A 55170-nucleotide genomic window follows, 5' to 3' on the forward strand; every position below is an offset into this window, starting at 1 on the left:
ACTGGAAGTCGGCGATGAACCAGTTTGCTATCCTGTTTGGCGACCGATTCACGCAGGCGCGCGGGTAACGATTCCTTTAACCGCCTCGCCCACAAAAATGCGGACAGGTTCAATTCGCTGGTACGTCCGCCAGCACTACAGCATTTGCTCCTATTTTTGCGCCGCGCCCGATACGAATTGGTCCGAGTACAGACGCACCGGCCCCAATCAGTACATTGTCCTCAATGAAAGGAGCCCCAGCTTTTCCGCTCCTCCCACCGATGACCACGTTCGGCGAAATGACGACATTGTCGCCAATTACCGCGTGACGATGAACTACGATTCCCAGACCTTGATAACCAAAAATCACATTTTTCCCGACCTTAACCGAAGGAGGAATGGATACAGAGAAAAGAATCCGATTGATCACCTTAAAAATCCACGGCAAGAATGGAATGTGAATTATGTAAAAAAGCCGCGAAACTCTGTAAATATAAATCATCTTCCCACCATAAATTTAGCCACCCAAATTTTCAAGGCATCATATGACATCCACCAACCAATAATAAGTATCAATCTATTTCACGAAACGAACAGATCGCCCCTTAATCAAATCAAAACACCTAATCACTCCAATGAATATTAAGAAGAAAACAAATCCCGCATCCCAATATCCATTGTGCACTGACATAATTGACATTGTGAGAAGATAGCAAAATCCAAATTTACCTAATGCCCCCCACCTTTTTGCCTTCTTCCAAAAAAAACCAATGCCAGCAGAAATTATAAAAAACCCAGTAAAAACACCGATGTATCCAAAATCAACATAAAGTGCTCCTTGCAGGGTTGGCGTAATACTCATAGGCCTTCCTGCCACCCAGCGAGCAGACGTAAGCTCCCCAATGATGTTTCTAGCTCCCCAGTGCTTTCCTGGCAAGAAAGTCTCGTAGTTACTGATAAATAGACCACCATACATGTATTGATGCAACGCACTGCCTATCGAACTGACGGTGTTCTGGCTGAAATCCAGCATTGCCAATGCTGGGACGAAGGGCCATAAATACTTGTGATCATTCACGTACCGAAAATCAATATTTCCGAAAAACGTGACCAGATCGTAGCTCTGGGAAACGCGATATGCGGCAAATATCGCTGCAAAGCCGGTTATCGCAAAAATTGCAACAAATCCAAATAAAAAAGCCTTCTTTCGCGGCATCCTGAAAACAATTTGGTAGACGTATATCACCAAAAAAAAGACAAGAACAGGAGTTCTATAACCAAAGCAGAGCACACCAGCTATATAAACAGCTATTTGAATTACGCTAATTTTCTTGTTATTTTCAAAATCAGATATCAATCTAACCAAAACCCAAAAACCATAAAACTGAATTAGATTGAAAGCTATCGCCGAATTACCAAACCGCTCTTCCCCCATAAAAAGAGGAATTCCACCACTCGTCAAAATAGTCAATAGCAGGCAGACAATAAAAATCAAAAGAAAAAATATTGTTAATTGCCTGGATCTTCTCTGCCGCAACATTGGCGTTACAGTTTTTTTCTCCACACCTCTGAAAAACACAAACGCCAACAAGAAACCAATTAACCCTGTTACAAACAATTTCCAACACAAAACCTTGTCATACGTGCCTCTAATCGTCCACGGCGTATCTATCAATCCAATAATATTGTAAGCGGTGTAGATTCCGAGAAACAGTATAAATGGGTTGACACGCTTCAAACCAGTTTCAGCAGATCGTCTCAACTCGCCTTCGTTAGCCAGACGTTTAATTAATGAAATTTTCGCGCGAGGCATCCTATCCCCCACCTTCTCACTATTACGCTCAAAAATCAGCACCACATCGCACTAGAACCAGTCACATCGAATAAAATTGCCTCATCAATTCATCCGAATATAACCTGTTCACGCCGCTATTACTGGCGTGACTGAAGATATGCCTTTCCAAGCATATAAACGAACTTCGCATTGGTTACCAAATACCGTTTCCACATACGTCGTGGTTCTTGAATAACCCTATAAAACCATTCCAAGCCACTTCTCTGCATCCATTTGGGAGCGCGCCGCACCTTACCTGCAACAACGTCAAATGTACCGCCGACACCCATGACAAAATCGACACCAAGCCGCCCCTTCCATCGCTCAATGAATACCTCCTTCTTTGGTGACGTAATGGCCACAAAGAGTAAACGCGCGCCAGAGCGCCTAATTTCATCAACCTGATTTTCTTCGTCATCCCAGAAATAGCCATTATTAAACCCGGCTACTTTAAGTCCAGGATACTGCCCACTCAAACTACTGACAGTCTTCTCCACGACTGCATCGGTGGCTCCAAGTAAATAGATTGGTATTCTCCTCTCTCTCGCCATCTCAACAAGTTTATAAAAAAGATCAACCCCCGAAACCCGTTCAGGGACATGATTTCCGAGCAAACGCGCCCCCCAAACTACACCCATTCCGTCGATATTGATAATGTCACAATTCCTGACAGAAGATGCGAGATCGGGATTCGACTGCATATGAACAAGCTTTGCAGCGTTAACCACAACATGCTGCGTAAATACACGGCGCTCCACCCTGTCAGCGATCCAGTCGACAGTTTCCTCCATAGTAGAAGAATCCATAGGGCAGCCAAATACATTTATTTTGTTCATAGCATAAAGGCCAATTTATATAATTTCCGGATTTGTCGCGACGAATTGACCAATTTTCCGAACCCGCTGCTCAAATTTATTCCACGAAGCACATCATCTATTCAAATTAGATGAATTTCTTCGAAGAATAGAAACACGTCCGAAATACATTGTTCTTATGTCAACATCAGTTGGCTTTGTTTTCCACCCGGCTTTATATAAGCCAAATTTCAGATACGCTGCGTCGTCGCCCGGGTATGCGTTTGGAACACCACGAGTCTGAAAAACAACCCCTCCATCTTTGAGCAACTCTGTAACCGCGTTCTCTCCGGTATCGTCGGGAATGTAACGTAAAGTCCAATCCACGACTCGCCCCCTATCAGCCTCCGGGCTCCCGAATATTTTCCCGACAGAGTCTGTAGATTGCCCCGTTCTACTGCGCACACCATACCCCGTGTCCGTCGAGAAAAAAAGCGCAAATGTTGGATATCCCCAGTGAATTTGAGCCCCCTGATGAATCTGCATAATGACCTCGGGTTGCTTTTTATCAAATTTATAATTTCCCGGAATGTATGTCTGCCACCTGACGAAATACTCTTCATTCCGATGAAATTTTATGTACTCCCCAAACGATATTTCTGCACGAGGCACCCCATTGGCCACGTTCTCATAATTCTCGTCACGTGAAATTGTCACCTTGAGAGCGTGTGGCATCGCAGAATTGGCAAGGTCGACAACCTGGATGGAATCCCTGTTTGGCATCTGGTACTGAATTTTGCTGTCGACACCGTGTCCCCACGCGGACGAAAACAAAACGTCGAACCCCGGTGTCCCGCTAGCATCAGCAAGCACGGTGCAAGGAGTTACCAGTAGAAAAATGGCAGCTAACCAAGCTTTATCCAATTCAGACCTCATTCATATAAGGAACATGTCCTGCAGTTGACTAGCGGGCCTCCATCACAACCGCATCAATGACTCGCTTCAAACGGACGGATATATTTCGAATACCAAATGAGTCATCGATCCAAATCGCCCCGCTTCCCCAGACGATCTTCGAATTCAAGCGACTCGCCTCCTCAATGGCCAAGGCAAGTTTTTTTTCACCAAGTTCATCAACATAAATTGCTCCGCCAGGACGAATGACTTCCATTACTGGTAGATGACGGAACGCAACGATCGGCAAGTCATAACATTGAGCTTCCACAAAACTCATTCCGAATGAGTCAACTTTGCTCGGAAGGCAGAAGACATTTGCTCCCGACAAAAGGTTAATTTTGTCTTGACCGAAAACCCATCCTACCAACGCAACCCGTGAGCTCAGTCCGTATTTCTCAATGTCAGCTTTGATTCCTTCGACCAACTCGCCGTCACCAGCCACCACGAGACGAAAATTCTCGGGAAGGCATGACATCGCACGAACTGTTTCGGCAATACCTTTACCTTCAACAAGACGCCCCATCGTCAAAACAGTGATCTCCCCATTGATGCCCCCTATACGCTCGGGGTAAGGCGCATGGACCCGGTAAGGATTCGGTACGACATTCGCTTTTGAAGCTAAATCGTACTTCTCCAACAAGGCACGCGCGTACGATGTCAGCACAATGACCTGGCTAGATAGTCCAATCAGTGTCCTGAAAATCCAGCGCCAGGTTTTGCGCTTCAGATAACTCTCAAGGTAAGGTGTATGCAAGTAGACGATTACATGTTGCCTTGCAAGCCCGCGCAAAAACATGGCAAGAGCAAGCATTCTGATAATGCAAAATCCTGAACCCGGATGCAGATGAAAGACAAGTTGTGACTGACTCTCTCTGAAAATCATCCCGGCGCATCGAAAGAAGGAGCACAGCCAAGGAGCGAACTTTCCCCACATGTCCCGGCCGTTGTGAGTTGAAATAAATTCGGTCCTGCCTAACAGGTCCAATGCCTCGATGTACATCGGAATAACCGTGGCAACGCCACCCTTCCCTCCCCGCGGCTCAGTGGACAGGACTACATTACGTAATTTCATCGCAAAGCCCGTATTTTCTCTTTCGTTACCAACACAACCCGCATGACTGATCAACCAGCTCTGACAGCTGGCGTCAAAAGCGGCGCGCTGCGCCGCTTGAGCATGATGTTGCGTAGGCCTGTCACGAGAATGCATACAACCAGCACAAACGCGAAGTTAAGTCCGCCAAAGACCGTGTAGAAAATACCCAGCGCCGCGACAAACAGCCCACAGGAGATGAAATTGATAGACATCGACTTGCGACTCTCTTCACACACCATCAACACATTGCTGTGCGCTGTACTGAGCATGCTGAGACAGCTTTGTGCGCAAATCGCAAGGCTGCAAATCATCTCGTACTCAAGCCCCTCGTGTGCCCCCTTAAAGAGCGCGAACCCGAGTACGATAAATGCATTCACCAGCAGTGCCCCACCGGAAGCTTTCATGATTTCGCGGTTGGTTTGCGCAGTGATCTGCGCCAAAGACTTTCCTGCGCTCACTTGCCTGCTTAGGTCAGGAAGACGGTACATTGATATTGCGCGAGGAATCAACCCACTGATGGCACTGATGGACGCAAAAAGCGATATCACCCCTGCGAATCGGGAACCGTCGGTATAGTTTGCAATCGGCACGAGACTAAGCGCGACCCCACCGGAAAGGAAATTCGTGAAGCCGAACTCAATCCCCTTCAATTCGAATTTCCCCAACCAAGAGAATCGCGCGGGTAGTCCTACGTTCAGCAGCATCAGCACGCCAGTGGCTGCTAACGCGACTCCCAAAGGCAATCCCGCACTCATCCCCAAGCTATGGAAGGCGACTATGCAGCCAGCAGTCGCAACGAGAAGAAAGGCGTCGTAGGCAATCACGCGACGGTACTCTCTCATTGAAAGAAAGTAGTGCCGCGTCACTTGATAAAACGTCCATCCCAGCATAATTGTCACGATTTCCAAGCCGGAGATCTCCGGCTTGAGAAAGTGCGACCATACAGCGACCCCCAACCCACAAAACAGCAGCGACACGACCGCCATGCGCAGCAACTCGTAGAACCGTTGAACCCGTTCGTTCCGATCCTTAGCAGCCGGCACGCGAGCCAAGATCAACGTGGCCCAACCGATTGCCGTAAAGAATGCCAGTATCTGCGCGACGGAAAACGCTGAAGCTGCGCGCCCGAGATCGCTCAAAGAATAAATATTCTGAATACTCATGAACGCCAACACGCGATAAAGTCCCGGCATGCCAGTCGCGATGATTGCCTCTGCCTTTCCGATCAATCGTCCGTAGCCCATAGTCAACTCACTTTTGCCCGAAAGACATTCCTATCCGGTACCACACGACGGAAACGCCTTCGGTAACGCGCTTCAGTTGTCGACTCAGGCACGCGCCAAAATCCCACGCGTATCAATCACCACCTTCGCCTGCAAGCGAATTGGATCGACCTGCTTGAACTGCGAGTGGTCAACAAGAATCACGATCACGTCGGCCTCGGCCAACGCCGTACGCAAGTCGCAAAGATGCAGAACACCGTGCAATCCCGTCGGCAGTTCACGAATATTCGGCTCGACAGCCACCACCTGTCCCGGGAAGCGCTGACCAAGCTCCTTCGCAATCTCAACAGCCGGACTCTCACGCAGATCATCGATATTCGCCTTGAACGCCAGACCAAGACACGCAATGACTGGCTCACGGAAGCGCTTGGCTGCGTTCTCCACTCGCTCGATCACCCAATGCGGCTTGTCGTCGTTCACATTACGGGCCGCACGAATCAAGCGAGCCTGCTCGGGAGCCGAATCCACGATGAACCACGGGTCCACAGCGATGCAATGACCACCCACGCCCGGCCCCGGCTGCAGGATATTCACGCGCGGATGGCGATTCGCCAGCTTGATGAGTTCCCACACGTTGATGTCCAGGCGATCGCAAATCAGCGAAAGCTCATTCGCGAAGGCAATATTCACGTCGCGGAACGAGTTCTCCGTGAGCTTGCACATCTCCGCCGTACGCGCATCCGTGACGATGCACTCGCCTCGCACAAACACTTGATAGAGCTCACGTGCCGCTTCGCTGCAACGGCTCGTCAAGCCGCCAATCACCCGGTCGTTCTCCACCAGCTCGCGAATCACGTGGCCCGGCAGCACGCGCTCGGGGCAATGCGCCACGCGTACATCCGACGCCTCACCCATCTGCTGAGGAAACGTCAGGTCCGGCCGCATTTCCGCCATCCACTCGGCGATCTTTGCCGTTGCGCCAACGGGTGAGGTCGACTCGAGCACGATCAGGTCGCCCTTCTTCAGTACGGGTGCCACCGCGCGGCTCGCCGCCTCGATATAGGAAAGATCAGGCTTGTGGCCATCCGAGAACGGCGTGGGAACTGCGATAAGGAATGCGTCGGCGGGCTCTGGAATCGTGGTCGCCCGCAAATAACCCTGCGTCACCGCGGCATGCACGAGCATGTCGAGTTCAGGCTCAACGATGTGAATGGCGCCCCGATTGATAGTGTCGACAGCATGTTGATTCACATCGACGCCAATCACCTTCTTGCGCCGCGCGGCAAATGCCGCCGCCGTTGGCAAACCAATGTAGCCGAGCCCTACAACCGAGATCGTTTCAAAGTTCATGATGTTGGTGCCTTGATTAGTCGTTGCCTTCACGCCGCGCGAGGCGCGGCATTCCAACTGGTCTTCAATGCTTCCGCTATACGTCCGCATGCCCGACCATCTCCATACGGGTTACCGCCTCGGCTCATCGCCGCATACGCCGCGCTGTCGTCGAGCAATCGCGAAACACCCTCGACAATCGCCCGCACTCCGGTGCCGACAAGCTCTACGACGCCGGCATCGATCGCCTCCTGACGTTCGGTCGTATCGCGCATCACGAGCACCGGCTTGTGCAACGAAGGCGCCTCTTCTTGAATGCCGCCCGAGTCGGTCAGGATCAGATACGAGCGGTCCATCAAGCTCACGAACGGCAAATAGTCGAGCGGTTCGATCAAATGGACGTTGGCGATACCCGTGAGCAGGCGATTAACCGGCTCGCGCACGCTCGGATTCAGGTGCACGGGGTAAACAATGTCGACATCCGGATACGCGTGAGCCAATTGCGAAAGTGCGGTACAGATGCGCTCGAAGCCGTCGCCGAAGCTCTCGCGGCGGTGCCCCGTGACCAACATCAGACGCCTGTTCGCATCCTGCAGCGCGGGCAAGCCGCTCTGGGCTTTAGCGCGCAAATCTGCGTCGCTGGCCAGGCGCCCACGCACATGCAGAAGTGCATCAATCACTGTGTTTCCAGTCACGATGATCGAAGCATCATTTACGCCCTCGGCCAGAAGGTTCTGGCGTGCCCGTTCCGTAGGTGCGAAATGGAGCGTCGCGAGCGCACCTGTCAATTTGCGATTCGCCTCTTCAGGCCATGGCGAAAGCAAATTGCCCGTACGCAGGCCGGCCTCCACGTGGCCGACTGGAATGCGTCGGTAGAACGCGGCAAGCGTCGCTGCCATCGTCGTGGTCGTATCGCCGTGCACGAGCACCACGTCAGGGCTGGCTTGTTCCAGCACACCGCTCATGCCGGACAAAATCGACGTTGTCACACCATAGAGGTCCTGACCGGGCTTCATGACATTCAGGTCGAAATCCGGTTCGATGTCGAAAAGTGCAAGGACCTGGTCGAGCATTTCGCGATGCTGTCCAGTCACGCACACCTTGCAATCGAAATCCGGATCGCACTGCAAACGTTGCACGAGCGGAGCCATTTTGATCGCTTCAGGCCGCGTTCCAAACGTTAGGAGTACTTTTTGTTTCATCGTCGTGATCTCGTACAAACAGCCGCCAAGGAGGCTGGAATCCTTGCGTTAGTCGCCCTTCTTCCGATAATCCGAATACGCGCCGTAAGCAGCACCACGCTGCGGCACGTCGGTCAGCAACACGCCATCCACCGCAACGCCCGCGCTGGCCAAGTGGCGTGTCGCCTCTCTCAATTCCGCAGCGGAATGCCGGCCGTGGCGCACCACCATGAGCGTCGCGCCCGCCTCCTTGCCGATCAGCACGGGATCGGTCACTGCAAGCACAGGTGGCGAATCCACGATCACCATGTCGTAAGCCGCGGCAAGCGACTTGAGTACCATCGCAAAGCGCTCGCGCAGCAGGAGTTCCGAAGGCCGATCAGGTATTGCGCCCGCCATCATGACGTCGAGGTTAGGTAGCACCTGGCGATGAATGACCTCGGCGGACTCGCACCCTGTCAGCACATCTGAAAGACCCGGTTTGCCGTTGATCGAGAAATAGGAATGCACATCGCCGCGCCGCATATCGGCGTCAATCAGCAGGATGCGCTTGCCTGTCGAAGCAAGCACCGTCGCCAGATTCACGGACACGAACGACTTGCCCACGCCGGGCCGCGGCCCCGTGATCATGACGATGTTGTTCTCGGGTTTGAGCACGCCAAACTGCAGCGCCGTACGCAGGCTGCGAAGCCCTTCAACCGCGACGTCGTCCGGGAAGGCTGCCGCCAGCACACCGGGCTTGGACGGATTGCGGCGCACCGACTGCTCAAGCGCAAGTTGCTTGTCGCTATGCGAGATGATCGCGTAGACGGGCACCTCCACGGCGCTCTCGATCTCTGCGGGGCTTTCCAGACCGCGATTAAACATCCGGCGCCCGAGCGCCACAACGCAGCCAAGTATTAGGCCCAGCACGGCCGCAAGTGGAATCACGAGGAGTTTCTTGGGGCGCACCGGCTTTTCCGGCACGACGGCGAAGTCCACCGTACGCACGTTACCGAGTTGCCCCGCCTTCAACACGCGCAATTGCTGCGTGCTGTCGAGCAGCTTCATGTAGAGGTCGGTGTTCACCTTCACATCGCGCATGAGGCGCAGTGCCTCTTGCTGCGTCTGCGGCAGTCCGCTCACCTGATGTTCGTATTGATCCTGGAGTTGGTCCAGTTCTGCGATGCGCGCATCGACAGCCGCAACTGCGGGATGCGAGGGCGTGTAGCGCTGGACCAACTCGGCGCGTTGTTGCTGCATTTCTGTCAAACGGGACTTCGTCTCCACCACGGCTTGCAGCAAAAGCTTGCCTTGAGCATCGAGATCGATGGCGCCGCTCTTCGCGCGAAATGCGTTGTAACGTGCTTCCGACTGATCAAGATCGGCACGCAGTTGAGGCAACTGCTCGCCGAGGAAGTTGAGCATCTGCTCCGCCTGCGCCGATTTGCGGTCGACGTTGCGCTGCACGTACAGGCTCGCGATCATGTTGATCGTTGCGGTGATGCGCTGGGCGTCCTCGCCATCGAGCTTGACGCCGATAATGCCCGACTGCTTCGTTTTCTCGGCAATGTCCAGGTTCTTTTGCAGGTCCTCGACTGTCTGTTGGGTCGAATAGCGCTTGAGATCGAAGCGCGTCCCAGGTCTCGCCACCAGCGAGGCCACCGTCAGCCGTACCGGCCCCTCGGCGACTACGCCGCTTGCCGCTTCGCCCACGCGCGCGCGCAGCACCACGCTTCCGTCCGGGTCCATGAGCTCGTAACGTTCAGCGTCGAGCGGGTGCAGTTTGAACTTCTTTTCATACAGCGCCACTGGTACTTCGAACTGCGAAACACTGATGCGTTCGCCGCCCCACGCATAGCTCGCCATACCGAGAACGGGCTTCGCCAGACTGGCATCGCCCCCATCCTGCGATCCGCGGGCAATCGCCCCACCAATCAATGGAAAATAATGCGGTTTCGCACTCACATCCAGATGCAGCCGGGTCACTGTCTCGCCCACGACCATGCGCGAGCGGATCAATTCGATCTCCGCGTCCGCAGTCGCCTTGTTCTGGAACAGCGATGCAAGGTCGCCGAGCTTGTCGTTGATCGACCCGGTTCCCGAATCGTCATCGACCTGGATGACGGCATCCGCGCGATAAACCGGCGCGCCGAGAAAGGCGTATGTCGTACCGAGGAGCAGCACGCATACCGCCACGATGACGATCTGCTGCCAACCTTCGCGAAGGACATTAAAAATTTCGGAAAGATCGATTTCGTCGTCATCGGCCTGTTCAGCCGGATGGTTTTGCTTAAGAAGGGTCATGATTCAGTGCGCCATTCCTGCCAGTACGTCACTCCAATGCGCGACGCCGTGCTCGATCTGCGCGAATGCGAGTTCGAATGCCACGCGATGGCGCTGATACGGGTCGACGACATCGACGCCGTCGTTCTCGTTGAGCCGATAAACCTTGCCTCGCGCATACGGCCACGCTTGCTCGATCTGCTCACGCTGAGTCCGGGTCATCGTCAGAATGAGATCGGCCGCGCGTACCTGTTCGTCGGTGAGCGCAGTGGCAACGTGCGTTTCGAGCTGCACGCCGCGCTTACGCGCCATTTCGAGCACCAGCGGATCCGCGCCCTCCCCAACCAGCGCATGCGTGCCAGCGGAACTAAAGCCGATATCGGGCAGCGCCTGCGCGAGCATGGCGCAGGCCAACGGACTGCGGCAGATGTTGCCTTCGCAAACCACCAGAACGCGATCGATCATTTGGCCACCAACCCAGCAGTCAAGCCCGCGTTAATGGCCGGAATCAACAGCGTCAACACGCGGTTGAAGCGAACAAGACCGTTGCCGTCGACGTACACGACGTCCTTGGGCTGCAGATCGAATTCCTTGGCGACCAGCATGGCCACCGGCGAGCGTCCGTCGAGGTGGAAGACCTCGGGCGTGCCGCTGAGCGACCCACGAATCACAAACATTTGTGCTGCATCGGCTGTCGACGAATTGACGCTGCCTGCCTGTGCAATAGCATCTGCCAGCGTGATGCGCCCCGTGCGGCGCGGGATGGCCGAGATCGGCTTGTTGACTTCGCCCATGACGTAGACGTCGTTTTCGTCGCGTGCGATCACACGCAGCAGATCGCCTGGCTGGAGATAGAGCTTCGAAGGACTCACGCCGCCGGCCAGCATTTGCGTCATATTGATACGGTGCGAAGTGCCGCCGCGCACGAGCACGAGATCGCTCTGATCAGCCGTATCGGCGAAGCCGCCGGCGCGCGACACGGCTTCGTACAACGACATCGGGACGTCGTTCACCGCCACCACGCCCGGACTGCGCACTTCGCCGTCGACGTACACCTCATGGGCACGATAGGACGCCATGCGCACCGTCACCTGCGGCTTGACGAAGTAGCGCCCGAGCGCAGCGCTCAAGCGGCGCTGCACTTCCTCGGTGCGCAGTCCGGCAACGCGCATCGTTCCCGCATAGGGAAACGTCAGTTCGCCAGCCTGATCCACCACGAAACCCGAAGACGGGTCGCCGGCCCGCGTTGATGCCTGCACCTGGGCTGAGCCGGTGGCAGCCGCGAGTTCAGGGTGGTCCCACACCACGATCTGCAGCACGTCGCCCGGGCCGATGCTATAAGGCTGCGGCACAGCGGAAAGCAACTTGACCTGAGCCTGCTGCCTGGCGCGGCGCTCTTCATGAATGCGCCGCACTAGTGCCACGTCCATTTCGGTGATGGCGATCTCGGGGGTCGCACGGGTTGCGTCAGCAACCTGTTTCGCCTTCGAACCACCCTCGGCAGCAGTGGACGAAGCGTCGGTCGGCATAGCATTCACCGGCTGCAAGTAGGTAGTCTCCATGCGCATGCCCGGTGCCACCCCGCACGCGGCCAACACTGAACACATCGCAACAGCGACGCTCACCCGGGAGACCGGAATGGTTCTAGCGCGACACATGCCTCGGTGCGCGGGAGCCGACAGCTTTTTCAATCGTTTCAACACTTCAGCGTTCCAGCCAATCAATAAGCATTGCGATGAACCAGTCCCTTGTAGATCGTCGCGAAGACGATCTTCATGTCGAGCCAGAAGGACCAGTTGCTGAGGTAATACAGATCGTGCTCGACGCGGCCCCGCATCTTTTCGATGCGATCGGTTTCGCCGCGAAATCCGTTCACTTGCGCCCAGCCCGTAATACCGGGCTTGATGCGATAGCGATGGATATAGTTGTCCACGATGTCCTGATAAAGCGTGTCGTGCTCGATGGCGTGAGGCCGTGGACCGACGACGGACATCTCGCCGCGCAGCACGTTGAGGAACTGCGGCAGTTCGTCGAGACTCGTGCGACGCAGGAATGCGCCCACGCGCGTGATGCGCGGGTCGCCGCGCTTCGCCTGCTCGACTACGCCGAGGGTCTGGGCGTGCAGGCGCATGCTGCGGAATTTGTAGATGTTGAAAACCTTGCCGTTGGCGCCCTTGCGCCGTTGTGTGAAAAGCACCGGGCCGCGTGAACTTGACTTCACTGCAATTGCAATGGCGAGCAGCAGCGGCGAGATCACGAGCAACACGAAGCAGGCGAACAGACGGTCGAAGACTTCTTTTTGCACGAGCGCCTCCGCCGAGATCGGAGAGCCAACGAGATTGATTGCCGGCGTGCCGCCGAGATTCACCATCTCGCCTTCGAAGAGCGCCAGATTGCTGACGTCTGGAATAAAGCGAATGTTGATCAGGTCGTTGCGGAAGAGCTCGGTGAACTCGAGAATAGTTCGCTCTTCGGAAAGCGGCAGCGCGAGCCAAAGCTCGTCGATGCCGTAGCGGCGCACATAAGACGCGAAGCCTTCCCGGTCCCGAAACGCCGGCACGCTGCCGGGCGGCTCGCCGAGATCCGGGCCGGAGTCGAATATGGTGGCCACGTGATAATCCGAATCGGGCGTCGTGTCGACCTTGTGCAACAAATGACGACAGTGCATGCCGCTGCCGACGATCGCGACGCTTCGGTAGCTTGCGGCCTGATCCGCCCGGTGCAAGCTGAATGCGGAATCCAGCAACCGGCACGCGATGAGCCCAAGACCGGAGACCAGCGCCCACTCGGAAAACCACGCGAGTGCGGGATGGTACGGCCGATGCATCACGGTGGCGACCAATGTGGTGCCTGCGAGCGTGAAGAGCCATACGATGCCGGGCACGCAAACGCAACGCCAGAACAGGTGCGTGCGCGCAGTGCGGTACAGCCCGAAGAGGGGAAACACCAGCAATGCGGCTAGCAGCGTGAACGCAACGAGAGCGCTGTCATATCCGGCGTGCCCTGGCATACCTTCGCCGGACACCGTGATCTGCGCCCCCACTGCGATGACCAGCATGTCAAGCAGGCGAGCCCCAAGGCTGCTGTGGGTGGACGGTGCTCCAGCCTCGGTTTGAATAGGCAAGTTCATCGCATTTCCTTCGAATGTTCGTGTTCCCGCGCGATAGCGCCTGCGCGGCTGCTTGGGAGGCCGGGTGCTGCCGATTGGTGGCCAGAAGCAGACGGATCATTCGATAAGGTTCCAGCCACACGGTGAACCCGAATATGCATAGAACATAGGACTGCCTGGTTGAAGGAAAGCCTGCATTTTGTGAATCGCTCTCAGAGAATTCTGGGTACTCGCGCGTTGCAAGGAATTCGATTTCCACAAGCTTCCGAAGACGGCGTCTTCGCCGACTTCACACGCGAGATACTTCCCCAGAATTGTTTTGTAGTTAGTTAATATCCGAGGGACAGAGTCTCGTCTGCCGAGCTATTCTCGTATATAGGAATGCTCCGAATTGGTCTCGCGAAGTAACGCCTGGACACCGTGAAGGTGTCTTGAAATACGTCTCACATCCTATCCAGCGGCTTTAGGCACAGATGTTCGCCATCTTTAAATTAGGATGGGAAAATAAATGTATCGAATTGTATCCGGCAAGATGGAAAGCTAAAAATGCGTCGATGTTTTAGCGATGCCTATCGATCAATCGAATGTATTCACCGAATAACATCCGAATTTTCATTCAATCGATGAGGGTATTTTCAAATTTGTTTAAATTGCGCTTTACTTCTCTTTTTATTGTCAAGCGCCCTACCGATTTACAACTTATTCCAACAAATATGATAGCGACGTCAGAATAACCTGACGTCGCCGTGCGAAAAAGTTTTACTTCTTCTGGATAAACTCGATCTTGTATCCGTCCGGATCGGTCACGAATGCGATCACCGTCGTCCCGTGCTTCATCGGCCCGGCCTCGCGCACTACCGTGCCACCCTGTGCCTTGATCTTCTCGCAGGCGGCGTAGGCATCGGCCACCTCCACCGCCAGGTGGCCAAAACCCGTGCCCAAATCATACGAGGGCGTATCCCAGTTATGGGTGAGCTCGATCACCGTGCCATCGCGTTCATCGGTGTAGCCGACGAACGCGAGCGTGAACTTGCCTTCGGGAAAGTCTTCGCGGCGCAGCAGTTTCATGCCGAGCAATTCGGTATAGAAATTGATCGAGCGGTCCAGGTCGCCAACCCGGATCATCGTGTGCAGAAGGCGCATCGTGTACTCCGTATTGCCATCGTCGAAAACGCGACTGTACCAAAATCGCGCCGGCCCTGCCGACGCCGGCCGCGCCAGGCAAGCCGTACCGATTTGCTCTAGCATGGACGCCATCTCAAAGCGGCCGGGGGCGACGCAACCCGGCCAGCATTGCCGACAACAAGCGAAGCAAAGGAGCCGACATGCGGATTCTGGTGGTGGGTGCAGGCGCGACAGGCGGTTATTTCGGTGGGCGGCTCGCCGCCGCGGGGCGCGATGTGACGTTTCTGGTGCGCGAGGCGCGCGCTGCGCAGTTGCGCAAGGACGGCCTTGTGATCCGCAGCCCGCATGCCGGCGATCTCACGCTGCGCGATCCAAAGACCGTGACACGCGAGGCGCTCGAGTCGCCGGGCACTCAGCCGTTCGATGTCGTGCTGCTGAGCTGCAAGGCCTACGATCTCGACAACGCCATCGACTCGTTCGCAGCGGCCGTCGGGCCCCACACCGCCATCCTTCCATTACTCAACGGAATGGGGCATCTGGAGTTGTTGCAGGCGCGCTTCGGCACGCAGGCCGTACTCGGCGGCGTCTGCCTGATCGCCTCCACGCTCAACGACAAGCGCGAGATCGTGCATCTGAACGACGCACAGGCCATCTCGTTCGGCGAGCTCGGCACTGGCGTCTCGCCACGCGTGGAAGCCATTGCCAGCACCTTCGGCAATGCCGGCTTCAATGTGAAGGCCAGCGAGAACATCCTGCAGGAAATGTGGGAAAAGTGGGTGTTCCTCGCAACGCTCGCGGGCAGTACATGCCTGTTTCGCGCGCCGGTGGGTGTCATCGTCGCGACGCCGGACGGTGCGGCCACCATCGAGCGCCTTTTCACCGAGTGCCGCGCGGTGGCCGCCGAACATGGGCACGCCGTGCGTGAGAGCTTCCTCGAGCGCTCGCGCGCCATGCTGTTCGCTGCCGGCTCGACGCTCACGGCTTCGATGATGCGCGACGTACAGAACGGCTCGCGCATCGAGGCCGATCACATTCTCGGCGACCTGATCCGTCGCGGTAGCGCGGCGCCACGCGCATCGAGCGAGCTTTCGGTGCTGCGGATCGTCTACAGCCTGCTCAAGGCATACGAGGCGCAACGCGCCGAAGCGGGTTGACGCCTTCAAAGAAAGGGACGGCGCCCGCTTACTCGTCCTCTTACGCCGCCGGTGCGTTGCCCGATGACGCCTGCGCGGCCTCGACGGCCTGGGCAACGCGCACGTACTCATCCACCGGCACGTCTTCCGCGCGGCGCGCGAGGTCGAAGCCGAGCGCTTCGAAATCCACCCGCTCGCGGTAGTCGCCAAGCGTGTTGCGCAGCATCTTGCGCCGCTGCGAGAAGGCCGCCGTCACGAGCTCGCCGAGAATCGCCGCATCCACTTTCGGCAATTCGTGCGGCGCGTACGGGATCATGCGCACGATCGCCGAATCCACCTTCGGCGGCGGCTGGAACGACTCGGGCGGCACGTCGAGCATCTTGTCCATCACGTAGCGATACTGAAGCATCACCGTGAGGCGGCTGAACGCCTTGCTGCCGGGCTCCGCCACCATGCGCTCGACGACTTCGTTCTGCAGCATGAAGTGCTGATCGATCACACGCTCCGCGAAGGTCGCGAGATGGAACAGCAGCGGGCTCGAAATGTTGTACGGCAGGTTGCCGACGATGCGCAGCGTGGGTTTCTCCCCCGGCGCCGCGAGCGAGCCGAAATCGAACGCCAGCGCATCGCCCGCATGCAGTTCGAGCAGCGGCCCGAACTTTTTGGTGAGACGCGCGATCAGGTCACGGTCGAGCTCGACCGCGTGCAGCGGCACTTCGGGTGTGGCGAGGCGCTCGATCAGCGGTTCGGTGAGCGCGCCGAGGCCTGGCCCGATTTCGACCATGCGTTCGCCGCGCTGCGGGCGAATGACGTCGACGATCGAGTCGATCACGCCCGTGTCGACGAGGAAGTTCTGGCCGAAGCGCTTGCGCGCGAAGTGGCCCTGGTGCTGTCTGCTGCTATTGGACATCTTAGTCAGGTCAATCAGATGGCGCGCCGGTGGCGGGCCATCGAAACGGCGGTGTCGATGGCGGCGATCAGGCTGCCCGCGTCCGCGCGGCCAGTGCCGGCGAGGTCGAGCGCGGTGCCATGATCGACGGACGTGCGCACGATCGGCAGGCCCAGCGTCACATTGATGCCTTCGCCGAACGTCGCGTATTTCAGGACCGGCAGGCCCTGATCGTGGAACATTGCCAGCACGCAATCGGCCTCGTTGAGGTAGCGCGGCTGGAACAGGGTATCGGCGGGATACGGCCCGCGCGCATCGATGCCAACGGCTGTGGCTTGCGCGAGCGCCGGCGAAATGACGTCGATTTCCTCACGCCCGAGGTAGCCGTTTTCGCCCGCATGCGGATTCAGTCCCGTCACGAGGATGCGCGGCGTGGCCACGCCGAAATGGTGACGCAAATCGTGGTCGACGATACGCAGCGTTTCGAGCAGCCCGTCGATGGTCAGCGCCGCCGGCACGTCCTTGAGCGGCAGATGCGTGGTGGCAAGCGCGACGCGCAAGGGTCGAGCGCCGGTACCCGCGAGCATCATGACGACGCGCGGCGTCTTCGTGCGTTCGGCCAGGTACTCGGTATGGCCCGTGAACGGCACGCCGGCGTCGTTGATCGTGCTCTTTTGCAGCGGCGCGGTCACGATGGCGTCGAACTCCCCGGCCATGGCGCCGTCGATGGCGCGGTCGAGCAGCGCGAGCACATACGAGCCGTTGGCGGCGTCGAGCTTGCCGGCTTTCGCCGGCGCGGCGAGCGCGATGGGTTCGACGCTCACATGCTGGCCCGCCAGCACGGCGGCCCAATCGACGCTGGCTGCCGCCGCGCGCGTTTGCATGAGAAGCGGGTCGCCGAGCACGACGAATTGCGCGCCGGGCCAATGCACCGAGGCGCCCGCGAGCGCGCCGGCCGTGAGCTCGGGGCCCACGCCGGCCGGTTCGCCGGTGGTGATGGCGATGCGAACCGGCCGCGGCCCCCGCGGCGCAGAAGACGATGAGGCGGGAGCATTCACGGCGCGATTCCTTTGTAGACGGGTCAGTGTTGCTGCGGCGGGGTCAAGCCGCTGATCTTGTAGTCGACGTAGGCGCTGTCACGCAACTGGCGCAGCCAGTCGGCGTAGGCCTGTTCCGCCTTGCGCTGGCCGATGGCCTGGCGCGCGAGATCCATCTGCTGCGCGACCGAGCCTTCCGCTTCGCGGCGTCCCAGCACCTGAATCAGGTGGTAGCCATATTCGGTGCGCACCGGATCGCTGATCTGGCCGTCCTGGAGCGTGTTCATGGCGCGCTCGAATTCGGGCACGGTTTCGCCCGGGCTGATCCAGCCGAGGTCGCCGCCCTGCGAGGCCGAGCCGTCCTGCGAGTAGGTATGCGCGAACTTCGCGAAGTCGCCGCCAGCCTGCACTTCCTTCTTGATTTCCAGCAGCTTCTGGCGCGCCAGCGGCTCGGACATGCCGTCGCCCACGCGCAGCAGAATGTGGCGCACGTGCGTCTGCACGAGTTGCGGCGCCGAGGCGCTCGTGCCCTGCCCCTGGCGGCGCTCGACGAGACGAACGATTTCAAAGCCGTCATTGGTGCGGATCACCGAGGGATTCACTTCGCCCGGGCGCAGCGTGGCCGCCGCCGTCACCAGTTCGGGCGGCAGCTTCGCGGGCGGCAGGAAGCCCATGTCGCCGCCCTTGCTGGCGTCGGCCGCCTGCGAGTTGGACTTCGCGAGGCTCGAGAACTTGCTGCCCGACTGTGCCTGCTTGAGGAGATCGTCGGCCTTCTTCTGCGCGACCTCGATGTCGGTCTGCGACGCGTTCAGCGGCGCCTTGATGAAGATGTGCTCGAAGTGCAGGTCGTTTTGCTGGCCCGCGTTCGGCCCGCGCTGGCTCGCGATGTAGTTCGCGACTTCGGCGTCAGTGACCGAGATCTTGCTGTCCACTTCCTTCTCGCGCAGCTTCGAGAGCGTGAGTTCGGTGCGCGCGTCGCCCATGAACGTCGACCACGGCACGCCGGCCGCCTCGATGCGTGTGCGATAGGTGGCGAGGTCCATGCCGTTGGCTTGGGCTAGACGCTCGAGCGTGCGCTGCACGGCGGCGTCGTCGACCGTGATGCCGTCTTCCTTGGCCTTTTGCAGCTGGATGCGCTCGAGCACCATCTGGTTGAGCACCTGCGCCTGCAGCTGGTCCATGGGCGGGACCGGCGCGTTCTGCTGGTTCAGGCGGCGCGTGATGAGGCCAACGCGGTTGTCGAGCTCGCGCTGCGTGATCACGCCGTCGTTGACGACCGCCGCGATCGTGTCGGCGGTGCGGCCGCCGGCGGGCGCGAGCCCTTGTGCGAACGCCGGCGCGGCCGGCAACAGTCCTGCGACGGCAAAGATGCTCGCAGCAAACGCTGCCAGGCGAAGCTTTTTCATGATTCCCACTGATACTCCAAAGTTGGCGGGCAGCTTCGCCCGTCTCTATGCAACCGACCTCGCGCTGTATCCGAACGCCAGGCCTTGCGGCCGCATGCGCCGGTTCACGCGTTATTGGTAATCCGTGAAGCGCGACGGCAGCGGCAACTGCCCCGGCGGCTGCGTATAGCCCGGCACGCTGGCCTTGAATGCCGAAATGAGACCGTTGTCCACGTTCGACAGCCCCTTGAGCGTGAGCTGCGCGAGAAAGCGCGTGGCCGAATTGCTGCCGCCCGTGGTGTTGATCCCGTTCGCGTAGCGCTGCACGCCAACGCCGAGCGCCCAGCAATCCGCGTCGTACTGCATGCCGACCAGGCCGTCGACGACTCTGTGGCCGTTCAAATCGTAGTTGAAGCGGCCCACAGCGTACACCCGATGCGAGAACGGCCATTGGGCCGAAATCAGGATCTGGTTGATCGGCTGATTGTCGAGCGTACTGTTGTTCTCGCGCGTGTAGCGATACGCGACGTTCAGCACGCGGCTCGGCCCCGGACTATAGCCGAAGCCGACGCTCGCCTTGGTCAGCTGGCCCGCGTCGGCATTATATTGGAACGCCGTTTCCGAAGCGAAACCGCCCCCGATCTTTAGCGACATCCCCGCAATCAGGTCGGAATGCGCCGACCCCGAAGTCGGGGCCGGTTCGCCCGCGACAGGCGGCAGCAGCGTGACACGCTGGTCGGTGAAATAGTACTGCTGCGCGATCACGAAGCGCGCGCGCTCGTCGCCCGTGGCCGCGTCGATGAAGCGCGTAGTCAGCGCCGCCGTGAGGCGGTTCGCGTCGGCGATACGGTCGTTACCGACGAAGGTGTTGGGCGTGAAGATCTCCGCGAGGCCGAAGTCGGACTCGGCGGTGTCGAAAAGGGGCGCGAAGTCCTGGTTGCGGTACGGTGTGTACACGTAGTACAGGCGCGGCTCCAGGGTCTGGATAAAGTCCTGGCCGAACAGCTGCACCGAGCGGTCGAACACAAGCCCCGCGTCGAAGCTGACGGTGGGGATCGATTCAGTGAAGCTCTTGGGCGTGCCCGCGGGCGAGCCCGTGCCGATGTTGCTCAGGTTGTAGTCCGCGAAGTGCCATTGCACTTTCGGCGTGACGAAGTAACCCGGCCCCATCAGCGAGTACGACAGGTACGGATTGAAGACGACGCGGTCGCCTTCGGTCGCATCGGCCGTCGTGATGCGGAAGCGCGAGTAGTCGGCTTCCATGCCGTAGTCGAAACCGCCCACGTTGTACTTCGCGTATTTCACGTTGAGCTCGGGCTCGCGGCCGTACGGCGCAGTCGACGGGGACAGTGTCTGCCAGTGCTGGTAGCGGCCGAGCACGGACCACGGCCCGTTGCTGTACGTAAGGCCCGCTTCCTGCTGATACAGCGTCTGCGTGCCGTTCAGGAACTGATTGGCGGGCGACGCCAGGTCTTCCGGATAGGTGTTGTCCGAGACCTTGTTGTAGTAAATGTAGCCGCCGAACCCGTTGCCGAAGTTCTGGTTGTGCTGGATGAACAGCGCGTAGCGGTTGGTCTTCGTAATCGCGTCGTTGGGCAGGAACGTGCCGGTGATCGTGCCCGAGTAGTTCGTCGACAGATACCGGTAGTTGCCCTCCAGGAACACGCCGCGTTTCGAGATGATCTCGGGCGTGAACGTGAAGTCGCGGTTCGGCGCGATGTTGAAGTAATACGGCATCGACAGCTCGAGGCCGTTCGTCGAACTGACCGAGAACGTCGGCGGCAGCAAACCGCTGCGGCGTTCGCCTGAGAGCGGAAACGAGAACCACGGGCTCGCCAGGATCGGCACATCCTGGAAGAACAGCACACTGTTGTGCGCGACGCCTTCGTCCGAACCCGTGTCGAAGTCGAACTCGGTGCCCTTGATGTACCAGGCCGGATCCGACGAGCACTGGCAGGCCGTGTAGGTGCCGTTGGTGAGCACCGAGCGCTCGCTGTCGAGCAGGTCCGCGCGCTCGGCGCTGCCCGAGCCGCCCGTCGCCGAGAAATGGTACTTCGGTGCGGACATGAAGCCTTCGTTCGCCTCGACCTTCAGGTGCGCTTCGGGGCCGGCGAAGGTAGTGCCGCTCTGCGAGACGACGACATTGCCGTACGCGTCGGCCATGTCGGTGTCCTGGTCGTAGTGCAGCGCATCGCCCTTGACGATGTTGGTGCCCTGGCGCAGCTCAGCCGCGCCCTTGACAGCGAAGTCGGTGCCCGACGTGCCGGTGGTCGATTCGCCGAGCACGAACGTGGCCGGACGCTGACCGGGCGCTCTCGGCTGCTCCTCGAGCTGCGGGGAAAGGCGCAGGCTCCACGCGTCGTCCAGCCGCTGGGGCTGCGCAGCGTCACCCGCAAGCTGGGCGTGCGCAAGCGCGGGCATGAGACCCGGCATGGCCACGAGCGCCGCGATGAGCCGCCGCTTGCCCGGCACGCCGTCGTCACTTTTAGAGATCGTCTGGAAAAACTGTCTGGGCGGCATGTATGGTTTTGGCGTATCGGCCCGTCAGCCTGCCCGCCCATCACGGACCTGGCGCCAGTGCATCGACAGAAGGGCCCCGGCCCGGGCGAGAATCCGGTTGGGGGCGACGGTCGAAGCAACTATCAAGGCAACCCAAGGCAACTGCACGCACAAATATTTACAATTCATCGGATGATGGACTGACGATAAATGTGGTGAGCGAACCGTCATGCAGGCTTTGGCGCGAGTCGCGTCAAAAAAGTCGTGGGGTATTATATGGCAAGACGTTGATCCACTGATTTTGCCTCTGGTTTTCATGACCCTCACAGCCCCGCCCGCCCCGGCCGACGCCCGCCGCGACCTGCTCGCCGCCTGGCTCGCCGATCACGCAGAAAAATACGCACTCGACCTCGCCACGCTCGCTCCGGCCTCCGCCGACGCAAGCTTTCGGCGCTACTTCCGGCTCGCGAGCGCCGGCGCGCACGGCGCCACGCTGATCGCCGTCGACGCGCCGCCGCCCGAGAAATGCCGCGAATTCGTGCAGATCGCGCAGTTGCTCGAGGCCGCCGGCGTGCACGTGCCGCGCGTGCTGGAAGTCGATCTCGACGCCGGGCTCATGCTCGTGACCGACCTCGGCACGGCGCCCTACCTCAAGGCGCTCACCGATGCCGGCCCCGGCCCCCAGGCGCGCACGCTCATGCGCGACGCCATCGACGCGCTGATCCGCGTCCAGCTTGCCTCGCGCGAGGGCGTGCTGCCGGCGTTCGACGATGCTTTCCTGCGCCGCGAGATGGAACTCATGCCCGAGTGGTATCTGGAGCGCCACCTCGGCCGCAAGATCGACGAGGCCACGCGTGGCATGCTCGATCGCACCTTCGCGCTGCTGAGCGCCAGCGCGCTCGCCCAGCCGCAAGTCTTCATGCTGCGCGATTTCATGCCGCGCAATCTCATGATCGCGACGCCCAACCCCGGCGTGCTGGACTTCCAGGACGCGGTGCACGGCCCGATCACGTACGACATCGCCTCGCTGTTGCGCGACGCATTTCTGAGCTGGGACGAGGAGTTCGAGCTCGACTGCTTCGCCTACTACTGGGAGCGCGCGAAGAAGGTCGGGCTGCCCGTGGATGCGGACTTCGGCGAGTTCTACCGCCAGCTCGAATGGATGGGCCTGCAACGCCACATCAAGGTGCTGGGCCTGTTCTGCCGCATCAACTACCGGGACGCCAAGCCGCATTACATGGCCGATCTGCCGCGCTTTCTCGACTACGCGGGCAAGGTCGCGCATCGCTATCGGCCATTGGTGCCGTTCGCGCGACTCATCGACGAGCTGCAGGGCACGAGCGCCGACGTCGGCTACACGTTCTGATCGCGCCGCCCCACCACTATCATTCCTGACAAGGTCGAAATCATGACGCGTGCCACTGCAAGGGACACGGCCGAGCGCACGGCGATGATCTTCGCCGCCGGGCGCGGCGAGCGCATGCGCCCGCTCACCGACACCTGCCCCAAGCCGCTGCTCGAAGCCGGCGGCAAACCGCTCATCGTCTGGCAAATCGAGCGGCTCGCCGCCGCGGGCTATACGCGCATCGTTATCAACCACGCGTGGCTCGGTGCGCGCATCGAAGCCGCGCTCGGCAATGGCGCTCGCTTCGGCGTGCAACTGCTCTACTCAGCCGAAACCGATGCGCTGGAAACAGCGGGCGGCATTGCGCAGGCGCTGACGTTGCTGGAGCCCACCGGCGAGCCGGCCGTATTTCTCGCCGTGAGCGGCGACGTCCATAGCGACTACGACTTCGGCATGCTGAACGCACGCGCCGAGGCGCTCGCGGCACAGCCCGAACCGGGCATGCATCTCGTGATGGTGCCCAACCCGCCGTTTCACCCAGTAGGCGACTTCGCGCTAGGCGCAGACGGCCTGCTCGCGCTCGACGGCGCGCCGCGCTACACCTTCGGCAATATCGGGCTCTACGACACGCGCATGTTCCGCGCGCTGCCGCGCGGAGAAAAGCGCGCGCTCACACCGTACTACCGCGAGGCCATCGCGGCGCGGCGCGCAAGCGGCGAACTCTTCGAGGGGCTCTGGGAGAACGTGGGCACGCCCGCGCAGCTCGCGGCGCTCGACACCGCGTTGCGCGCGCCGCAGCGCGGGTGATGCGCTCGGTGCCCAGTCAAGCGCGCATTCAATGCCCGCGCTCGGCATTAACCGGAACGGGCTCTGCTGCGGCCTGTTCTGCTTCGTTCGCGCGCTGCTGCTGCAGCGCCCACATCTGCGCATAGTGACCTTCGGCGCGTAAAAGCTCCGCGTGAGTGCCGCGCTCGACGATGCGTCCGTGATCCATCACGATGATCTGCTGCGCGTGGATGATCGTCGATAGCCGGTGCGCGATCACGAGCGTCGTGCGCTCGCGCGCGATCAAGTCGAGTTCGTGCTGGATCGCGCGCTCCGAGCGCGAATCGAGCGCCGAGGTCGCTTCGTCGAACAGCAGGATCGGCGGGTTCTTGAGCAGCGTGCGCGCGATCGCGACGCGCTGCTTCTCGCCGCCCGAAAGCTTCAACCCGCGCTCGCCCACCGGCGTGTCATACCCCTTCGGCAGGCTCTCGATGAACGCGTGAATGTGCGCCGCGCGCGCCGCCGCGATCACCTCTTCGCGGCTCGCCGAGGGCCGGCCGTAGGCAATGTTGTAGTAGATCGAATCGTTGAACAGCACCGTGTCCTGCGGCACGATGCCGATCGACGCGCGCAGCGAATCCTGCGTCACCGCGCGGATGTCCTGGCCATCGATCGTGATGGCGCCGCCCGTCTCTTTCTCGAGATCGTAAAAGCGGAACAAGAGGCGCGAGAGCGTCGATTTTCCCGAGCCGCTATGGCCCACCACCGCCGTCGTCGTGCCCGCCGCGATGGTGAAGCTCACGTCGTGCAGAATCTGGCGCGCGGGCTCATAAGCGAAATTCACGTGCGAGAAGCGCACCTCTGCGCCGCGCACTGCAAGCGCAGGCGCGCCCGGCGCGTCGGGCACCTCGCGCGCGACGGTCAGCAGGTTGAACATGCGATCCATGTCGGTGAGGCTCTGCTTGAGCTCGCGATACACCACGCCGAGAAAATTCAGCGGAATGTAGAGCTGCAGCATGAAGGTGTTGATGAGCACGAGGTCGCCCAGCGTGAGCTTGCCCGCCATCACGCCCTGGGTCGCGCGCCACAGAATGAACACGAGCCCCGTGCCGATGATCGCCTGCTGCCCGAAATTCAGCGCGGACAGGGATTGCTGCGACGTGATTGCCGCGGCGCGGTAGCGACGCAGGTTCTCGTCGTAGCGCTGCGTCTCCCAAGCTTCGTTGCCGAAGTACTTCACCGTCTCGTAGTTGATGAGCGAGTCGATCGCGCGCGAATTCGCGCGCGAATCGAGCTCGTTCATCGTGCGCCGGAAATGTGTGCGCCACTCGGTGACCTTCACCGTGAAGACGATGTACGCGGCCAGCGCCACGAGCGTGACGATCGCGTAGTAGGCCTCGTATTTCACCGTGAAAAAGCCCAGCACGAGCCCCACTTCAACGAGCGTCGGCAAGATGCTGTAGAGCGAGTACGAGATGAGTTGCGTGATGCCGCGCGTGCCGCGCTCGATGTCGCGCGACATGCCCCCGGTCTGCCGCTCCAGATGAAAGCGCAGCGAAAGCGAATGCAGATGGCGGAACACCTTGAGCGCAAGCTGGCGCACCGCGCTCTCCGTCACTTTCGAAAACAGCATCTCGCGCAGCTCGGTGAACAGCGACGTCGAAAGCCGCACCGCCGCGTACGCCACCACGAGGAGCCCCAAGCCGCTCATCAGCACGATGCCGGGCGCGTGCTCGGCGCGCCCGAGCGCGGTGAGGTGCTGCACGGCCGCGAGGTTGTCGACGATGTGCTTCATCACCACCGGCACGCCGAGGTTGGCGACCTTGGCGCCGATCAGGCACGAGAGCGCGAACGCCACGCGCCATTTGTAGGCAGTGAGATAAGGCAGCAGCGAAACGATGGTCTGCCAGTCGTTGCGCGGCCCGGCGACGGGCGGCGCGGGTTCGTTGGAAGCGGGAAAGCGGCGCATGGGCGAGCGGCAATGAGCGTGCCGCGGGTGGGCGCCCGACGAGTCGAGGGCGCGCGCGGGAAGCACGGCGTGTTGTTAGCGGAGTGGAAGACGGGTGCCGGCGCGAGACTGGGCGCCGTTCCGGCCGCACCGCCGCGCCTGCTGCTTTCCCGTACAATTCCTGACACCGTATTGTCGCAGAAGGCCGCTCGCGCCGCTGACGGCCGCCGGGCGCGGCCCCGTTGTTCCAGTCCCGCTATTTCAGCCCTTTTCATGGACACCCGATGACCGACTCCCCCCCGCTCCCCCAGAAGTCGCCCGCGCTGCGCGTCATGCCGCAGCCCTCCGACGCCAACGTCCACGGCGACGTGTTCGGCGGCTGGATCATGTCGCAGGTCGACATCGCCGGCTCGATCCCGGCGAGCCGCCGCGCCAACGGCCGCGTCGCGACCGTCGCGGTGAACTCGTTCTTGTTCAAGCAGCCGGTGTTCGTCGGCGACCTGCTGAGCTTTTATGCCGATATCGTCAAGACCGGCAAGACCTCGGTGACGGTCGAGGTCGAGGTCTACGCGCAGCGCATGCGTCTGGCCGACGAAGTCGTGAAGGTGACCGAAGCGACGCTCACCTACGTGGCCACCGGCAACGACCGCCGCCCGCGCCCGCTGCCCGAGGTCGCATAAGCCCTCTGGACGCTCACATGACCAGGCGCGCTTCACAGGGCTGCGCGCCGTGAGCGAACGCGAGCCTCAAGCGGGCCACGCGAGGCCCGCGCCCTCCTCGTACGCCGTGCTCGCGCTCAACAGCGCCGCGGCCTCTTCCCCCGGCATCGGCGGCGCGAAGAAATACCCCTGCAATTCGTCGCACGCGCGCTCGCGCAGGAACGCGAACTGTTGCGACGTCTCCACGCCTTCCGCGATCACCTGGAGCCGCAACTCGTGCGCGAGCGCGATGATGGCGGCCGTGATGGTCTCGTCGTCGCTGCTGCTGCCGATGTCCGCCACGAACGAGCGGTCGATCTTGAGCCGGTCCACCGGCAGCCGCTTCAGATAGCTCAGACTCGAATAGCCCGTGCCGAAGTCGTCGATGGCAATGCCCACGCCCGCGTCGTGCAGCGCGTTGAGCATCGACACGGCTTCCTCCGTATTGCGCATCAGCGTGCTTTCGGTGAGTTCGATTTCGAGCCAGCACGGGTCGAGCCCCGTTTCTTGAAGCACGCCCGTCACCAGTTCCGTGATGTCGCGCTGATGGAACGTCTTCGCCGAAAAATTCACGGAGACGCGCACGGGCGGCAGCCCCGCGTCCTGCCATGCGCGGTTCTGGCGACAAGCCTCGCGCAGCACCCAGTCGGAAAGCGGACCGATCAGGCCGCTTTCCTCGGCAATGGGAATGAACTGCGCGGGCGGCACGAGCCCCGCCTCGGGATCGCGCCAACGCACCAGCGCCTCCATGCCCACGATGCGCCCACCTTCGATCTCCACCTGCGGCTGGTAGTGCAGCAGGAACTCGCCGTCACGCAGCGCGCGGCGCAAGCGTCGCTCGAGGTTCATACGCGCGCCCGCGCTCGCATTCATCTCGGGCTGATAGAACTGGAACGTGTTGCGGCCCAGCTCCTTCGCGCGGTACATCGCGACGTCGGCCTTCTTGAGCAGCGCCTCGGCGTCGTTGCCGTCTTGCGGGTACACGCTCGCGCCCATGCTGCACCCGACATATAGCTCGGTGCCATCGATCCATACGGGCTCCGAAATCATCGAGCGCGCGCGCTCCATCCAGCCGATCAGCACTTTTTCGTCGATGGTCTCGGTCAACACGATCACGAACTCGTCGCCGCCGTGGCGCGCGACCGTGTCGCTCGAGCGCGTGCAGCGCGTGAGTCGCTCGGCCACCACGCCCAGCAGACGGTCGCCCACGCTGTGGCCGAGACTGTCGTTGACGTTCTTAAAGCCATCGAGGTCGATGAACACCACCGCCACGCCGCGCTGGTAGCGCTGCGCCGAAACGAGCGCCTGCTGGAGGCGGTCGCGCAGCAGGTTGCGGTTGGGCAGTTGCGTGAGGCTGTCGTAATTCGCCTGGTATTCGAGCTGCTCCTGATAGCGGATCAGCTCGGTCACGTCGTTGATGATGCCAATGTGATGCGTGATGCGCCCGTCGAGGTCGGGCACCGGCGCGATCAGCAACTGGTTCCAGAAGAGCGCGCCGTCCTTGCGGTAGTTGCGCAGCACGGTGTTCACCTCGCGGTTCGAGATCAACGCCTGGCGCATGGCGATGAGCCCTTCCTGGTCGCGGTCGTCGCGCTGCAGGAAGCGGCAGTCCTGACCGATCACCTCGGCGGGATCGTAGCCGGTGATGCGGCGGAACGCCGGGTTCGCATATTCAATCAGGTTGCTGCCGCCCGGCCCCGGCGCGGTGATCAGAATGGCGTTCACGCAGGCGTCGAGCGCGCGGCTTTGCAGGCGCAGCGCGAGATCGGCGCGCTTGCTCTCAGTGGTATCCGAGTAGCTGCCGAGCACGCCCATCACGCGGCCGGCGCCGTCGAGCAGCGGCAGCTTGCTCGCGAGTATGGTGCGGTGCAGGTTGCCGATCGTCAGCTCTTCCTCGAAATTGACGCGCGGCAATCCCGACTCGATCACTTCGCGGTCCTGTGCGTGCAAGGTGCTCACGTAGGCGTGCCACGGCAGCTCCTCGTCGGTCTTGCCGACGATCTGCTCGGGGTAAGCCAGACCCGCATCGCGCGCGAAGGCCATGTTGCAGCCCAGATAGCGCGATCGCGCGTCCTTCCAGAAGATGCGCTGCGGGATGTTGTCGATCACCGTCTCGAGCATCTGGTTGGAACGCTGCGCCTCGACCTCGGCCTTGATCTGCTCGGTCACGTCGTCGGCGAGCACGAACACGGCCGCGCGGCCTTCGAAAACCAGCGAATGATGCGAAATATCGGCGCTGATCAGCGAGCCGTCGCGGCGCACATGGCGCCAAATGCCCGCCATCGTGCGTACGTTCGGCGTGAGCGTGTCCGAGCGCGTGAGATGCTGTTCGAGCCGCGCCACGTCGTCGGCCGGGCGGATATCGCGGATCGTCATCGCGAGGAATTCTTCCTCGCTATAGCCGTACTGCTGGATCGCCGCCGCGTTGACCGCGAGAAAACGCAGCGTTGCGCGGTCGAACACGTACATCGGCACCGGATGGGCGTCGAACAGGCCCTGGAAGCGTTGGTTGCGCGCCCGTGTGCCGGCGAGCGCGCGCAGCTTTTCGCGCGCGGCGTTCTCGCGCGCGCCGAAGGTATAGATCAGCAACGCGGCGCCCGAGAGCATCGTCACGATCAGCAGGATCGAGGCGCGGCGGCCCATACTCGACGATTCTGCAAACGCTCCGGCGAGCGCGCGATCCTGCTCGCCCTGCAAGGCCGAGAGCGTGACGTCGACGCGGTCGGCGTGCGCATCGAGACGGATGTATTCGCTCGCGACCCACGAGGTGACGTTCGCCAGCGCGGCATCGGTGGCATCCGGTTGCGCAGCAGGAGCCGCCATGGCCTGCGCCGCGCTGCCTTGCACGCGGACATCGGCGAGCCGCGCCTGGGCGCGTGAGAGCGTCTCGTCGATCTCGCGGGCGAGCCACGTGGCTTGCGCCGCGGCATCGTCGAAACGACGCGCTTGTGCGGGATCGCTGGCCAGCTCGGCGCGCAAGACCTGAGCCGTATGGTGAAGCTCGGCGGCGCGAACCTCGCGCTCGCCGGGCGACTCCGTTGCGCCGCCAGCCTCGATGCGGCCAAGCGCGGCGAGCCCGCTGCCCAGCACAGTGCGAAAACGATCCAGATCCTGCCGTACGCGCGCGGCCTGCACGGCCCGCTCGTCGATTTCGCGCTGCGCGCCGATCTGCGCCCACGCCACGAACGCGTTCGCGCCCACTGCGGCGGCAACGACCAGCAGGTTGATGAGGTGCCGCTTCGAGTAATGAAGATTCATGAATGCCGAACGCCGTTCGCCCCCGTGCTGCGGGCACGGAAAGACTGCTTACGATCTGGGCAACAGGCCGGCGCACAGGTGCACCCGCGCGAATGCGCCATACCGGATAACGGCAAAAAACGGCAAGACCTTTAGGAAAACGCGTGAGGGCCGGACGCGCGGCTCAAGTGACGGCTCACGGCGCCGCCTGCCCTGAACCGGTCGGCCCGGCCAGCCCGAACTCCCTCATCGCCGGCACGAAGTCGTGATTCGCCTCGGGCTTGCGCGCGAGCTTGGTCAGCACGTAGCGCTGGAATGGATCGAGCCGGGCCCAGTCCTCGACGGCCAGCGCGCGCAGGTTCGCGAGCGCCGCTTGATTCGCGATGCCGCCCGGCACGGCCTGGGTGTCCCGCCAGGCAGGCGCTTCCTCGGGAGCGAACCATTCGGGCTCGACATTGGCATGCGTGCGCAACATCTCGAAGAGCGCGTGATCGAAATTGGGCTCGATCTCGGTGTCCTCGTCGACGGGAAAACGCGCGAGCAGGCGGCGGTCTTCGTAGGGCAGCAGTTGCCACTGCGCAAGCGAGATGCGCAGCCCGAAGCGGTCCAGATTGAAGCGCACGCACATGGGGATGAAGGTGAGATCTTCCGACGATTCGACCTCGTAATGGAACAGCAGCGGAGCTTCGGTCAATGCCATGGCGTTATTCCTCGCGATGCGGGCCCGTCCGGGCAAAGGCTGGACGACAAGCTGGACGAAAAACCGGACGACAGCGAAAGGCGCCCGCTTGAGGTATTTTAGAACCTTCCGCGTCAAGAGCATCCCCATGCGGCCCGCCAGCATGCAAGACGACGCCCCAGGATTTGATGGAGCACCCCGCTTGAATTCCCGCCCGAACCCTTATTTGCCCGGCGCGCCCGACGACGCCCCCAACGCCGCGTCAAACCCGCTGGCAACCGAAGGCCAGCCCGGCGCCGTTGAACTGCGCGTGCACCGTCATCGCGGCGGCACAGTGGAAACGCTCACCGATCAGGTGGGCCAGGAATGGCCCGTCGCACTCGTCTTCAACGGCATCTCGCACGCGGTCATGATGTGCACGCCGCGCGATCTCGAAGCGTTCGCGGTGGGCTTCGCCATCTCGGAAGGCATCGTCGCGCGCAACGCCGATATCCAGGACATCGAAGTCTTCTGGTACGCCAAGCCGGACTCGGACGATCTGCCGCACGCCGAGGTCCATCTCACGGTCGTGCAGCAAGCGTTCGTCGAGTTGAAGGAAAAGCGCCGGGCCCTCGCCGGGCGCACCGGCTGCGGCGTGTGCGGCATCGAGAGCATCGATTTGCTCGACCTCGAGCCCGAAATCGTGCCCGACACGGGCTTTCTTACGCGCCTCGCGCCGGATGCCATCGCGCGCGCCGCCCGCGAGCTGCCGCAGCATCAGGCGCTCACGAAGCTCACGGGCGGCTTGCACGCGGCCGCGTGGTGCGACGCGAACGGTGCGATCCTGCGCGCGTTTGAAGACGTGGGCCGCCACAATGCGCTCGACAAGCTCATCGGCCAACTGGTGATCGAGCGCGCCGACACGCAGCAAGGCTTCGTGTTCCTCTCCAGTCGTGCAAGCTACGAGCTGGTGCGCAAGGCCGCGCGCGTGGGCATTCCGATGGTGGCGACCATTTCGGCGCCGTCGACGCTCGCCATCGCGATCGCGAAACGCGCCGGACTGCGGCTCGTGAGCTTCTGCCGCGAGTCCGGCTATGTCGATTACGACACGGCGTCGAATGCCGTGCCCGGCGCTAATTGAGTTGATTCACCGCTGGAACGGCGCCTGCCGAAGCACGCGGCGTCAGTCGTTCAATCGCTCAATCGAACTGCCGGAAATCCGGCTTGCGCTTTTGCAGAAAGGCCGTGAACGCCTCGCGCGCTTCGGGCGCGACCAGCATCGTGCGGAAATGCCCGCCCTCCTCCTCCATCTGCTTCGCGACTTCGTGCGCGCTCGCGCGCTTCATGAGCGCCTTGGTCACGCGCAGCGACGAAGCGGGCAGCGCGACGAGCTTCGCCAGTTGCGCGGCCACGAATGCGTCGAGCTCGGCGGCGGGCAGCACGCGATTCACGAAGCCCATGCGGTGCGCCTCAGCCGCATCGAAGGCATCGCCCAGCAGCAGCTTTTCCGCCGCACCCTGATAGCCGGCCACGCGCGGCAGCAATAGCGACGAAGCCGCCTCGGGACACAGCCCGAGTTGCGCGAACGGCATGGCGAAGCGCGCGGTATCGGCGGCATAGACCAGGTCGCAATGCAGCAGCAGCGTCGTGCCCACGCCGATGGCCGCCCCCGCCACGGCCGCCACGAGCGGCTTCTCGAACGCTGCGATAGCTTTCAGGAAGTTGCCCACGGGCGAATCCGTGAGGGTGGGTGGCGACTTCAGGAAGTCCTCGATATCGTTGCCCGCCGTGAAAATTTCGGCGTGACCGCGCACCAGCACGGCGCGCACGGCGGCGTCTTCCTGCGCCGCAGCCAGTTCATCGGCCATCGCCTGGTACATCGCGGGCGTGAGCGCGTTCTTGCGCTCGGGCCGGTTGATGGTGATCGTCAGCACGCCGCTCTCGCGTGCGATCAGGATTTCGTTGCTCATGTAGTTGTCTCCTGTCGACCAGAGTTGGCGCTTTAGCGCCTTACTCTGGTCCCATGCAAAGCTGTCTCATGCCGGGCTCGACGTCCTTGCGAACCCGATACGAAAAACGGCCCGCGGGCCGTGCAGCCCGCGAACCGTGTCGATAGCGCCCCTATGCCAAAGGCGCGAAGCGCTTACAGCCGCTCGATGATGCCCGCCGCGCCCATGCCGGTGCCGACGCACATTGTCACCATGCCGTACTTGTAGTTGCGGCGGCGCAGCCCGTGCACGACCGTCGAAGCGCGGATCGCGCCCGTCGCGCCGAGCGGGTGGCCCAGCGCAATCGCGCCGCCGAGCGGGTTGATCTTCGACGGGTCGAGGCCGAGGTCCTGAATCACCGCCAGCGACTGCGCGGCAAACGCCTCGTTGAGTTCGATCCAGTCGAGATCGTCCTGCTTGAGCCCTGCTGCCTTCAGCGCCGCCGGAATCGCTTCCTTCGGGCCGATGCCCATGATCTCGGGCGGCACGCCGCGCACCGCGAAGCTCACGAAGCGCGCGAGCGGCGTGAGGTTGAACTGCTTGAGCATCTTCTCGGAGACGACGATCAGCGCGCCCGCGCCATCCGAAGTCTGCGAGCTGTTGCCCGCCGTGACCGAGCCCTTGTTCGCGAACACCGGGCGCAGCTTCGCGAGACCTTCGAGCGAGGTCTCCGCGCGCGGGCCTTCGTCGAGCTCGATCAAGCGCTCCTTCACCCTCACTTCACCCGTGGCGAGATCCGGGAAGCGCTCGAGCACCGTGTACGGCGCGATCTCGTCCTTGAACTCGCCCGCCTGTTGCGCGGCCAGCGCGCGGCGGTGCGACTCCACCGAGAACGCGTCCTGCGCCTCGCGGCTCACCTTCCAGCGCTCCGCGACCTTCTCGGCGGTCAGGCCCATGCCGTAAGCAATGCCGATGTCTTCATTGCGATCGAAGATGTGCGGCGAGAGCGACGGCTTGTTGCCCATCATCGGCACCATGCTCATCGATTCGCAGCCGCCCGCGATCATCGCGTCGGCTTCGCCCACGCGGATGCGGTCCGCCGCCATCGCGAGCGCCGTGAGGCCCGACGCGCAGAAGCGGTTGACGGTCACGCCGCCCACGCTCTGCGGCAGCCCCGCGAGCAGCGCGCCGATGCGCGCCACGTTCAGGCCCTGCTCCGCCTCGGGAATCGCGCAGCCGATGATGGCGTCTTCGATCACCTTCGTGTCGAGCCCCGGCACCTGCGCAACCGCCGACTTGATCGCATGCACCAGCAGCTCGTCGGGGCGGGTGTTCCTGAACGCGCCGCGCGGCGCCTTGCCGATGGGCGTGCGGCTCGCGGCGACGATGTAGGCGTCCTGCAACTGTTTGCTCATCTCTTACTCCAGTCCGTTATATGCGTACGTCGTGCCGCTTTAGTTGCGCACCGGCTTGCCGGTTTGCAGCATGCCCATGATGCGTTCCTGCGTCTTCTGCGTGCCGAGCAAGTCGACAAAAGCGCGGCGCTCGAGCGTGAGCAGCCAGGCTTCGTCGACGAGGCTACCCGCCTCGACGTCGCCACCGCACACCGCTTCCGCGATGCGGCTCGCGATCAGGAAATCGTGGTCGCTGATGAAACGGCCATCGCGCATGTTCACGAGCGACGCCTTGATGGTCGAGATCGCCGAGCGGCCCGCGACCGGAATCTGCGTCGCGCGCAGCGGCGGACGGTAGCCGGCGGCGCTCAGTGCGCGCGCTTCCTTCTTCGCCGTGTCGAGCAGCTCGAACACGTTGAAGACAATGGTGTCCGAAGGCTTCAGATAACCCATCGCGCGCGCTTCGAGCGCCGAGCCCGAGACCTTGGCCATCGCCGCATTCTCGAACGACTTCTGCAGGAACTTGAGCAGGTCGCTCGGCGCCGCGCCAACCGCTTGCGCGGCGTCGGCCGCACGCAGCGCCGCTTCCTTGAGACCGCCGCCAGCGGGCACGAGACCCACGCCCACTTCCACGAGGCCGACATAGCTCTCGATGTGCGCGACGCGCTTCGCGCTGTGCAGCATGATTTCGCAGCCACCGCCGAGCGCGATGCCCGACACGGCAGCCACCACCGGCACGTTTGCGTACTTCACGCGCAGCATGGTGTCCTGGAACTTCTTCACGAACGGCTCGATGCCCTTTGCGCCGCCCATCATGAACGCGGGCATGGCCTCTTCGAGGTTAGCGCCCGCCGAGAACGGGCCGCCCGGCGCCCCGAGCTTCAGCGACGTCGGTTGCCAGATCACGACGCCCTTGTAGCCGTCTTCGGCGATGTCGATCGCCTTCACGAGCGAGTCGAGCAAGCCCGGGCCCATCGTGTTCATCTTGCTCTTGTACGAGACGATCACGATATCGTCCTCGCCAGCGCGGTCGTCGACCCACGCGCGCAGGTGCTCGTTCTCGAACAGCGTCTTGCCGAAGGTCTTCGGATCGCGCGCACTCGTCTCACCGGACAGCGCCGCGCGGAACACCTGGCGTTCGTACACCGGCAAATTCGAGCGCGGCACGAAGCGCGCCTCAGCCGCCGACCACGAACCTTCGACGCCATGCACGCCGCCGTTCGCGGCCACCTGGCCTTCGAACACCCAAGCGGGCAGCGGCGCATTCGAGAGCGCCTTGCCTGCGTCGATGTCTTCCTTCACCCACTCGGCCACCTGCTTCCAGCCCGCGGCCTGCCAGCCCTCGAACGGGCCTTCGTTCCAGCCAAAGCCCCAGCGGATCGCGAGATCGACGTCGCGCGCGTTGTCCGCGATCGACGCGAGATGCACGCCGATGTAATGGAACACGTCGCGGAAAATCGACCACAGGAACTGCGCCTGCGGGTGCTGCGTTTCACGCAGCAGCTTCAGACGCTCGGCGGGCGGGCGCTTGAGGATTCGGCCCACCAGTTCGTCGGCCTTGCCGCCGCCATCGACGTACTCGCCCGTGTTGGCGTCGAGCACCTTGATCGCCTTGCCTTCCTTGCGATAGAAGCCGCTGCCGGTCTTCTGACCGAGCGCGCCCTTCGCCACGAGGCCCGCGAGCACCGCCGGCGTTTCGTATGCGGCAAAGAACGGGTCGTCCTTGAGGTTGTCCTGCATCGTCTTGATGACGTGCTGCATGGTGTCGAGACCGACAACATCAGCAGTCCGGAACGTTGCCGATTTCGCACGGCCAAGGCGAGCGCCCGTGAGGTCGTCGACTTCGTCGAAGCGCAGGCCGAACTTCTTCGCCTCGGCGATCACCGCGAGGATCGAGAACACGCCCACGCGGTTCGCGATGAAGTTCGGCGTGTCCTTCGCGCGCACCACGCCCTTGCCCACCACGCTCGTGAGGAACGATTCGAGCTGGTCGAGGATTTCGGGCTTGGTATGCGTCGTCGGGATCAGCTCGACGAGGTGCATGTAGCGCGGCGGATTGAAGAAGTGCACGCCGCAAAAACGCGCGCGCAGCGCTTCGTCGAAGCCTTGCGAGAGTTCGGTGATCGACAGGCCCGAGGTATTGGTCGCGAAGATCGCGTTCGGGCCGATGTGCGGCGCGACCTTCTTGTAGAGGTCGTGCTTCCAGTCCATGCGCTCAGCGATTGCCTCGATCACCACGTCGCATTCCGCGAGCTTGGCGATGTCGTCTTCGTAGTTCGCGGGCGTGATGTATTGCGCGTCGTCCTTCACGCCAAACGGCGCGGGCGAGAGCTTCTTGAGCGTTTCGATCGCCTTGAGCGCGATGGCGTTCTTCGGGCCTTCCTTCGCGGGCAGATCGAACAGCAGCACAGGCACGCGCGCGTTGATCAGGTGCGCGGCGATCTGCGCGCCCATCACGCCGGCGCCGAGCACGGCCACCTTGCGAATATTGAGATTGCTCACGTTGTTCCTCCAGCGGATATGCAATGTCGAGCGGATTGAGGTGTGAGGGCAGCGCGCCGCAGCGAGTGATACAGCGGGCGCCGCCTCCGGACATCGTGTTGACGGGGCGCGCGCCTTTGAAAAGCGCGCACCCGTTGGCTTTTAGAACAGCGCTTCGTCGACTTCCATCAGCGTCTTCGAACCGGCGCGAGCCTGGCGGATCGACGTAGCCGTTTCGGGCAGCAACTTCGCGAAATAGAAACGCGCTGTAGCCAGCTTCGATTTGTAGAAAGGATCGCCCGAGCTTTCCTTGTCGAGCGCGATGCGCGCCATGCGCGCCCAGAAGTACGCGAACACGAGGTGGCCCGCCGTGCGCAGGTACGGCACGGCGGCCGCGCCCACTTCGTCGGGGTTCTGCATCGCCTTCATGCCGATTTCCATCGTGAGCTTTTGCATCTTGTCGCCGATGTCGGCGAGCGGATTCACGAACTCCTGCATCTCCGGCTTGATGCCTTCGGCCTCGACGAAATCCGTCACGAGCTTGCCGAACTTCTTGAGCTTCGCGCCCATGTCGCCTAGCACCTTGCGGCCGAGCAGGTCGAGCGATTGAATGGTGTTGGTGCCTTCGTAGATCTGGTTGATGCGCGCGTCGCGCACGTACTGCTCCATGCCCCACTCGGAGATGAAACCGTGGCCGCCGTACACCTGCATGCCGAGGTTGGTGGATTCGAATGCGTTGTCGGTGAGGAAGGCCTTGATGATCGGTGTGAGCAGCGCGACGAGATCGGCCGCTTCCTTGCGCCCGGTTTCATCGGAATGAGACAGCTCCTTGTCGATCTGCAACGCGGACCAGTACGTGAACGCGCGCGCGCCCTCGGCCCAGGCCTTTTGCGTGAGCAGCATGCGGCGCACATCCGGATGCACGATGATCGGGTCCGCTGCCTTTTCAGGGGCCTTCGGGCCGGTCAGCGCGCGCATCTGCAGACGCTCCTTCGCATACGCGAGCGAGTTCTGGTACGCGATTTCCGTGAGGCCGAGACCCTGCATGCCGACGCCAAGGCGCGCGGCGTTCATCATCACGAACATGGCATTCAAGCCCTTGTTCGGCTCTCCGACCATCCAGCCCTTCGCGCCGTCGAGATTCATCACGCAGGTCGAGTTGCCGTGAATGCCCATCTTGTGCTCGATCGAGCCGCACTTGATGCCGTTGCGCTGGCCGGGCTCGCCCGCTTCGTTCGGCACGAACTTCGGCACGACGAACAGCGAAATGCCCTTGGTTCCCGGCGGCGCGTCCGGCAGACGCGCTAGCACGAGGTGAACGATGTTGGCCGCCATGTCGTGCTCGCCGGCCGAGATGAAGATCTTCGTGCCGGACAGCGCGTACGAGCCATCCGCATTCGGCTCGGCCTTCGTGCGCAGCAGGCCGAGATCGGTGCCGCAATGCGGCTCGGTCAGGCACATCGTGCCGGTCCATTCGCCCGAGACGATCTTCGGTAGATAGGTCTTCTGGAGTTCGGGGGTGCCGTGCGCGTGCAGGCACTCGTAGGCGCCATGCGAAAGACCCGGATACATGGTCCACGCCTGGTTCGCCGAGTTGAGCATTTCGTAGAGCGCGTTGTTCACGAACGCGGGCAGGCCCTGGCCGCCGAAATCGGGATCGCAGCCGAGCGCCGGCCAGCCGGCCTCGACGTATTGCGCGTACGCTTCCTTGAAGCCCGTCGGCGTGGTCACGACGCCGTCACCGGCGTAGGTGCAGCCCTCGCGGTCGCCGACCTGGTTCAGCGGAAACAGCACCTCCGAGCAGAACTTGCCGGCTTCTTCGAGCACCTGGTTGATGGTGTCGGCGTCGAGGTCCGCGTGCTTCGGCATCTGCTTGACTTCGCCTTCGACGTTCAGCAGTTCGTGCAGCACGAATTGCATGTCGCGCAGCGGCGCGGTGTACTGTCCCATCTCTCTTCTCCCTAGTTGAACCTGGAGTTTCGGGCCTCTCGCATACCGTCATGTGCCGCCGCCGCGCTCGCGCGCGCGCCCGGCCGCTAGTGGCTTACGCTCTGGTACGAAACAATCAGTTTTTCGAACGCGGCCCACGTATGCTCGACCGCATCCGGCAAGTGCAGGAAGCGGCCGTCATGATGCAGACCGAGTGTCACGCTATACAGTTCGAACAACATCAGCGCGGGATCGGTGTCCTTGCGCAGATGCCCCTCCTCAATCGCCTGCGAAATCGCCCGCATCAACGCTGCCCGCCACGTCGTCACGCTCGCGACCAACTGCTCGCGCACCTGACTGCCCGCCCGGTCGTCGTATTCGACCGCGCCGCTGATGTAGATGCAGCCGGTCGTGACCTCGTGGATACGCTTCTCGATCCATCGTGAGAGCATCGCACGCAGGCGCGGCAAACCTCGCGGCTCGCGCAGGCTCGGAAAGAAGACTTCTTCCTCGAATCTGTGGTGGTACTCGCGCACCACCTCGACCTGCAGGTCCTCGCGCGAACCGAAGTGCGCGAAGACGCCGCTCTTGCTCATCTGCATGCGCTCGGCAAGCAGGCCAATCGTCAGACCTTCCAGTCCGTCGCGGCTCGCGAGGTCGAGTGCTGCATCCAGAATGGCGGCTCGTGTCTGTTCGCCTTTTCGCATAGCTTTATTTACCGTAACGATGAGACCGCGATGTGGGTGTCCGAACCGGGCAATCCAGCACATCAGGGCCGAAATGAAATCGAACGGCCGTACTATTATTGAAGACAGCCGCTCGCGAAAACAAGAACTTTATTAGAAACCGATTTCTAGCCGGTACTCTAATTTTCGGGTATCGCGCGCCATGCACAAGCGAACATTTCTGGATTGCAAGCCTGTCGATTCGTGTGGCAGGCGTACATGCAGGCGGGATAAAGCGGCTAGTCGTAGCCGCCCACGGTGAGGAGTTTCATGGCTGCGCGATAGAACGACCACGCCAGCCAATTCAGCGCGCGCACATGCCAGGGCCGCGCCTCGTAGCGCGCCTGGTCGATCCGCGGGGACTCCTCGAAGGCGCCGAGGATGGCGTCGCGCAGTTGCGCGATCTCCGGATGCCGCACAAGCAGCACGTTGGCCTCGTTGTTGAGCACGAGCGAGAGCGCATCGAGATTCGAGGAGCCCACGGTCGCCCAGCTCGAATCGACCACCGCGACCTTGCCGTGCAGCATGGTCTTCTCGTACTCGGCGATCTGCACGCCTGCGCTCAACAGTTGGTGGTAGAGGAACGGCACGCCGTAGTCGAGCACCACGAACTCTTTTCGTCCGATCAAAAGCTTGACGGCGACGCCGCGCTCCGCGGCTTCGAGGAGCGCACGGCGCAGTCGTCGGCCTGGCATGAAGTACGGATTGGCGAGCAGCACTTCGTGGCGCGCCTCGCCGATGGCGTCGAGATAGGCCTTCTCGATCGCACGCCGGTTCACCACGTTGTCGCGCGCGACGAAAGCCACACAACGCACATGCGCCGCGCGCGGATCGCGCACGCTCGCGCGCAGGCGCTCGCGCAAGCGCGCAAACAGGCGCCCCGCAGGGCCCGCGCGCATGGCCGGTGAAAGCGCGCGCAACGCGTCGTCGACGATCTGTGCCGATGACGCAGTCGCAATCGTGTGTCCCGTCGGGCGCGGCGCCAGGTAGCCCGCGCTCGCGGGAACGCCGGGCAACGGCATACCTGCGGGCAGCGGCGGCTGATGGCCGAGGCGGATGCGCCGCCATTGCTGCTCGAACGCAAGACGCACATCGACCACCACGGGCCCGTGCAATTCAACGGCGAAATCCCAGCGTGGATACGGCAGTGTCTTGCCGTCCTGCTTGAGGTCGTCGATCACGTTGATGCCGCCGCACGACGCGTACTGGTCGTCGATCACGGCGAGCTTGCGATGCGTGCGCGAAAAACCGAAGCGCCCGAAGATATGCGGGTTGTAGACGCGATGCTCGATGCCGGCAGCGAGCCAGGTTTCGAAGAGCGCGAGATGAGGCGTGCCGATGCCATCGGTAATCACGCGCACGCGCACGCCGCGCTGCGCCGCGCGAACGAGCGCTGCGGAAAGCGTCCGGCCAATCTCGTCGTCGCAGAAGATATAGGTTTCGATAACGACGTCGCGCGTGGCGGCATCGATATGTTCGACCATCGCCCCGAAGAGTTCGGCGCCCGAGCAGAACAGACGCACGTCGTTGCCGCTCGTGAAGCGGTAGCGCGAACGATAGCGCCGCCCCAGCAGCACATCGCGCAGACGCATGACGCGCTGCGAGTCCGTGCCCGATTCGGTGCCGGGTTCGGTGCGTGTATCGCTCACGCGTGCGTCCCACGAAGCTGCTCGAGACGCCCGGGCAGTTGCAGGATCGCGTCGCGATTGGACCACGAGAAGCACTGCGCGGCCGCCTCTTCATAAGGCAGCCATCGATAGGCGACATGCTCGCGCGGCGCGAGCGTGACGAGCGTGCCCTCGGGCACTTCGAGGCTGAACCAGTGCTCGGTGTTGCGCGTGACGCCCGGCGCATAGCGGTGCCGCCAGACTGGATAGATTTCGTACTCGATCTCGTGGCGCCAGTCACGCAGCGCGTGCTGCGGCACGCCCGGCGCGCCCACCACGATGCCCGTTTCCTCGGCGACCTCGCGCACGGCCGTCTCGACGAACGGCTCGTCGAGACTGTCCTTCGAGCCGGTCACCGACTGCCAGAAGCCCGATCGATCGGCACGCTCGATGATCAGGACTTCGAGCCGTGGGGTATGAATGACGACGAGTACGGATTGCGGAATCTTCAGCGGCTTCTGCATGGCGATGGTGCGCGACGGTACGTCCTGGGAATACGCGGAGCAATGTGTGGAACAGCGCGCGGCGCTCGAGCAATGAATTTAACGCAAAAAGCAAAAAAGGCGCACGATGCGCCTTTTTTGTGTTGCGTTACGTGACGCCGCTTATTGCGCCGTCTTCTGCTCGGGCTGACGCAGACGGATATGCAGTTCGCGAAGCTGACGCTCGTCCACTTCGCTCGGCGCCTGCGTGAGCAGACACTGCGCGCGTTGCGTCTTCGGGAATGCGATCACGTCGCGGATCGAGTCGGCGCCGGCCATCATCGTGACGATGCGGTCGAGACCGAACGCGATGCCGCCGTGCGGAGGCGCGCCGTACTGGAGGGCGTCGAGCAGGAAGCCGAACTTCGCACGCGCTTCTTCCGCATTGATCTTGAGCGCGCGGAACACCTTGCTCTGCACCTCTTCCTGATAGATACGCACCGAGCCGCCGCCGATTTCCCAGCCGTTCAGCACCATGTCGTAAGCCTTCGCGAGGCAGCGGCCCGGATCCGTTTCGAGGTATTCCAGGTGCTCGTCCTTCGGGCTCGTGAACGGGTGGTGCGCGGCCACGTAGCGGTTTTCTTCCTCGTCGTACTCGAACATCGGGAAGTCGATGACCCACAGCGGCTTCCAACCCTTCTCGACGAGACCATTGGCCTTGCCGAATTCCGAGTGGCCGATCTTCAGGCGCAGCGCGCCGAGGCTGTCGTTCACGACCTTCGCGCGATCTGCCGCGAAGAAGATGATGTCGCCGTCTTGCGCGCCGGTGCGCTCGAGGATCGCGGCGATCGCGGCATCGTGCAGGTTCTTGACGATCGGGCTTTGCAGACCGTCACGGCCCTTCGCCACTTCGTTGACCTTGATCCACGCGAGACCCTTCGCGCCGTAGATGCGCACGAATTCCGTGTAGCCGTCGATGTCGCCGCGCGAAAGCTCGGCGCCCTTCGGCACGCGAAGCGCTGCAACACGACCGTCCTTGCTGTTGGCCGGCGTGCTGAACACCTTGAAGTCGACGTCCTTCATGGCGTCGGTCAGCTCGGTGAACTCGAGCTTCACGCGCAGGTCCGGCTTGTCCGAGCCGAAGCGGCTCATGGCTTCCGAGTACTTCATCACCGGGAATTTCGCGTCGAGCTCGACGTCCATCGTTTCCTTGAAAACGTGACGCGCCATGTCTTCGAACAGGTCGCGGATTTCTTGCTCGCTGAGGAACGACGTTTCGCAGTCGATCTGCGTGAATTCGGGCTGACGGTCTGCGCGCAGGTCTTCGTCGCGGAAGCACTTGACGATCTGGTAGTAGCGATCGAAGTTCGCCACCATCAGGAGCTGCTTGAAGAGCTGCGGCGACTGCGGCAGCGCGAAGAACTGGCCCGCGTTCACGCGCGACGGCACAAGGTAGTCGCGCGCGCCTTCGGGCGTGCTCTTCGTGAGCATCGGCGTTTCGATATCGATGAAGCCGAGCGCGTCGAGATACTTGCGCACGGCCATCGTCACGCGGTAGCGCAGGCGCAGGTTGTGCTGCATCTGCGGACGGCGCAGGTCGAGCACGCGATGCGTGAGGCGCGTGGTTTCCGAGAGGTTGTCGTCGTCGAGCTGGAACGGCGGCGTGACCGACGCGTTCAGCACCACGAGCTCGTGGCACAGCACTTCGATCTTGCCGCTCGTGAGGTTTGCGTTGACCGTGCCTTCCGGACGGTTGCGCACGAGACCCTTCACTTGCACGCAGAACTCGTTGCGCACGCCTTCGGCGGTCTTGAACATCTCGGCGCGGTCGGGGTCGCACACCACCTGGACGAGGCCCTCGCGATCGCGCAGGTCGATGAAAATGACACCGCCGTGGTCGCGGCGGCGTTGCACCCATCCGCACAGCGAAACAGTTTGGCCCAGCAGCTGTTCGGTCACCAGACCGCAGTATTCAGATCTCATCGACATGATGTTCGTCTTTCGTTATGCATGAATGAACGGGAGCGCCACAGGCAGCGCGGCGTCCGGTATTAAAGCGGGGGATCGATGGGGCGGCGGGAATTCGCGACCGGCGCGACGACGCCCATCGAAACAATATACTTGAGCGCGGCGTCGACCGTCATGTCGAGCTCGATTACCTCGCTCTTCGGCACCATCAGGAAAAAACCCGAAGTGGGATTGGGCGTGGTCGGCACATAAACGCTCACGTGCTCGCCCGGCAGATGGTTCACCACGTCGCCGCCCGGAATGCCGGTGAGGAACGCGATGGTCCAGGAGCCCTTGCGCGGGTACTCGATCAGGAGTGCCTTGCGAAAAGCATTGCCATTGCTGGAAAGCAGTGTATCGGAAACCTGCTGGATGCTGCTGTACAGCGGGCCCACGATCGGGATGCGGCGCACCAGCGCGTTCCACCACACCACCAGCTTCTGGCCGATGAAGTTGTGCGTGAGCAAGCCCACCACGAAGATGAACGCGAGCGTGAGGATCGCGCCGAGACCGGGTATCCGCACGTCCGGCCGCCATGCGGTGGGCAGCAGGAGCAGCGTCTGGTCCATCGTGCCAATGACGAGATTCAGCACCCACAGCGTGATGGCCAAAGGCACCAGCACGAGAAGGCCGGTCAGGAATACCGATTTGAAGGTCGCTTTCTTGATCGTCATGTACACGCCATCCGGGCCGCGCGCGACGCGCGGCGCTTGGCGCCGCCGGGCCCCGGGGGAGCCTGGCGGCAGGTTTCAGGTAGAGCCGGCCGCGCCGGTCGCCGAACTCGCGGGAGCGGCTGTGGGTGCGGCCGCGGGCGTTGCGGCGCTCGCGCCCTCGCCCGCCGGCTTGCTGCCCTCGGACGACGACGCGCCCTCGGCGGACTTCGCGCCGGTTGCAGCAGCGTTCGTGCCGCTGGACTGGCCGCCGCGGAAATCAGTGACATACCAGCCCGAGCCCTTCAGCTGGAAGCCGGCCGCGGTGACCTGCTTGCGAAATGTGTCCGCGCCGCAGCTCGGGCACTGCGTCAGGGGCGCATCGCTGATCTTTTGCAGCGCGTCTTTTTCGAAGCCGCACGACTCGCAGCGATAAGCGTAGATCGGCATGATCTCTTTCCTGATGAAACGGGTGAAATTCTGAGAAATGCTTGCAAAGCCTTGAATTATAGCCGCAAACGCTCCCCTAGCCCGGGATTTGCCGGGCGAGGTTGGGCGAAAGCGACTCTGCCGTAGCTGGGGGCGACTTGCGCGCGATCAAGTGCGCACGCGCGTTTTCACGTTCGCGGCAACAGGAGCGGTGCGGCAGGCGTGCCGTTGCGCTGCCACGTGAGCCAGCGCTCGCGGCCAACGAACACGGGCAGCGAACCCTCCACGGGCTGGTCGTCGAGCAGCGTGAAATAAGGCGTCAGCAGCACATCGAGTTCGGTGCGCGCGATACCGAACGGCGGCCCTTTCGGGGTATCGCCGAGAAAGAAGAAGCCCGCCAGCAGCGCACCCGGTGCGAGCAACGCCGCCATGCGCTGGGCGTAGTGCGGTCGGTGCGCCTTGGGCAGGGCGCATAGAAACGCGCGCTCGAATATCCAGTCCGCCGCGAAAGGCGGTTCGTACGCGTAGAAGTCCGCTTCTTCGACCACATCCGCGAAATCTCCAAGCGCTGCGCGCGCGTTCGCCACCGCCGACGGCGCGAAATCGATCGCTCGCACCGTCCGGCCGCGCTCGGCCAGCCAGCGCGCTTCCCACGCGTTGCCGCAGCCGGGAATCAGCACAGCGGCAGCGGGGTGAGCGGCCGCGAAGGCCTCGAAGGCCGGCTGCACGCCGGCCTGATCCCAAGGCGTGAAGCCGCGCTCGAAGCGCTCGTCCCAGAACTCGCGCGCGCCGGGATCGCGCGTCTCGAACTCAGGCACCCCGTCAGGCACTTCGCCTGGCTGCCGTGGAAGGGTCGGTTCGCTCATCGTCTCACTCCTTGTTGGCGAAGCGGGTCCGCCTTATCAGCGCCTTATTCGCGCCTCATCCACCATAGGTCAGTGTCAGCCACACGTGCGCGGCGACCATGCCTACCCCCACCGCCACGCCGAACAGCACGAGGCCTTGCAGCAGGCGATTGGTGCGGCGCTGCTCGGCAAGAATCTGGCGAATGGTGTCGTCGTTGGCGAGATGCGCGGGGGTCTGGCGATGCAGCAGCGCCTGGTGCACGAGGCGCGGCAACTGCGGCAGCGTCTTGCTCCACTGCGGCACTTCGATCTTGAAACGCTCATACCAGCCGCGCAGGCCGATCTGCTCGGTCATCCAGCGCTCCAGGTAAGGCTTGGCGGTCTTCCATAGATCCAGTTCCGGATCCAGCGAACGCCCGAGGCCTTCGACATTGAGCATGGTCTTTTGCAGCAGCACGAGCTGCGGCTGGATCTCCACGTTGAAGCGCCGCGAGGTCTGGAACAGACGCAGCAGCACCTGGCCGAGTGAAATATCCTTGAGCGCGCGATCGAAATACGGTTCGCAGACGGCGCGGATGGCGCTCTCCAGTTCCTCGACGCGCGTGGTGGGCGGCACCCACCCGGATTCGATGTGCAGCGTGGCGACGCGGTGATAGTCGCGCTTGAAGAATGCGAGGAAGTTCTGCGCGAGGTAGTTCTTGTCGAAGTCCGACAGCGCCCCGACGATGCCGAAATCGAGCGCGATATAGCGCCCGAAATGCGCGGGGTCGAGACTGACCTGGATGTTGCCGGGGTGCATGTCGGCGTGAAAGAAGCCGTCGCGGAACACCTGCGTGAAGAAAATCTCCACGCCCTCGCGCGCGAGCTTCGGAATGTCGACGCCGGCCGCGCGCAGCTTGTCCACCTGGCTGATCGGCACGCCCACCATACGCTCCATCACAAGCACGTCGGGCGCGCTGAACTCCCAATACATCTCGGGCACGAGCAGCAGGTCGAGGCCCACAAAGTTGCGGCGCAACTGGCTGCCGTTGGCGGCCTCGCGCATGAGGTCGAGCTCGTCGTGCAGGTATTTGTCGAATTCTGCCACCACTTCGCGCGGCTTCAGGCGCTTGCCGTCGGCCCACAGGCGCTCGGCCCATATGGCAATGTCGCGCAGCAGCAGCAGGTCCGAATCGATCACGGGCCTCATATTCGGGCGCAGCACCTTCACCGCCACCGCCTTGCCCGCATGCTGACCGGACTTCACCTTCGCGAAGTGCACCTGCGCAATCGAGGCGCTCGCCACCGGCACACGCTCGAACTCATCGAACAGCGTGTCGACGGGCGCGCCCAGCGATTTTTCGATGATGTCGATCGCCACCTGCGATTCGAACGGCGGCACCTGATCCTGCAACTTCGCGAGCTCGTTGGCGATGTCGAGCGGCAGCAGGTCGCGGCGCGTGGAGAGCACCTGGCCGAACTTCACGAAGATCGGCCCGAGGCTTTCGAGCGCGAGGCGCAGACGCACGCCGGCCGGCTGATCGAACTTGCGGCCGACGGTCGTGATGCGCAGCAAAAGTGCAACGCGTCGGTCATTGATCCGGCTCAACATGATTTCGTCGAGACCGAAGCGGACGAGCGTAAAGAAGATCTTCAGAAAACGCAGAAAACGCATGTCTTAGTGGCCTGTTGTCTGGCTCGGGCCGCGCGGTGCGGTGCCCGACGGCGCCGCCTGGGTACCGTTTGAGGTGCCACGCGCTTGTGATTTTTGTTCAAGGCGCTCGATGCGCTTCTCAACGCGCGCCAGTGCATCACGCGCGCGCGACAGCTCTGCGTTGAAGCCGTCGAGCTCGGCGCGCCGCACGAGCTGCGGATTTTCGTCGAGCAGGTATTCCGTGACGGAGCCGAGCACGTTGCGCCCCGTGCGCAACGCCTGCTCATGCACGGTGCGCGCAATCGTCGCGACGCGCGACGCCGGCGCGTCGCCGATCAGCTTCGCGAGGTCCTCTTCGGGCTCCCAGCGCAGGTGTTCCGCCAGCTTGCCGATGATCTGCGCGAATTCGGCGTCGCCCTCGATCTTTACATGCTTCATGACGGCCGACTGGCCGCCCTGCACATACGAAGACAGCGCGCCGGCCGGCAGCGAGAGCGCGACGTCCGCGCACTGCGCGTCGTGCTCTTCGACTGCGGCAAGATAGCCTTCGGGCTCCACGAGCAACGTGAGCACGACCGGCGGACACGACAGGCGCGCCGTCTTGCCGGCATAGGGAGCGAGGCGGTTGCGGGCCCACGATTCGCGGGCGAGCAGGTGATTGACAGCGGCGGCGAAGGGCTTGGCGGCGAGAGTCATCGGCGTGGAATAAAAAAACCCGCGCGGGCTCAAGCTCGCGCGGGTTCCTATTGTAGCGTTCGCGCCGTCCGATCGCGCCTTGCCGAGGCTAGGCCGAACGGTCAGCGCGCACAGTCAGATGATGTGAGATCAACGCTGCGCAATGCCAACTCAATGCGATTCGACCTGCTGGATACCGGCCAGCAGCCAGCCTTCGCCGGAAGTGCGCGACTTCGAGAGATTCCAGATCTCGACGAACGGCGAAGCGGCAGCGCCCGCCTCTTCGCGGATCAGGCCAGAGAAGCGCACGCTCGCGAGATATTCGCTACCGAGCTCCTCCACCGCGAGCAGGTCGGCGTTGAGCTGAACGACGTCGGTCTGATTGGGCTGGGGGCCGCGACCCGTCAGGTCCACACGGATCTCGGCGAACATCTCGGGCGTGGTGAACTCGCGGATGTCCTCGACGTTGCCCGCGTCCCACGCGGCCTGCAGGCGCACGAAATAGACCTTCGCGTTGCGCACGAACGCCTCGGTGTCAAAGCCTGCCGGAACGGTCGGGGCCGTATCGGCCTGCGGCGTGTTGAGCGAATTGTATTGCCCCGCGGAGCCCGTGGCCGGCGCCGGGTAGCGCGGCTCAGACGACGGGTAGCCGCCCATCTGGTTCAGCCCGCCAGCAGGCGGCAAGCCTGCGCCGCCCGCCTGAAACGCGGGCTGCGGCCCACGGCGGCGGCTCATGAACTTGCGGATCAGCCAGATCGCGACGAACGCGATCAGCGCGACCACGATCATGTTCGCCATCATGCCGGCGAACGCCTCGCCGAGACCGAAGTGCGACAGCAGCGCGGCGATGCCGAGGCCGGCCGCGAGACCCGCGATCGGCCCGAGCCAGCGGTTGCGCGCCGGAGCTGGCGTGGGCGCCGGCGTGCCTGGGGCGCGCTGGGCGCCGGCCTGCTGTGCGGGATTCGTGGGGCTCGGCTGGGCCGGCGGCGGCGTGGTGCTGCGCTGCGAGGCCACCGACGATTGCTTGCCGAAGCTGCGGCCACCACCCATGCGGCGCGCCTCGGCATCGAACGACGCCAGGCTGCCGGCCACCATCACGCCGACGAGGGCCAGAACTCCGATCCGCCTGACCCACGACATTGAAAGCTTTTTGGAAGCAATGCTTCGGGACTCAGGCATGGCGGAATTTCCTTTAAAGACAGAGAGTTGGGAACACTAGTACTTTGTGCCGACGTGTAAGGCTACCACGCCAGCTGACAAATTGTAATATTTGACGGCGTCGAGGCCGGCTTGTTCCATCATCGTCTTCAATGTTTCCTGATCGGGGTGCATGCGGATCGACTCCGCAAGATAGCGGTAGCTATCGGCGTCTTGTGCAAAACGTGAGCCCAGCCACGGCAGCACCTTGAATGAATACACGTCGTACGCTTTCTTGAGCGGCTCCCAGACCTTGGAGAATTCGAGCACGAGCAGGCGCCCGCCAGGCTTGAGTACGCGGCGCATCTCGGCGAGCGCGGCGTCCTTGTGCGTCATGTTGCGCAGGCCGAAGGCCACCGTCACCACGTCGAAGTAGTTGTCCGGAAAGGGAATTTTCTCGGCGTCGCAGAGCAGCGCGGGCGTGATCACGCCGTGGTCGATGAGTCGGTCGCGGCCCACGCGCAGCATCGACTCGTTGATGTCGGTGTGCCAGACCTGGCCACTCGGGCCGGCCTTCTTTGCGAACGCCATGGAAAGGTCGCCCGTGCCGCCCGCAATGTCGAGCACCCGGCCGCCCGGCCGCACGTTGGCCTGGGCAATCGTGAACGCCTTCCAGGCGCGATGCAGCCCGCCCGACATCAAGTCGTTCATCAGGTCGTAGTTCGAGGCGACCGAATGGAACACGCCGGCCACCTTCTTCGCCTTGTCCTGTTCGTCGACCGTTTCGTAGCCGAAGTGGGTTTTGCTCATCGCGCTCGTCCTTTCGCGGGTCTGACCGCGAGTCTGACCGGTTCGTGCCCGGGTCTTATTGGGTGATGGGTGCGGCGCGTGGGCGCCGCGGCGGGCAGGATCGTAACAGGAAGCGTCAGTGGCAGTGGCCGTGCGAGGCACCGCCCTGAGGCTCGCGCGCCATCGGCGTGTCGCGTTCGACGCCCGCGGCTTCGAGCTTGGCGAAATACTCTGCCCAGAGTTCGTCCTGGCGCGTCGCCAGTTCGTAGAGCTGGTCCCACGAGTAGATGCCGGTATTGTGACCGTCAGAGAAGGTGGGCTGCAGCGCGTAGTTGCCGACAGCTTCGAGCGCCGTGATGGTTACTTCGCGCTTGCCCGTTTGCAGCGTTTCCTGGCCGGGGCCGTGACCGCGCGCTTCCGCCGAGGGCGTGTAGACGCGTATCAACTCGAACGGAACGCGATAGCTCTCGCCGTTTCCGTACTGGAGTTCGAGCACGCGCGAAAGCGCATGCACCACGATGCCGGTCGGCACCGGCGTATCGGATTTCAGTCCACTCATGATTAATTCTGTTCCTCCCTCAATGTCACCGGCACGAACAGGCACGAAAGGCATGGCATCCGCAGCGCCCGTTCAGGCAAGCGCCTGTTCGATTTCCTGACGCACCGCGTCGCGCAGCAGTGTGGCCTGCGCGCGGCGCTGCCCGAGCATGGCCTCCGAGACCGTGCGCTGGCGCGGCGACCAGATCGACATCGGAAAATGCGCGTCGTTCGTGAAGCGCGGAATCACGTGCCAGTGCACGTGCGGCACCTGGTTGCCGAGGCTCGCGAGATTCACCTTCGATGGTTGCATCACGCGGCGCAGCGCCCGCTCGACCGCGTAGACCGCGCGCATCAAATGTTCCCGGTCCTCCGCCCCAAGATCCGAGAACTCGGCGACATGCGCATTCCAGATGACCCGGCAAAAGCCGGGATATTCGGCTTCGGCGCTCGCGTGCACGACGCGCATACGCTCGTCTTCCCACAGCACATCGCCGCCTTCCTCATTGCAGAATACGCATCCCATCGTCGACCTCGAACCCGTGTTACGGAAAAATTGGCGCTGCCATTAAACCAGCACGCGCTCGATTCCGCCATTGTTCGCCTTCTGAACGTAGTCCGCCATCCAGTTTTCGCCAAGCACGTGTCGGGCGATTTCCACCACGATGTAGTCGGCTTCGATGTTGGCGTCCTCGTTGTACCGCGACAGCCCCTGGAGACACGACGGGCAGCTCGTCAGAATTTTCACATCCTGCTTGCTACCCTGCCCGCCCGCTTCCTGCTGCGTGGCCGGCTGCACCCCGTTCGCGCCGCTTATGCCACTCGCGACGATCGGAATGCCGCGCAGTTTCGCCGCACCCTTGCGGATTTCCTCTTCCTTGCGGAAACGCACCTGCGTCGAGATATCGGGGCGCGTCACGGCGAGCGTGCCCGACTCACCGCAGCAGCGCTCGTTCTTCTCGATCTTGTAGCCGTCCTTCTCGGAACCCATCAGCTCGTTCACTAGCTTGACCGGGTCCATCGTCTTGATCGGCGTGTGGCACGGATCGTGGTACATGTAGCGCGTGCCCGACACGCCATCGAGCTTGATACCCTTCTCGAGCAGGAACTCGTGGATGTCGATGATGCGGCAGCCCGGGAAGATCTTGTCGAATTCATAACCGGCGAGCTGGTCGTAGCACGTGCCGCACGACACCACCACCGTCTTGATATCGAGGTAGTTAAGCGTGTTCGCGACGCGGTGGAACAGCACGCGGTTATCGGTGACGATCTTCTCGGCCTTGTCGAACTGGCCCGAGCCGCGCTGCGGATAGCCGCAACACAGATACCCCGGCGGCAGCACCGTCTGCACGCCGGCTTCCCAAAGCATCGCCTGCGTCGCGAGACCCACCTGCGAGAACAGCCGCTCCGAGCCGCAGCCCGGGAAGTAGAACACCGCCTCCGAATCCACGTTCGTGGTCTTCGGGTTGCGGATGATCGGCACGATCTTGTTGTCTTCGATGTCGAGCAGCGCGCGCGCCGTCTTCTTCGGCAGGTTGCCCGGCATCTTCTTGTTGACGAAGTGGATCACCTGCTCGACCACGGCCGGCTTGCCGGTGGACGCGGGCGGGTGCGCCGTCTGCTTCTTCACGACTTTCTTGAGCAGATCGTTGCCGAGGCGCTGCGCCTTGTAGCCCACGCCCATCATCACCTCGCGCGCGAGGTTGATGGTCTGCGGGTTGGTCGCGTTCAGGAAGAACATGCCCGCCGCGTTGCCCGCGTTGAACTTCTTCTTGCCCATCTTGCGCAGCAGGTTGCGCATGTTCATGGTGACATCGCCGAAGTCGATCTTGACCGGGCACGGCGTCACGCACTTGTGGCAGACCGTGCAGTGGTCGGCCACGTCGTTGAACTCGTCCCAGTGCTTGATCGACACGCCGCGGCGCGTCTGCTCTTCGTACAGGAACGCCTCGACCAGCAGCGAGGTCGCAAGAATCTTGTTGCGCGGGCTGTAGAGCAAGTTCGCGCGCGGCACGTGCGTCGCGCACACGGGCTTGCACTTGCCGCAGCGCAGGCAGTCCTTCACCGACTCGGCAATCGCGCCGATGTCGGACTGCTGCATGATCAGCGACTCGTAGCCCATCAGGCCGAACGACGGCGTGTAGGCGTTGCGCAGGTCGGCGCCGTCGAGCAGCTTGCCCTTGTTGAAACGCCCTTGCGGGTCGACGCGCTGCTTGTAGGCGCGGAATTCGGCGATCTCGTCTTCGGTGAGGAATTCGAGCTTGGTGATGCCGATGCCGTGCTCGCCCGAGATCACGCCGTCAAGCGAGCGTGCGAGCTTCATGATGCGCGCGACCGAGTGGTGCGCGTCCTGCAGCATCTCGTAGTTGTCCGAGTTGACCGGAATGTTGGTGTGCACGTTGCCGTCGCCGGCGTGCATGTGCAGCGCCACGAACACGCGGCCGCGCAGCACCTTCTTGTGGATCGCCTGAGCTTCGTCGAGGATCGGCTCGAACGCGCCGCCGTTGAAGATCTGGCGCAGTTCAGCACGAACCTCCTGCTTCCACGAGATGCGCACCGTGCGGTCCTGGGTGACGTGGAACACGGTGGCGTCCGGCTGGACGTCGGTGCGATCGGCGAACTTCTCCGCTAGCGCCTCGTAACCCAGTTGCACGAGATAGTGCTGCGCCTCGCGCAGCGACATGTCGAGCTTCTCGCCCACGAAGGCCCAGCGCGCGCGCACGCGCTTGAGCAGATCGAGCGCCTGCTGCACGCGGTCTTCGAGCAGTTCGGCCGATGGGATCTCATTGGCGTCGTCGGTCTTGCCGAGCGGCAGCTTGCCTTCCTTGAAGAACGCTTCAAGCGCATCGATCAACTGAAGCTTGTTCTTGATCGACAGCTCGATGTTGATGCGCTCGATGCCGTCCGTGTACTCGCCCATGCGATTGAGCGGAATCACGACGTCTTCGTTGATCTTGAACGCGTTGGTGTGTTTCGCAATCGCGGCGGTGCGGCTGCGGTCGAGCCAGAAGCGCTTGCGCGCCTCGGCCGAGACCGCGACGAAGCCTTCGCCGCTCTTGCCGTTGGCCATGCGGATGACTTCCGAGGTGGCGGTAGCCACGGCATCGGCGTCGTCGCCGACGATGTCGCCGATCAGCACCATCTTCGGAAACGCGTTGCGCTTGCTCTTGGTCGCGTAGCCGACGGCGCGCAGATAGCGCTCGTCCAGATGCTCGAGGCCGGCCAGGATCGCGCCGCCCTGCTTCGAGGTCTCGAACAGATAGTCCTTGATCTCGACAATGCTCGGAATCGCCTCGCGCGCCTGGCCGAAGAACTCCAGACACACGGTGCGCGTGTGCGCGGGCATCTTGTGCAGCACCCAGCGCGCGGACGTGATGAGCCCGTCGCAGCCTTCTTTCTGCACGCCGGGCAAGCCCGCGAGGAATTTATCGGTGACGTCCTTGCCAAGCCCTTCCTTGCGGAAGCGCTTGCCTTCGATGTCGAGCCATTCGGTGCGCAGCAGCTTTTCGCCTGGCGCGTGCTCGCCGTCGAACCACTTGAGTTCGAAGCGCGCCACGGGAATGTCGTGGATCTTGCCGAGGTTGTGGTCCAGACGCGTGACTTCGAGCCAGTTGCCCTCCGGATCGACCATGCGCCACCAGGCGAGATTGTCGAGCGCCGTGCCCCAGAGCACGGCCTTCTTGCCGCCCGCGTTCATCGCGACGTTGCCGCCGATGCACGAGGCGTCGAGCGACGTCGGGTCGACCGCGAACACGAAGCCCGCGGCATCCGCGGCTTCGGTCACGCGGCGCGTGACCACGCCCGCGCCCGAGAAAATGGTCGCGACCTTGCGGTCCACGCCGGGCAGGTCGGTCATCTCGACGGGGCCGAGCTGCTCGAGCTTTTCGGTGTTGATGACGGCCGAGAACGGCGTGAGCGGCACCGCGCCGCCCGTGTAGCCCGTGCCGCCTCCGCGCGGAATCACGGTGAGGCCGAGCTCGAAACAGGCCTTGATGAGGCCCGCGATTTCGGCTTCGGTATCGGGCGTGAGGACCACGAACGGATATTCGACGCGCCAGTCGGTCGCATCGGTCACGTGCGAGACGCGCGCGATGCCGTCGAAGCGGATGTTGTCCTTCTGCGTGCGCTTGCCGAGCACCTTGACGGCGCGGCGGCGCAGGTCGGCCATTTTCTCGAATTCGGCGGCGAAGTCGTCAATGGCGCGGCGCGTGGCGTCGACCAGCGTTTCCACGCGCGCAGCGCGGTCCACGCCTTCTTTATCGGCGTGCTCCTGGAGGTCGGCGCGGCGACGCTTCTCGATTTCGGCGAGGCGGTGGTTCAGCGCCTCAATCAGGAGCGCGCGGCGCTTCGGATTGTCGAGCAGATCGTCCTGCAGATACGGATTGCGGCGCACGACCCAGATGTCGCCGAGCACCTCGTAGAGCATGCGTGCCGAGCGGCCGGTGCGGCGTTCGGCGCGCAGTTCGGCGAGCGCGTTCCATGCATCCTCGCCCAGCAGGCGGATGACAATTTCGCGATCCGAAAAGGACGTGTAGTTGTACGGAATCTCGCGCAAGCGCGGTTCGACGTCGGTGGCCACGGCAGCGGCGGCGCCGTGAGGATCGAAAACTTGAGGTGCGTTCATGGTTGGACGACTCTTGGTGACAGCCCCGCTCATGTGGCTCGCGGATATCGCTCGCTGCGGGCATGGCGGACGCTGACGGGGCGCGTGGGGCGCTATTCTGAAATCGTGTCCGCCGGTGGCTCGCGGCTGGCGCTTAGTGGCGCGCTGTTGGCTCGCGGTTGGCTGGTAGCGGACTTTAGGGGTGGGGAAGCATGGCGGCTGCACTCACGCCGATGGTTCCCCGGCGCTCGGACCTAGCGGCACGATCGTGCGTGCCGGACTTGCCGCTGCGCCGCGGGGCGGGTCTCGCGCCGTGCGGGCATCAAATGGGCTATCCGAGTCTGCCTGTGCATCTTCCGATCCTTGTTTCAAAAAGCGATTTTAACGCATGATCCGCGCCCGCGCTGACGGTGCCCAGGAACTTTGCCATCTTGCAAACGCCAGTCTCTTTCATTCGCGCGACAGGCGGGTGAACCGTGCCTGACATCTCCGTGAAGCGCCGTGCTGCAATGGATTCGCCGTCCGGACAGTCGGGAATTGGTCCGCTGCTGGCACACTGTCGGCACGATCATTGGCGCTATCATTTACGTTTTCCCGTCAAATTCCGCGCCCGACGCGTCTCTCGCATGGCCTCCCACGACGATTATCTGAAAAAAGTCCTCACTGCCCGCGTCTACGACGTGGCCCGCGAGACCGAACTGGAGCGCGCGCCGAACCTCTCGGCACGCCTGCGCAACACCGTCCTGCTCAAGCGCGAGGACAACCAGCCCGTGTTCTCCTTCAAGCTGCGCGGTGCCTACAACAAGATGGCGCACCTCACGCCCGCGCAACTCGAA

Annotated in this window: 44 protein-coding genes; 6 read left to right on the forward strand and 38 right to left on the reverse strand. The window is 62.4% G+C overall.

Features of this window, described 5'->3' with window-relative positions; translation table 11 throughout:
* Positions 1–109: 109 nt before the first annotated feature.
* The 13 genes from HV773_RS31925 to gloA form a co-directional block, all read right to left on the reverse strand.
* Positions 110–481 carry a serine O-acetyltransferase gene (locus HV773_RS31925; RefSeq protein ID WP_175197921.1) on the reverse strand — a complete coding sequence of 124 codons (372 nt, stop codon included), beginning with the start codon at positions 479–481 and terminating at the stop codon, positions 110–112.
* Between the two features lie 75 nt (positions 482–556).
* A complete protein-coding gene (locus HV773_RS31930) occupies positions 557–1837 on the reverse strand; it encodes an oligosaccharide repeat unit polymerase (protein ID WP_129562800.1) in 1281 nt (426 codons plus the stop codon).
* A gap of 74 nt (positions 1838–1911) precedes the next feature.
* Positions 1912–2619 (reverse strand): WecB/TagA/CpsF family glycosyltransferase, encoded by a 708-nt coding sequence (locus HV773_RS31935; RefSeq protein ID WP_281365319.1) that lies wholly within the window; start codon positions 2617–2619, stop codon positions 1912–1914.
* Between the two features lie 123 nt (positions 2620–2742).
* Complete coding sequence (locus HV773_RS31940; protein WP_160113462.1) at positions 2743–3531, reverse strand: heparin lyase I family protein; 789 nt, start codon at positions 3529–3531, stop codon at positions 2743–2745.
* Positions 3532–3571: 40 nt separating this feature from the next.
* Positions 3572–4690: a glycosyltransferase family 4 protein gene (locus HV773_RS31945; RefSeq protein ID WP_175197922.1), complete on the reverse strand. Its 1119-nt coding sequence runs from the start codon at positions 4688–4690 to the stop codon at positions 3572–3574.
* On the reverse strand, positions 4687–5901 hold the full coding sequence (locus HV773_RS31950; protein ID WP_129562804.1) for a hypothetical protein: 1215 nt from the start codon (positions 5899–5901) through the stop codon (positions 4687–4689). Before HV773_RS31950 ends, HV773_RS31945 begins: the two co-directional genes overlap by 4 nt.
* A gap of 84 nt (positions 5902–5985) precedes the next feature.
* Positions 5986–7230, reverse strand: coding sequence for a UDP-N-acetyl-D-mannosamine dehydrogenase (gene wecC, locus HV773_RS31955; protein WP_129563397.1), 1245 nt, complete (start codon positions 7228–7230; stop codon positions 5986–5988).
* 29 nt (positions 7231–7259) lie between these two features.
* Positions 7260–8411 (reverse strand): non-hydrolyzing UDP-N-acetylglucosamine 2-epimerase, encoded by a 1152-nt coding sequence (gene wecB / locus HV773_RS31960; RefSeq protein ID WP_129562805.1) that lies wholly within the window; start codon positions 8409–8411, stop codon positions 7260–7262.
* Positions 8412–8459: 48 nt separating this feature from the next.
* Positions 8460–10676, reverse strand: a complete 2217-nt coding sequence (locus HV773_RS31965) for a polysaccharide biosynthesis tyrosine autokinase (protein WP_129562806.1) — start codon at positions 10674–10676, stop codon at positions 8460–8462.
* A gap of 3 nt (positions 10677–10679) precedes the next feature.
* Positions 10680–11120: a low molecular weight protein-tyrosine-phosphatase gene (locus tag HV773_RS31970; RefSeq protein ID WP_129562807.1), complete on the reverse strand. Its 441-nt coding sequence runs from the start codon at positions 11118–11120 to the stop codon at positions 10680–10682.
* On the reverse strand, positions 11117–12313 hold the full coding sequence (locus HV773_RS31975; RefSeq protein WP_465263020.1) for a polysaccharide biosynthesis/export family protein: 1197 nt from the start codon (positions 12311–12313) through the stop codon (positions 11117–11119). Before HV773_RS31975 ends, HV773_RS31970 begins: the two co-directional genes overlap by 4 nt.
* A 62-nt stretch (positions 12314–12375) precedes the next feature.
* Complete coding sequence (locus HV773_RS31980; protein ID WP_129562809.1) at positions 12376–13785, reverse strand: undecaprenyl-phosphate glucose phosphotransferase; 1410 nt, start codon at positions 13783–13785, stop codon at positions 12376–12378.
* Positions 13786–14523: 738 nt separating this feature from the next.
* A complete protein-coding gene (gene gloA, locus HV773_RS31985) occupies positions 14524–14907 on the reverse strand; it encodes a lactoylglutathione lyase (protein WP_129563398.1) in 384 nt (127 codons plus the stop codon).
* 182 nt (positions 14908–15089) lie between these two features.
* On the opposite strand from gloA, the gene panE reads away from it, so the two are divergent.
* Entirely contained in the window at positions 15090–16043 is a 954-nt protein-coding gene (gene panE, locus HV773_RS31990; protein WP_129562810.1) for a 2-dehydropantoate 2-reductase, read from the forward strand.
* A 40-nt stretch (positions 16044–16083) separates the two neighbouring features.
* On the opposite strand, the gene rsmA is transcribed toward panE, so the two are convergent.
* From rsmA to HV773_RS32010, 4 genes are all read right to left on the reverse strand, one after another.
* Positions 16084–16932, reverse strand: coding sequence for a 16S rRNA (adenine(1518)-N(6)/adenine(1519)-N(6))-dimethyltransferase RsmA (gene rsmA / locus HV773_RS31995; protein WP_129562811.1), 849 nt, complete (start codon positions 16930–16932; stop codon positions 16084–16086).
* A gap of 14 nt (positions 16933–16946) precedes the next feature.
* Positions 16947–17969: a 4-hydroxythreonine-4-phosphate dehydrogenase PdxA gene (gene pdxA, locus HV773_RS32000; protein ID WP_129562812.1), complete on the reverse strand. Its 1023-nt coding sequence runs from the start codon at positions 17967–17969 to the stop codon at positions 16947–16949.
* 23 nt (positions 17970–17992) lie between these two features.
* Entirely contained in the window at positions 17993–19363 is a 1371-nt protein-coding gene (locus HV773_RS32005; protein ID WP_174220064.1) for a peptidylprolyl isomerase, read from the reverse strand.
* 102 nt (positions 19364–19465) lie between these two features.
* Positions 19466–21853, reverse strand: coding sequence for an LPS-assembly protein LptD (locus tag HV773_RS32010; RefSeq protein WP_129562814.1), 2388 nt, complete (start codon positions 21851–21853; stop codon positions 19466–19468).
* A gap of 295 nt (positions 21854–22148) precedes the next feature.
* On the opposite strand from HV773_RS32010, the gene HV773_RS32015 reads away from it, so the two are divergent.
* Together HV773_RS32015 and murU are read left to right on the forward strand one after the other, a co-directional pair.
* The gene (locus tag HV773_RS32015; RefSeq protein ID WP_129562815.1) at positions 22149–23198 is read left to right on the forward strand and encodes an aminoglycoside phosphotransferase family protein; all 1050 of its coding nucleotides are present in this window, start codon (positions 22149–22151) and stop codon (positions 23196–23198) included.
* Positions 23199–23282: 84 nt separating this feature from the next.
* Complete coding sequence (gene murU, locus HV773_RS32020) at positions 23283–23984, forward strand: N-acetylmuramate alpha-1-phosphate uridylyltransferase MurU (protein ID WP_129563399.1); 702 nt, start codon at positions 23283–23285, stop codon at positions 23982–23984.
* A gap of 28 nt (positions 23985–24012) precedes the next feature.
* Here murU and HV773_RS32025 read toward each other — a convergent pair whose 3' ends face one another.
* Positions 24013–25911 (reverse strand): ABCB family ABC transporter ATP-binding protein/permease, encoded by a 1899-nt coding sequence (locus HV773_RS32025; protein ID WP_129562816.1) that lies wholly within the window; start codon positions 25909–25911, stop codon positions 24013–24015.
* 263 nt (positions 25912–26174) lie between these two features.
* On the opposite strand from HV773_RS32025, the gene HV773_RS32030 reads away from it, so the two are divergent.
* Positions 26175–26570, forward strand: a complete 396-nt coding sequence (locus tag HV773_RS32030; RefSeq protein ID WP_129562817.1) for an acyl-CoA thioesterase — start codon at positions 26175–26177, stop codon at positions 26568–26570.
* Positions 26571–26636: 66 nt separating this feature from the next.
* Here HV773_RS32030 and HV773_RS32035 read toward each other — a convergent pair whose 3' ends face one another.
* Positions 26637–29846, reverse strand: a complete 3210-nt coding sequence (locus HV773_RS32035; protein ID WP_129562818.1) for a sensor domain-containing protein — start codon at positions 29844–29846, stop codon at positions 26637–26639.
* A gap of 175 nt (positions 29847–30021) precedes the next feature.
* Complete coding sequence (locus HV773_RS32040; protein WP_175197923.1) at positions 30022–30525, reverse strand: nitrate reductase associated protein; 504 nt, start codon at positions 30523–30525, stop codon at positions 30022–30024.
* A gap of 205 nt (positions 30526–30730) precedes the next feature.
* Here HV773_RS32040 and fdhD point away from each other — a divergent pair, with 205 nt between their 5' ends.
* Complete coding sequence (gene fdhD / locus HV773_RS32045; RefSeq protein ID WP_377730516.1) at positions 30731–31624, forward strand: formate dehydrogenase accessory sulfurtransferase FdhD; 894 nt, start codon at positions 30731–30733, stop codon at positions 31622–31624.
* Positions 31625–31682: 58 nt separating this feature from the next.
* On the opposite strand, the gene HV773_RS32050 is transcribed toward fdhD, so the two are convergent.
* The 18 genes from HV773_RS32050 to HV773_RS32135 all read right to left on the reverse strand — a co-directional run bounded on the left by HV773_RS32050 (position 31683) and on the right by HV773_RS32135 (position 54355).
* On the reverse strand, positions 31683–32453 hold the full coding sequence (locus HV773_RS32050) for an enoyl-CoA hydratase (RefSeq protein ID WP_129562820.1): 771 nt from the start codon (positions 32451–32453) through the stop codon (positions 31683–31685).
* A 173-nt stretch (positions 32454–32626) separates the two neighbouring features.
* A complete protein-coding gene (locus HV773_RS32055) occupies positions 32627–33826 on the reverse strand; it encodes an acetyl-CoA C-acyltransferase (RefSeq protein WP_129562821.1) in 1200 nt (399 codons plus the stop codon).
* A gap of 39 nt (positions 33827–33865) precedes the next feature.
* Positions 33866–36307 (reverse strand): 3-hydroxyacyl-CoA dehydrogenase/enoyl-CoA hydratase family protein, encoded by a 2442-nt coding sequence (locus HV773_RS32060; RefSeq protein WP_129562822.1) that lies wholly within the window; start codon positions 36305–36307, stop codon positions 33866–33868.
* A 141-nt stretch (positions 36308–36448) separates the two neighbouring features.
* Entirely contained in the window at positions 36449–38236 is a 1788-nt protein-coding gene (locus tag HV773_RS32065) for an acyl-CoA dehydrogenase C-terminal domain-containing protein (protein ID WP_129562823.1), read from the reverse strand.
* An 86-nt stretch (positions 38237–38322) separates the two neighbouring features.
* Positions 38323–38922, reverse strand: coding sequence for a TetR/AcrR family transcriptional regulator (locus tag HV773_RS32070; protein ID WP_129562824.1), 600 nt, complete (start codon positions 38920–38922; stop codon positions 38323–38325).
* 257 nt (positions 38923–39179) lie between these two features.
* Positions 39180–40532, reverse strand: a complete 1353-nt coding sequence (gene clsB / locus HV773_RS32075) for a cardiolipin synthase ClsB (RefSeq protein WP_129563400.1) — start codon at positions 40530–40532, stop codon at positions 39180–39182.
* A 53-nt stretch (positions 40533–40585) separates the two neighbouring features.
* Positions 40586–41071 carry a dihydroneopterin triphosphate diphosphatase gene (gene nudB / locus HV773_RS32080; RefSeq protein WP_129562825.1) on the reverse strand — a complete coding sequence of 162 codons (486 nt, stop codon included), beginning with the start codon at positions 41069–41071 and terminating at the stop codon, positions 40586–40588.
* A gap of 141 nt (positions 41072–41212) precedes the next feature.
* Positions 41213–43018 (reverse strand): aspartate--tRNA ligase, encoded by a 1806-nt coding sequence (aspS, locus tag HV773_RS32085; protein WP_129562826.1) that lies wholly within the window; start codon positions 43016–43018, stop codon positions 41213–41215.
* Positions 43019–43080: 62 nt separating this feature from the next.
* Complete coding sequence (locus HV773_RS32090) at positions 43081–43710, reverse strand: DUF502 domain-containing protein (RefSeq protein WP_129562827.1); 630 nt, start codon at positions 43708–43710, stop codon at positions 43081–43083.
* A 75-nt stretch (positions 43711–43785) separates the two neighbouring features.
* Complete coding sequence (locus tag HV773_RS32095; RefSeq protein ID WP_129562828.1) at positions 43786–44136, reverse strand: FmdB family zinc ribbon protein; 351 nt, start codon at positions 44134–44136, stop codon at positions 43786–43788.
* Between the two features lie 167 nt (positions 44137–44303).
* The gene (locus HV773_RS32100; RefSeq protein ID WP_129562830.1) at positions 44304–44981 is read right to left on the reverse strand and encodes a methyltransferase domain-containing protein; all 678 of its coding nucleotides are present in this window, start codon (positions 44979–44981) and stop codon (positions 44304–44306) included.
* A 55-nt stretch (positions 44982–45036) separates the two neighbouring features.
* A complete protein-coding gene (ubiB, locus tag HV773_RS32105) occupies positions 45037–46614 on the reverse strand; it encodes a ubiquinone biosynthesis regulatory protein kinase UbiB (RefSeq protein WP_129562831.1) in 1578 nt (525 codons plus the stop codon).
* A gap of 3 nt (positions 46615–46617) precedes the next feature.
* Complete coding sequence (locus HV773_RS32110) at positions 46618–47289, reverse strand: ubiquinone biosynthesis accessory factor UbiJ (protein WP_129562832.1); 672 nt, start codon at positions 47287–47289, stop codon at positions 46618–46620.
* A 150-nt stretch (positions 47290–47439) separates the two neighbouring features.
* On the reverse strand, positions 47440–48447 hold the full coding sequence (locus HV773_RS32115) for a Tim44 domain-containing protein (protein ID WP_129562833.1): 1008 nt from the start codon (positions 48445–48447) through the stop codon (positions 47440–47442).
* A gap of 36 nt (positions 48448–48483) precedes the next feature.
* The gene (gene ubiE / locus HV773_RS32120; RefSeq protein ID WP_129562834.1) at positions 48484–49215 is read right to left on the reverse strand and encodes a bifunctional demethylmenaquinone methyltransferase/2-methoxy-6-polyprenyl-1,4-benzoquinol methylase UbiE; all 732 of its coding nucleotides are present in this window, start codon (positions 49213–49215) and stop codon (positions 48484–48486) included.
* Positions 49216–49330: 115 nt separating this feature from the next.
* On the reverse strand, positions 49331–49753 hold the full coding sequence (locus tag HV773_RS32125; protein WP_129562835.1) for a gamma-butyrobetaine hydroxylase family protein: 423 nt from the start codon (positions 49751–49753) through the stop codon (positions 49331–49333).
* A gap of 72 nt (positions 49754–49825) precedes the next feature.
* On the reverse strand, positions 49826–50257 hold the full coding sequence (locus tag HV773_RS32130) for an HIT family protein (RefSeq protein ID WP_129562836.1): 432 nt from the start codon (positions 50255–50257) through the stop codon (positions 49826–49828).
* 42 nt (positions 50258–50299) lie between these two features.
* On the reverse strand, positions 50300–54355 hold the full coding sequence (locus HV773_RS32135) for a DUF3683 domain-containing protein (protein WP_129562837.1): 4056 nt from the start codon (positions 54353–54355) through the stop codon (positions 50300–50302).
* 455 nt (positions 54356–54810) lie between these two features.
* On the opposite strand from HV773_RS32135, the gene HV773_RS37120 reads away from it, so the two are divergent.
* Positions 54811–55170: pyridoxal-phosphate dependent enzyme (locus HV773_RS37120; RefSeq protein ID WP_246282549.1), on the forward strand; the 360-nt coding region annotated here is incomplete at its 3' end.

It is taken from the genome of Paraburkholderia caffeinitolerans (assembly GCF_902859945.1).
GTDB lineage: Bacteria > Pseudomonadota > Gammaproteobacteria > Burkholderiales > Burkholderiaceae > Paraburkholderia > Paraburkholderia caffeinitolerans.

What these genes read in the sequence shown, in the direction of transcription:
- wecB (WP_129562805.1), bottom strand. Translation starts at nt 8,411, where the DNA reads ATGAAACAAAAAGTACTCCTAACGTTTGGAACGCGGCCTGAAGCGATC.
- aspS (WP_129562826.1), bottom strand. Translation starts at nt 43,018, where the DNA reads ATGTCGATGAGATCTGAATACTGCGGTCTGGTGACCGAACAGCTGCTG.
- HV773_RS32125 (WP_129562835.1), bottom strand. Translation starts at nt 49,753, where the DNA reads ATGAGTGGACTGAAATCCGATACGCCGGTGCCGACCGGCATCGTGGTG.
- HV773_RS32135 (WP_129562837.1), bottom strand. Translation starts at nt 54,355, where the DNA reads ATGAACGCACCTCAAGTTTTCGATCCTCACGGCGCCGCCGCTGCCGTG.
- HV773_RS32040 (WP_175197923.1), bottom strand. Translation starts at nt 30,525, where the DNA reads ATGGCATTGACCGAAGCTCCGCTGCTGTTCCATTACGAGGTCGAATCG.
- rsmA (WP_129562811.1), bottom strand. Translation starts at nt 16,932, where the DNA reads ATGTCCAATAGCAGCAGACAGCACCAGGGCCACTTCGCGCGCAAGCGC.
- ubiB (WP_129562831.1), bottom strand. Translation starts at nt 46,614, where the DNA reads ATGCGTTTTCTGCGTTTTCTGAAGATCTTCTTTACGCTCGTCCGCTTC.
- HV773_RS32015 (WP_129562815.1), top strand. Translation starts at nt 22,149, where the DNA reads ATGACCCTCACAGCCCCGCCCGCCCCGGCCGACGCCCGCCGCGACCTG.
- panE (WP_129562810.1), top strand. Translation starts at nt 15,090, where the DNA reads ATGCGGATTCTGGTGGTGGGTGCAGGCGCGACAGGCGGTTATTTCGGT.
- HV773_RS32115 (WP_129562833.1), bottom strand. Translation starts at nt 48,447, where the DNA reads ATGCCTGAGTCCCGAAGCATTGCTTCCAAAAAGCTTTCAATGTCGTGG.
- HV773_RS32050 (WP_129562820.1), bottom strand. Translation starts at nt 32,453, where the DNA reads ATGAGCAACGAAATCCTGATCGCACGCGAGAGCGGCGTGCTGACGATC.
- HV773_RS31980 (WP_129562809.1), bottom strand. Translation starts at nt 13,785, where the DNA reads ATGAACTTGCCTATTCAAACCGAGGCTGGAGCACCGTCCACCCACAGC.
- HV773_RS32010 (WP_129562814.1), bottom strand. Translation starts at nt 21,853, where the DNA reads ATGCCGCCCAGACAGTTTTTCCAGACGATCTCTAAAAGTGACGACGGC.
- nudB (WP_129562825.1), bottom strand. Translation starts at nt 41,071, where the DNA reads ATGCAGAAGCCGCTGAAGATTCCGCAATCCGTACTCGTCGTCATTCAT.
- HV773_RS32025 (WP_129562816.1), bottom strand. Translation starts at nt 25,911, where the DNA reads ATGCGCCGCTTTCCCGCTTCCAACGAACCCGCGCCGCCCGTCGCCGGG.
- HV773_RS31965 (WP_129562806.1), bottom strand. Translation starts at nt 10,676, where the DNA reads ATGACCCTTCTTAAGCAAAACCATCCGGCTGAACAGGCCGATGACGAC.
- HV773_RS32030 (WP_129562817.1), top strand. Translation starts at nt 26,175, where the DNA reads ATGACCGACTCCCCCCCGCTCCCCCAGAAGTCGCCCGCGCTGCGCGTC.
- ubiE (WP_129562834.1), bottom strand. Translation starts at nt 49,215, where the DNA reads ATGAGCAAAACCCACTTCGGCTACGAAACGGTCGACGAACAGGACAAG.
- HV773_RS32070 (WP_129562824.1), bottom strand. Translation starts at nt 38,922, where the DNA reads ATGCGAAAAGGCGAACAGACACGAGCCGCCATTCTGGATGCAGCACTC.
- HV773_RS31925 (WP_175197921.1), bottom strand. Translation starts at nt 481, where the DNA reads ATGATTTATATTTACAGAGTTTCGCGGCTTTTTTACATAATTCACATT.
- HV773_RS32110 (WP_129562832.1), bottom strand. Translation starts at nt 47,289, where the DNA reads ATGACTCTCGCCGCCAAGCCCTTCGCCGCCGCTGTCAATCACCTGCTC.
- gloA (WP_129563398.1), bottom strand. Translation starts at nt 14,907, where the DNA reads ATGCGCCTTCTGCACACGATGATCCGGGTTGGCGACCTGGACCGCTCG.
- HV773_RS32065 (WP_129562823.1), bottom strand. Translation starts at nt 38,236, where the DNA reads ATGGGACAGTACACCGCGCCGCTGCGCGACATGCAATTCGTGCTGCAC.
- HV773_RS32130 (WP_129562836.1), bottom strand. Translation starts at nt 50,257, where the DNA reads ATGGGATGCGTATTCTGCAATGAGGAAGGCGGCGATGTGCTGTGGGAA.
- HV773_RS31935 (WP_281365319.1), bottom strand. Translation starts at nt 2,619, where the DNA reads ATGGATTCTTCTACTATGGAGGAAACTGTCGACTGGATCGCTGACAGG.
- HV773_RS32035 (WP_129562818.1), bottom strand. Translation starts at nt 29,846, where the DNA reads ATGAATCTTCATTACTCGAAGCGGCACCTCATCAACCTGCTGGTCGTT.
- HV773_RS32090 (WP_129562827.1), bottom strand. Translation starts at nt 43,710, where the DNA reads ATGACGATCAAGAAAGCGACCTTCAAATCGGTATTCCTGACCGGCCTT.
- HV773_RS32095 (WP_129562828.1), bottom strand. Translation starts at nt 44,136, where the DNA reads ATGCCGATCTACGCTTATCGCTGCGAGTCGTGCGGCTTCGAAAAAGAC.
- wecC (WP_129563397.1), bottom strand. Translation starts at nt 7,230, where the DNA reads ATGAACTTTGAAACGATCTCGGTTGTAGGGCTCGGCTACATTGGTTTG.
- clsB (WP_129563400.1), bottom strand. Translation starts at nt 40,532, where the DNA reads ATGCGTCTGCGCGATGTGCTGCTGGGGCGGCGCTATCGTTCGCGCTAC.
- HV773_RS32055 (WP_129562821.1), bottom strand. Translation starts at nt 33,826, where the DNA reads ATGAGCAAACAGTTGCAGGACGCCTACATCGTCGCCGCGAGCCGCACG.
- murU (WP_129563399.1), top strand. Translation starts at nt 23,283, where the DNA reads ATGATCTTCGCCGCCGGGCGCGGCGAGCGCATGCGCCCGCTCACCGAC.
- HV773_RS31975 (WP_465263020.1), bottom strand. Translation starts at nt 12,313, where the DNA reads ATGTGTCGCGCTAGAACCATTCCGGTCTCCCGGGTGAGCGTCGCTGTT.
- HV773_RS31970 (WP_129562807.1), bottom strand. Translation starts at nt 11,120, where the DNA reads ATGATCGATCGCGTTCTGGTGGTTTGCGAAGGCAACATCTGCCGCAGT.
- HV773_RS31950 (WP_129562804.1), bottom strand. Translation starts at nt 5,901, where the DNA reads ATGGGCTACGGACGATTGATCGGAAAGGCAGAGGCAATCATCGCGACT.
- HV773_RS32100 (WP_129562830.1), bottom strand. Translation starts at nt 44,981, where the DNA reads ATGAGCGAACCGACCCTTCCACGGCAGCCAGGCGAAGTGCCTGACGGG.